Source organism: Enterobacter chinensis (assembly GCF_034008295.1).
In the GTDB taxonomy this organism is placed as follows: domain Bacteria; phylum Pseudomonadota; class Gammaproteobacteria; order Enterobacterales; family Enterobacteriaceae; genus Enterobacter; species Enterobacter chinensis.
Map to the genome: position 1 here is coordinate 230687 of NZ_JARDVI010000005.1, position 55611 is coordinate 286297.

Genomic DNA, 55611 nt, shown 5'->3' on the forward strand with positions numbered 1-55611 from the left:
GCATGTACCAGACCGCTGATATGGCGCGTCAGGGCGAGATCCTCAATGAGGTGGCGAAGCTGGTGGATACTGGCGTGGTGGAAAGTTCGCTAAGTGAAACACAGCACGGGCTGAGCGTGGAAAGCATTACCGAGGCGCACCGTAAAGTGCTGGACGGGCATATGCGCGGGAAAGTAGTGGTTGAGTATTGAGTGGTGATTCCCTCACCCTAACCCTCTCCCACCGGGAGAGGGAGGTTAAAGCTTACCCCTGCTCCCCCATCATCTCCTTCACCAGCTCGACGCAGCGCAGGAAACGGGAGTCGTAGTCCGACTCTTCCACATGCACAAACTCAACGTTGTTCTCATTGAGCATATCCACCAGCATGGTCTGGAACTCACGTCTGTCCACGGAGCTGCCGAGGCTGCGCATGCCATCAGCGACCCACGGAGTATTGTTTTCCAGCAGGATCACCAGGTCAAAGCGATATTCGTCAATCAGCGCCTGCACGAACGGGTGCTCACGCCCCTCGTATTTTTTACAGAACGCCTGCGTGGTGACGAAATCGGTATCGATAAACGCCACTTTGTTGGCGTATTTCACCGCGAAATCAATGTACTGAGCGTGCCCGAGCGCAATTTTGTCGTAGTCGGAATACTGCAGCGCCATCTCATCACCGCCCAGATGGGAGAAGACATAATCGCGCCCGTACTCCCATGCGCTGGTGGTGTTGAAGATATTCGCCAGCTTATTGACCAGCGTTGATTTCCCGCTCGACTCGCCGCCCAGGATCGCAACGGTGCGCACAAAGAATGGCTTCACTTCGGTCGGGATATAATCCCAGTAGCGGAACGGATTTTCGCGGATCTGCGCCCCGCTGATGTTCATGAAGGTGCGCTTCGGATCGATAAGCACGGTTTCGATGCCCAGATGCTCGCGGAACTGCGGCGCATCGGACTCTTCAGAGGTATAGATCCAGTTAGGCGCAATACCCTTCTCTTCCATAAACGCTTTGATGCCATTGCTCCACACGTCCCAGCCGTGCGGGTAGGGCTCCATACCCTCTTCATTGAAGGCATGAATGCGAATATTTTTTTGGTACTTAAAGGTCTGGAGCAGCCAGCGCAGGCGGTCAGGCACGGTCGGCTGCTGCGACATGGCGCTGTCTTCAAACAGCTGGCGATCGCGCGTTTCGTCGTACCCCATGATGATGTGCAGTTCATCCACCTGGCTACAGGCGCGCTGGATCAGATAGATATGCCCGGTATGCAGTGGGTAAAACTTGCCAAACACCACGCCGATATTCTTTTGCATACGCGGGAATTCAAGCCCCAGAAAGCGGTGCAGCGCTTCCAGCTTTTGCGCGCTGGGGCTTTTGATTTTGGCGTTCAGCAGTTGGCTAAGGTAGCCTTTGGTCATACCGCTGGCGTCCGCCACCTGCTGTAGCGTACAGCCTTTCTGACGGATTGCGGTTTTGATGTAGTCAAATGATGACATAAATTACGGTGCCTCCTGCAAAATCGAATACGTAATTATAAGTCGTCAAAGACATTTAACGCATCTGCGAGTTTTTTCACGCCAAATACCTGCATCCCTTCCGGGATTTTTTTCGGCACGTTAGCGGCCGGAACGATAGCCCGACGGAAACCATGTTTTGCCGCCTCGGAGATACGCTCCTGCCCGCTTGGCACCGGACGGATCTCCCCGGCGAGGCCGACTTCACCAAACACCACCAGATCCTGCGGCAGCGGTCTGTCACGCAGGCTGGAGACCATAGCCAGCAGCAGCGCCAGGTCAGCGCTGGTCTCCGTGACTTTGACGCCGCCCACTACGTTAACGAAAACGTCCTGATCCGCCATCTGCAGCCCGCCGTGACGGTGCAGCACCGCCAGCAGAATTGCCAGACGGTTCTGTTCCAGACCGACCGCCACGCGCCGCGGGTTGCCCATCATCGACACGTCCACCAGCGCCTGAATTTCGACAAGCAGCGGGCGCGTCCCTTCCCACAGCACCATTACCGAACTGCCGGAGGTGATTTCATCTCCCCGACTCAGGAAGATGGCCGACGGGTTGCTGACTTCACGCAGCCCCTGCTCGGTCATGGCAAACACGCCCAGTTCGTTCACCGCCCCAAAGCGGTTTTTATGGCTGCGCAGGGTGCGGAAACGGGAATCCGCGTCGCCGTCGAGCATTACGGAGCAGTCGATACAGTGTTCGAGCACTTTCGGCCCCGCCAGCGAGCCGTCTTTGGTGACGTGGCCGACCATCACGATCGCCACGCCGCGCGTTTTGGCAAAGCGCGTCAGGTAGGCCGCCGTTTCACGCACCTGCGCCACGCTGCCCGGCGAGGACTGAATGTCCGCCATATGCATCACCTGGATGGAGTCGATCACCATCAGCTTCGGCTGCTCTTCTTCGGCGATCATGCAGATCTGCTCGATGCTGGTTTCCGACAGCATGTTCAGGTTGCCGGTAGGCAGGCCCAGACGGTGCGCGCGCATCGCCACCTGCTGCAGCGACTCTTCGCCCGTGACGTACAGGGTTTTCATCTGTTCAGCGAGCTTGCAGAGCGTTTGCAGCAGCAGGGTCGACTTACCCGCGCCGGGGTTACCGCCGATAAGAATCGCGCTGCCCGGCACCACGCCGCCGCCGAGCACGCGGTCAAACTCTTTGAATCCGGTGGAAAAGCGCGGCAGTTCCTCCAGGCTGATGTCCGAGAGTTTTTGCACTTTTGCCACGCCCGCATTACCGGCATAGCCGCTCAGGCGTTCGTTGCGGGCTACGCTCGGCGAAGCCGCCACACCACGCACTTCGGTGATGGTGTTCCAGGCATGACAGGCGCTGCATTGCCCCTGCCAGCGCGGATAATCCGCACCACATTCATTACAGACAAATGCGCGTTTTGGAGCTTTCGCCACGGTTTACCTCGTTGTTTCTGTGCGGCCTGCGTGCCGGGTGGCGCTTACGCTTACCCGGCCTACAAAGCAGACCGTTATTTCTGATTAAGGCTGCCGGAGAGAATGCAGAACACCCCCATAAGGTCAGCATGACGGATAGTGACTTCCGTCTTTTCATTCACTTTTGGCTTGGCATGGTAGGCAATGCCAAGACCGGCTACTTTGATCATCGGCAGGTCGTTCGCGCCGTCCCCGATGGCGACGGTCTGAACAACCGGAATTTCATATTTTTCCGCCAGACGGGTCAGGGTGTTGGCTTTGTACTGGGCATCCACAATATCGCCAATCACCTGGCCGGTCAGCTTGCCGTCCATGATTTCGAGCTCGTTGGCCACCACGGTGGTCAGATGCAGTTTTTCCCGCAGATAATCCGCGAAGAAGGTAAAGCCACCGGAGGCAATCGCCACTTTCCAGCCCAGCGACTGCAGCTTCAGCACCAGCTGCGTCAGCCCTGGCATCAGCGGCAGCACATCGCGCACCTGACGCAGTATGTTGGCATCGGCCCCTTTCAGAGTCGCCACGCGCTGTCGCAGGCTGGCGGTGAAGTCCAGCTCGCCGCGCATCGCACGCTCGGTGACTTCCGCCACCAGCTCGCCGCTGCCCGCCAGTTTCGCAATCTCGTCGATACATTCGATCTGGATCGCCGTAGAGTCCATGTCCATGACCAGCAGACCCGGCGTTTTCAGGTGCGGAATTTTACCCAGCGGCGCGACGTCCAGCCCGGCGTCATGCGCCAGACGCGTTGCGCGCTGCGTCAGGGAACCGGCCAGGCGAATGACCTGGTAGTCTTCCACGCACCAGGCGGCAACGATAACCATCGCGGCGCCTAGCTTGCTTTGATACTGGGTCAGGCGTTGCTTATCCAGACCGCGTCCGTAGAGGAGCCAGCCGCTACGACCGGCGTGGTAATCCAGAGGCATCACCTCATCGCCACTTAAAGAGAGCGGCAATCCTGGCCATAAAGAGACATCCGTTGGCAGGTCACACCAGGTAATGTTCGGCATTAAAGCTCCTGTAATTTCGTTCGCGCCGGAAGGTTGCAGAGGGAAAATAACGCATGAGGCTACCCTGTAACCATCACTTCTGGCAACATTAAGCCGTAAATTTTCAGCAGGTGGAATATGGCTCGCGCAAAACTGAAATTCCGGCTCCATCGCGCCGTGATTGTCCTCTCCTGTCTCGCACTCTTGGTGGTGCTGATGCAAGGGGCATCGTGGTTTAGCCAGAATCATCAACGGCAACGCAACCCGCAGTTTGAAGAACTGGCCCGCACGCTGGCACGCCAGGTGACGCTCAACGTCGCGCCGTCCATGCGTACAGAAACGCCGGACGATAAGCGGATAGGCCAGGTTTTACGCCTGCTCACGGAGAACAGCCGCATTCTTGATGCCGGTGTCTATGATGAGCAAGGCAACCTGATTGCCCGCGCGGGCGAGCACGTCGACGTGCGCGACAGGCTGGCGCTGGACGGTAAAAAAGCCGGAGGCTATTTCAACCAGCAGATCGTCGAACCTATTCAGGGGAAGAATGGTCCGCTGGGCTATCTGCGCCTGACCCTTGATACTCACACCCTGCCAACCGAAGCCAAACAGGTCGATAATACCACCAACATTCTGCGCCTGATGCTGCTACTTTCACTCGCCATCGGCGTTGTTCTGGCGCGTACCCTGCTTCGGGGCAAACGCTCGCGCTGGCAGCAGTCACCGTTCCTGCTGACCGCCAGCAGATCCGTCCCCGAAGACGAAGAGAGCGAGAAGAAAGATTAGTGATAAAGTAGGCAAATGATTCGGAAAAGGAACTCTGCCATGACGACGTTACGCCTGCTTATCTCTGACTCTTACGATCCCTGGTTTAATCTCGCGGTTGAAGAGTGCATTTTCCGCCAGATGCCCGCCACCCAGCGCGTCCTGTTTCTCTGGCGTAACGCCGATACGGTGGTCATCGGTCGCGCACAAAACCCGTGGAAAGAGTGCAATACGCGGCGTATGGAAGAGGACAACGTGCGCCTCGCGCGTCGCAGCAGCGGCGGCGGCGCGGTGTTTCACGATCTGGGCAATACCTGCTTTACCTTTATGGCGGGTAAACCGGAATACGACAAAACTATCTCAACGTCCATCGTTCTCAACGCGCTCAATTCACTCGGCGTGACGGCAGAAGCCTCCGGGCGTAACGATCTGGTGGTCAAAACGCCGGACGGGGATCGTAAAGTGTCCGGCTCAGCCTACCGCGAAACAATGGATCGCGGGTTCCACCACGGTACCCTTCTGCTTAACGCGGATCTCAGCCGCCTGGCTAACTACCTGAATCCCGACAAGAAAAAACTGCAGGCCAAAGGGATTACCTCCGTGCGCGGTCGCGTGGCAAATCTGGTCGAACTGCTGCCTGGAATTACCCATGAGCAAATCTGTGAGGCCGTGCGCGAGGCGTTCTTTGCGCATTACGGCGAGCGCGTGGAAGCAGAAGCGATCTCACCGGATAAGACCCCGGACCTGCCAAACTTCGCCGAAACCTTTGCCCGCCAGAGCAGTTGGGAGTGGAACTTCGGTCAGGCTCCTGCATTTTCCCATCTGCTGGATGAGCGTTTTACCTGGGGCGGCGTGGAGCTGCACTTCGACGTGGAGAAAGGTCATATCACCCGCACGCAGGTGTTTACGGACAGTCTTAATCCGGCACCGCTGGAAGCACTCGCGGCACGCTTACAGGGCTGTTTGTACCGGGCGGATATGCTGCAGCAGGAATGCGACGCGTTGATTGGGGATTTCCCGGAGCAGGAAAAAGAGTTAAGGGATTTGTCAGCATGGATTGCACAGGCCGTGCGCTAGTAAAAAAGCCCGCTGGCGATGCGCTTAGCGGGCCTACAAAACCGTAGGCCGGGTCAGGCGTAGCCGCCACCCGGCACAACAGCGCTTACTCTTTATCGCCCAGCAGAACGGATTCCAGCGCGATTTTGATCATGTCGTTGAAGGTGGTCTGACGCTCGGCAGCGGTGGTCTGCTCGTGGGTACGGATGTGGTCAGACACGGTGCAGATGGTCAGCGCTTTCGCACCAAACTCAGCCGCTACGCCGTAGATACCCGCCGCTTCCATTTCCACGCCCAGAATGCCGTATTTCTCCATCACGTCGAACATCTCGCCGCCGTCCGGTGCATAGAACAGGTCAGCAGAGAAGATGTTACCCACGCGAGCCTCAACGCCCAGCGCTTTTGCTGCGTCAACCGCGTCACGCACCATGCCGAAGTCTGCAATGGCAGCGAAGTCATGATCTTTGAAACGCATACGGTTAACTTTGGAATCGGTGCAGGCACCCATACCGATAACGATGTCGCGCAGCTTAACATCCATGCGTACGGCACCACAGGAGCCAACGCGGATGATTTTCTTCACGCCGAAGTCGGTGATCAGCTCTTTGGTGTAGATAGAGCAGGATGGGATACCCATACCGTGGCCCATCACGGAGATTTTGCGGCCCTTGTAGGTACCGGTGAAGCCCAGCATGCCGCGAACGTTGTTCACTTCACGCACGTCTTCGAGGAAGGTTTCTGCAATGTGCTTCGCGCGCAGCGGGTCGCCCGGCATCAATACGACGTCAGCGAAATCACCCATTTCTGCATTAATGTGAGGAGTTGCCATCTTCAGTTCCTTTTACATTGTTGTTTTTGCCGGGTGGCGGCTACGCCTGACCCGGCCTACAAAACCGTAGGCCCGGTAAGCGAAGCGCCACCGGGCAATGACCTCAGAACATGGCCTTGCCATATTCCATGTCAGACGTACCAAAGTATTTCGCGATAGTCTGGCCGATGTCCGCGAAGGTTTCACGGTGACCCAGCGAGCCCGGTTTCACTTTCGGGCCGTACACCAGCACCGGAATGTGCTCACGGGTGTGGTCGGTACCGGTCCAGGTTGGGTCACAGCCGTGGTCCGCGGTCAGGATCAGAATGTCATCTTCACCCACCAGCTCCATCAGCTCTGGCAGACGGCGGTCAAACAGTTCCAGACCGGCCGCATAGCCCGCGACGTCGCGACGGTGGCCCCAGGAGGAGTCGAAGTCCACGAAGTTGGTGAAGACAATGGTCTTGTCGCCCGCTTCTTTCATCTCTTTGATGGTGGCATCGAACAGCGCATCCAGACCGGTGGCTTTCACTTTTTTGGTGATGCCGCAGTTAGCGTAGATATCCGCGATTTTGCCCACGGAAACCACGTGACCGTCTTTCTCTTCAACCAGCTTCTGCAGCACGGTAGGTGCCGGCGGCTCAACGGCCAGGTCGTGACGGTTACCGGTACGCTGGAAGTTACCCGCTTTGTCGCCGATAAATGGACGCGCGATAACGCGGCCAATGTTGTAGCCGCCTTCGGTCAGCTCTTCACGGGCGATTTCGCACAGTTCGTAGAGTTTATCCAGGCCGTAAGTCTCTTCGTGGCAGGCAATCTGGAACACGGAGTCAGCAGAGGTGTAGAAAATCGGCTTGCCGGTTTTCATGTGCTCTTCGCCGAGCTCATCCAGAATCACGGTACCGGAAGAGTGGCAGTTACCGAGGTAACCCGGCAGGTTGGCACGCTTAACCAGCTTATCCAGCAGCTCCTGCGGGAAGCTGTTCTGGTGATCGGAGAAGTAGCCCCAGTCGAACAGTACCGGCACACCAGCGATTTCCCAGTGGCCTGACGGAGTGTCTTTACCGGATGAGAGCTCGTGAGCCCAGCCGTAGGCACCCACCACTTCCGCGTTGCCGTCCATACCGGCTGCAATTTTACCGGTAGAACCTTCATGCGCTTTCACCAGACCGAGGCGGGTCAGGTTGGGTAGAGTCAGAGGGCCTTTACGACCGTTGTCCGCTTCGCCTTTCGCACAGGCTTCTGCGATGTGACCCATGGTATCGGAACCCACGTCACCAAAACGTTCTGCATCTTCGGTTGCGCCGATGCCGAATGAGTCCAGCACCATAATAAATGCACGTTTCATAATTGTTCTCCGTACGTAGTGCTTCAAAAATTATCGATCAGATCAGTATACCGCTATTCGGTGATACGGCGATAGACAGTCGGTGTGGTTTCCGGCGCTTTATCATCAAGCGCAATGGCCGCTTTCACCGCTTTCGCCGCTTCCTGCCAGCTGGCTTCGTCTTTAGCGTGGATCACCGCCAGCGGACGCTGACCGTCAACGCTGTCGCCCAGACGGGCCATATCGGTAAAGCCGACGCTGTAATCAATGGTGTCTGACGCCTGACGACGGCCGCCGCCCATCGAGACCACCGCCATGCCGAGGGCACGGGTGTCCATCGCGGAGACAAAACCTTCGCTATCGGCATACACCGCTTTGCTGAGCGTCGCGGTCGGCAGATATTTCGCATAATTTTCGACGAAATCGGTCGGGCCTTTCTGCGCCGCAACCATACGGCCAAAGATTTCCGCCGCTTTGCCGTTGTCCAGCACGGCCTGCAGTTTCGCACGGGCGTCAGCGTCGTCTTTGGCAAGCTTGCCGGAGATTAACATCTCAACGCACAGCGCCATGGTAACGTCGAACAGACGCGGGTTACGGTATTCACCTGTGAGGAACTGTACCGCCTCACGCACTTCAACCGCGTTACCGGCGCTGGAGGCCAGCACCTGGTTCATGTCGGTGAGCAATGCGGTGGTGCGCACGCCCGCGCCGTTGGAGACGCCAACGATCGCTTCGGCAAGCGCAGCAGAAAGTTCATAGGTCGGCATAAACGCGCCGCTGCCCACCTTCACGTCCATCACCAGCGCGTCCAGCCCTTCTGCCAGTTTCTTCGCCAGGATAGAGGCAGTGATCAGCGGGATGGAGTCAACGGTTGCGGTGATATCGCGGGTCGCGTAGAAACGCTTGTCTGCCGGAGCAAGAGAGCTGGTCTGGCCGATAATCGCCACACCAACATCTTTAATAATGTCGCGGAAGCGGTTGTCATCCGGGAAGATATCGAAGCCCGGAATGGCTTCCAGTTTGTCGAGCGTACCGCCGGTGTGGCCCAGGCCGCGCCCGGAGATCATCGGGATGTAACCGCCACAGGCTGCCACCATTGGGCCAAGCATCAGAGACGTCACGTCGCCCACGCCGCCGGTGGAGTGTTTATCCACAATCGGGCCGTTAAGGTTGAGGCTCTTCCAGTCCAGAACGGTTCCTGAATCTCGCATCGCCATGGTCAGCGACACGCGCTCAGGCATCGACATATCGTGGAAGAAAATGGTCATCGCCAGAGCCGCAATTTGCCCTTCTGAGACGGTGTTATCACGAATGCCGTTGATGAAGAAGCGGATCTCTTCGTCGCTTAATGCATGACCATCACGTTTTTTACGAATAATTTCTTGTGCGAGAAACACGGTAACCTCCATGCGGAATCGGGGGAGTTGTGGCGGGTGGCACTACGCTTACCCGCCCTACGATCCGGTAGGCCGGGTAAGCGTAGCGCCACCCGGCAATTCAAACTTAGTAGCTGCTTGCGCTCTTACCGTCGCCGTGACCCAGCGCTTTCAGCAGGCTGGCCAGCAGGCTGGATGCGCCAAAGCGGTAGTGACGGGAATCCGCCCAGTCGGCACCAAACAGTTCGTCGGCAATAGCCAGGAACTGCTGCGCGTCTTCAGCGGTACGCACGCCACCCGCAGGTTTGAAACCAACCGTTTTGGACACGCCCATATCACGAATGACTTCCATCATGATGCGCGCGCTTTCCGGGGTCGCATTCACCGGCACTTTACCGGTAGAGGTTTTAATGAAATCCGCACCGGCTTTGATGGAGATTTCAGACGCCTTACGAATCAGCGCCTCTTCTTTCAGCTCGCCGGTTTCGATGATCACTTTCAGCAGCACGTTTGCCGCCGCGCAGGCGTCTTTACAGGCTTTCACCAGGTCAAAACCAACCTGCTCGTTGCCAGCGATCAGCGCGCGGTACGGGAATACCACGTCCACTTCGTCTGCACCGTAAGCAATCGCCGCGCGGGTTTCCGCCAGCGCAATCTCGATATCGTCGTTGCCGTGCGGGAAGTTAGTCACGGTTGCAATGCGTACCTCCGGGGTGCCCTGCTCTTTCAGAGTTTTACGGGCAATCGGGATAAAACGCGGGTAGATACAGATGGCGGCGGTGTTACCGACGGGCGTTTTCGCCTGATGGCACAGGGCGATGACTTTTTCATTGGTGTCGTCATCGTTCAGGGTAGTCAGGTCCATCAGTTTCAACGCGCGCAGGCTGCTTGCAGTTAAATCGGTCATAACATTCTCCAACGGCAGTGCCGTATCAATTTTACCTTGCGGGTCTGTGAGTATTCTAACATCCACCCGCATACACACTTCGACATTCATCACAGTTAATGAAAACTGCATACAAATTTGCATTACTGTAATGCGATCTTCTTCAAACTTTAGAGCGCAAATCGCCGACTAAAGCAGCGATTACCCCTGTCGGATCAAAAGCCCCGACAGGCTGCCTTCCTACAATCCGTTCATCATCCGCAGAACAATCAAGGAAGCGAACATGCCCCACTCCAGCCCCGAAGCCCTGCAACAACGTTGCCAGCACATTGTGACAAGCCCGGTGTTAACCCCGGAACAAAAACGTCATTTTCTGGCGCTGGAAGCGGAAAACAATCTGCCTTATCCGGCCCTTCCTGAGGCTGCACGTGCCGCGCTGGACGAGGGATTTATCTGCGACATGTTCGAAGGCCACGCGCCCTACAAACCTCGTTACGTTCTGCCGGATTACGCAAAATTTCTGGCTAACGGTTCAGAATGGCTGGAGCTGGAAGGCGCTAAAGATCTGGATGATGCCCTCTCGCTGTTAACCATTCTGTACCATCATGTTCCGTCCGTCACATCGATGCCGGTCTATCTCGGTCATCTTGATTCTCTACTGCAACCGTATGTTAGAATTCTAACACAAGAAGAGATCGATAGCCGAGTAAAACGTTTCTGGCGCTATCTCGACCGTACGCTGCCGGATGCTTTTATGCATGCCAATATTGGGCCGGAAGATACCCCCATCACGCGCGCAATATTGCGCGCAGATGCAGAGCTGAAGCAGGTCGCACCGAATCTAACTTTTATTTACGATCCCGAAATCACACCGGAAGATTTGCTGCTTGAGGTGGCCAAAAACATATGCGAATGCAGCAAACCGCATATTTCTAATGGCCCGATGAATGATAAAATTTTCACAAAAGGGCGTTATGGCGTGGTGAGTTGTTACAACTCCCTGCCGCTGGCAGGCGGTGGCAGCACCCTGGTGCGCCTTAACCTTAAAGCCATTGCCGAACACAGCACTTCCATCGACGACTTCTTCACCCGCACGCTTCCGTACTACTGCCAACAGCAAATTGCCATCATCGATGCCCGCTGTGATTTTCTGTATCAACAATCCTGCTTCTTTGAGAATAGCTTCCTGGTAAAAGAGGGGCTGATTGATGCCGATCGGTTTGTGCCGATGTTTGGCCTGTACGGCCTGGCGGAAGCGGTAAACGCGCTCTGTGCGAAAGCAGGAATAGCGGGACGCTACGGTAAAGATGAGCAGGCCAACGCGCTGGGCTATCGCATCAGCGAAGAGCTTGCGGCGTTTGTCGAAAACACGCCAGTGAAGCACGGCTGGAAGCATCGCGCGATGCTCCACGCGCAGTCGGGGATCAGCTCTGATTCGGGTACCACGCCGGGCGCGCGTCTGCCCTACGGCGACGAGCCGGATCCGATAAGCCACCTGCTGGCCGTGGCCCCTCACCATAAGCACTACACTTCCGGCATAAGCGACATATTGACGCTTGATGAGACGGTAAAACGCAATCCCCAGGCGGTGGTACAGCTTTGCCTTGGCGCCTTCAGGGCGGGTATGCGGGAATTTACGGCCAACGTAGCAGGTAACGATCTGGTCCGCGTGACCGGGTATATGGTGCGATTATCGGATCTGGAAAAATACCGGGAAGCGGGTTCGAGAACTAACACCACGTGGCTGGGTGAAGAGGCCGCACGCAATACCCGTATTCTGGAACGTCAGCCGCGCGTGATAAGCCATGAACAGCAGATGCGCTTTAGTTAGTCAGGTCATTCCTTTTTCCTGCGTGGACGGGCCGGGCAGCCGCCTGGCGCTGTTCCTGCAGGGCTGCAACCTGCGCTGTAAAACCTGCCACAACCCGTGGACGATCGGCCGTTGCAACGACTGCGGGGAGTGCGTGATCCACTGCCCGCACGACGCGCTGATCATTCAGGCCGGATGCGTCTGGTGGCAGGAAAGTCATTGTCAGCAGTGCGATACCTGTCTGCACCTGTGCCAGCAGCAGGCAACGCCTATGGCGCACCGCTTCAGCGTGGAAGAGATCCTTGCGCAGATCCGCAAAGCAGCGCCATTTATTGAAGGGATCACCGTAAGCGGTGGTGAAGCCACAACGCAACTGCCGTTTTTGATTGCCCTGTTCGCGGCGATCAAAGCGGATCCCGCCCTGCGTCATCTGACCTGCCTGGTCGACAGCAATGGTCTGTTAAGCGAAACCGGCTGGCAAAAGCTGCTGCCGGTACTGGATGGCGCGATGCTGGATCTGAAGGCATGGGGGAACGAGCATCATCGTTTCCTCACCGGACGTGAAAACCCGCAGATTAAGCAGAGCATCCGCTGGCTGGCAGCTCGTCACCGTTTGACGGAACTCCGCTTGCTGGTCATTCCGGAGCAGTGTGATTATCTGGAGCACCTCAAACCGCTGACGACGTTTATCCGCGGGCTTGGAAATGTGCCGGTGCGCATCAACGCGTTTCATGCGCATGGCGTTTACGGTGAGGCGGCATCATGGCGCAGCGCCACGCCAGAGGACGTTGAACCGCTGGCCCGGGCGCTGGAAAAACAGAAGATAACGGTGATCCGTCCGGGGCTTTACCTATAGCGTGATGCCAAATATCGAACGGGTATTCTCCAGCAGCGCATCGGCAATGACCTCTTCAGGCTCTTTTCGCAGTTCACACAGGGAGGTAAACACGCGCGCCGCCTGCTCCGGGCGATTCGGCTGCCCCTGAAAACCATTCAGCGGCATATCCGGCGCGTCGGTTTCCAGCAGCAGCGCCGACAGCGGTAGCTGTGCCATTACGTCCCGGGTTTTACTGGCTCGCGGGTAGGTGATAGTTCCACCAACGCCGATTTTATAGCCCAGTTCAATAAAACGCTGCGCCTGCTGCAGGCTGCCGGAGAAGCCGTGCACCACGCCTTTACGCGGCAGTTCGATGCGCTTCAGGTGCATAGCCAGCTTATCGTGCGTGCGTCTTGAGTGGAGTATCACTGGCAGATCGTGACGCTTCGCCAGCCTGAGCTGCGCGTCAAGGATCGTCTGCTGGCGCTCAAACTGCGGATCCTCACGGTAAAGATCGAGGCCGATCTCACCGATGGCGATAAGTTTGTCTCCTGCGGTCTGCAGTACCTCATCGAGCTTCTCAACATGCTCATCAAGATGCCGCTCAATTACAATCGGATGCAGGCCGATCGCGGCATAGAGCGCGGAGTGCCGCCTGGAAAGCGCCAGCACGCGGGAAAAATAAGCCGCTTCAACTGACGGCACAATGATGGCCTGAACGCCTGCTTCAGCCGCTTTCGCAATGCTTTGCTCTTCATCCCCCGTAAACGGCGGGAAATCAAAGTGGCAGTGGGTATCGATAAAGCGGTGCGTCACGCCAGATCCTCATTATCTAATAAAGCGTCATTCGCCTGCGGGATGTCCACTAGCGGCATCGTCAGGGCGTCGTTGGCGACAATCGCAGGCGGCATAATAATGCGTTTATGCCGATGAAGCGGCGGTTGCTCCGCCAGCATTTTTCCCACCGTCGCCAGGAAGTAACGTCCGCACAGCCGCCCCGTTTTGTAATCCATGCGCAACGCAGGAACGCGACTGCCCAGCGCCATGCTCAGCAGCGGCTTAGGTGGGTAGATTTCAAAAATACGCAGCTTACCCGGCGGTTTTTCAATGAAGCGCTGCATCGCGCCGTAGGTCGTTTCATGCTGCTTTGCGATGTTCACCAGCGGCTGCAGGCTACTGTCGCCCAGCCAGCGCTCCATCCGTTTAAACCACTGCGGGGTGTAATACATTTGCGACGGTACGGTACGGATCACCACAATGGTTTTCGCCCCGCGCCGGGCGGCTTCCTGCACCGGTACCGCGTCACTGATCCCCCCGTCCAGATAGCTAATGCCGTCCAGCAGAGCGCCGGTACGATAAAAGCCGGGGATCGCGCTGGAGGCGCGGATGATGTCCAGCCAGTTCTCCTTCTGAGGAGAAAAATAGCCCGGCGAATAATCATCACCCCGGCTGGCGCACATCCAGAACTCTTTGCCGCTATCAAACAAACGGGCGGCGGTGTCCATGGCAAGCGGCATCTGGCTGGAGGTCGACTCCAGCAGCCAGTCGAGATCGATCAGGTTGCCGCCGCGCACAAAGCGCACCGGGTTAAAAAACTCTTTCGCCGTGGTGTAGCGCATAATGACCTTTCGCGCGTAGCCGGGCTGGTTACAGACGTAGGCAGAGAGGTTCTGCGCCCCGGCAGACGTGCCGAAGTACAGGTCAAACGGGTTGAACTGCGCACGCATAAATTCATCCAGCACGCCTGCGGTGAAAATGCCGCGCTGTCCACCGCCTTCGCAGACCAGCGCGAGTTGACCTGCGCGAAACGGTTTTAACGTCAGCGGCGCAATATTGCCGAGCGTAACGGGAATTCGTTGCCCCACCTCTGCTTTCCTGTTTTGATTATTTTCTGTCACCACAGTAACGCACCCGACCTGCAACGCAAATAAGAAAAAGCCAGTCGCAGTGACTGGCTTTTTTTTGTTGAAGGAATATTGCGTTTGCTACGGACGTCGACGTCCCGTAAACAGGCTGACCAGGAACAGAATAATACCCACAACGAAGACAATTTTAGCTGCCCATGCCGCTGTACCTGCCAGTCCACCAAAGCCTAATGCGGCGGCAATTAACGCGATAACCAGAAATATAATGCCCCAACGAAACATAAGCTTCTCCTTTACCATAGTTAATGTCGGCCGCTAAACGTGAGCGCTCAGGTCACTCACCGGCGTTTTTCCAGAGTCGTTCTTATTTCGCCCGCAGGTGTTAGCCAGACGGGCGAATGGTCCAGATTTACTTCGTTTTCAGATCGTTTTTAACGCTTTTCACACCATCAATCGCTTTCGCGATGGACTCGGCACGTTCACTTTGCGCCTGCGAATCTACCGTACCGGAAAGCTGAACCACACCATCGGTGGTTTCTACTTTCACCTTACGGGATGGCACGATGTCATCTGCTAAAAGTTTAGCTTTGATTTCACTGGTCGTAGCGGCATCACCGGCATAACCTTTCACCGACGCGTTTTTGCTGTCACGCACGTGCAGCTTATCGCTCACGGAGGCAACACCTTCGACGCCTTTCGCCACTTTCACCGCCTGTTCGGCCTGAGCCTGGCTTTCAACAAAGCCGCTCAGCGTGACGACTTTCTTGTCGGTCTTAACGGAAATATCGGTGCTCTTGATGGCTTCATCATCCACCAATGCGGCTTTCACTTTTGCTGTGATTGAGCTGTCATCCATGAAGTTGCCGACTTTATTCATAGAGCTATCGATTTTTTGCCCTGCGTTATCGGCCGTGGACTGTGCTTTATCCATGGTGCTGCTTTCCGCCAGTGCGGAACCGCTAACCAGAACGCTACCCAGAGTTACAGCCAGCAGAGTTTTCGAAATCTTCAGTCTTGTCATATTCATCGATCTATTCCTGTGTTGACCCGTTATTCGGGCTACATACTTCCTTAGTAGTTATATATATCGCGAATAAACACACAGGCGAAATGGATAACCTAAAGTCATGCATTGAGCAGTTAATTTATCCACACCCGGTGCTAAACACTGAGTTAAATATAGATCACTCTCACAGAGCCGCTTTCAGATTCGGGTAAAAAACGAGCAAAAAGCGCGAAAATGCAGTGAATTAAGAACATTCCGCAAGGGATTAATAAGACAGGAATTAAAGAAGAGCACGGCGAGTGCCGTGCTCTGAGAGGGGATTAGTGTTCGCGCGTTTTGCGGAACTGAACGTCTGGATAACGTTCCTGCGTCAGGTTGAGGTTGACCATGGTTGGCGCAATATAAGTGAGGTTATCACCGCCATCCAGCGCCAGCTGAATTTCGTTCTTACGCTTAAATTCTTCGAATTTCTTCACGTCAGAACACTCAACCCAGCGCGCGGTCGCGACGTTTACAGACTCATAAATCGCTTCCACGTTGTATTCGCTCTTCAGACGCGCGACGACCACGTCAAACTGCAGCACCCCAACGGCCCCCACGATCAGGTCGTTGTTCGCGATTGGGCGGAACACCTGCACCGCGCCCTCTTCAGAGAGCTGGACCAGGCCTTTCAGCAGCTGTTTCTGCTTCAGCGGATCGCGCAGACGAATACGACGGAACAGTTCCGGCGCGAAGTTCGGAATACCGGTGAACTTCATCATTTCACCCTGGGTGAAAGTATCGCCGATCTGAATCGTACCGTGGTTGTGCAGACCGATGATGTCGCCCGGATACGCCTCTTCAACGTGCGAACGGTCACCCGCCATAAAGGTCAGCGCGTCGGAGATCACCACATCTTTACCGATACGCACCTGGCGAAGCTTCATGCCCTTTTCATATTTACCGGACACCACGCGCATAAAGGCCACGCGGTCGCGGTGTTTCGGGTCCATGTTGGCCTGAATTTTAAAGACGAAGCCGGTGAATTTCTCTTCCTGCGCTTCCACTTCACGGGTATCGGTTTTACGCGGCATCGGGCGCGGCGCCCATTCCACCAGGCCATCGAGCATATGGTCTACGCCAAAGTTGCCCAGCGCGGTACCGAAGAAGACCGGCGTAATTTCACCCGCCAGGAACAGCTCTTTGTCAAACTCGTGGGATGCGCCTTTCACCAGTTCCAGCTCGTCACGCAGCTGTGCGGCCAGCTCTTCCCCTACTGCAACGTCCAGCTCAGGGTTATCCAGACCTTTCACCACGCGGACTTCCTGAATGGTGTGGCCTTTACCGGTCTGATACAGATAGGTTTCGTCTTTATAAAGGTGATAAACCCCTTTGAATAGCTTACCGCAGCCAATTGGCCAGGTGATTGGCGCACAGGCGATCTTCAGCTCGCTTTCCACTTCGTCCATGACTTCCATCGGATCGCGGATGTCACGGTCGAGTTTGTTCATGAAGGTGAGGATCGGCGTATCGCGCAGACGGGTGACTTCCATCAGCTTACGGGTACGGTCTTCTACACCTTTCGCGGCGTCGATCACCATCAGACAGCAGTCAACCGCCGTCAGGGTACGGTAGGTATCTTCGGAGAAGTCTTCGTGGCCCGGGGTGTCCAGCAGGTTCACCAGGCAGTCGTGATACGGGAACTGCATCACGGAGGTGGTAATCGAAATACCACGCTGCTTTTCCATCTCCATCCAGTCAGATTTTGCATGCTGGCTGGAGCCACGGCCTTTAACGGTACCCGCAGTCTGGATCGCCTGTCCGAACAGTAACACCTTCTCGGTGATGGTCGTTTTACCGGCATCCGGGTGCGAGATAATGGCAAAAGTGCGGCGCTTGGCCACCTCTTGCAGATAAGGAGACAACGTCATAATTAAATCTTCTTTTATAAGCGCGGCAGCACGCCACGCATCATGGAATACAAAATTGCGGCTATTTTACCCATCAACGGGGGGCAGGCAATCATTGTTTACACAGGAGTTGCTCCAGTTCGTTCAACGACGTCACGGTCCAGGTCGGCTCGATGCCTTCAGGCTTTACGCGGCCATGCGCATTGAGCCAGACGGTCGACAGACCGGAATTCATGCCACCCAGAATATCTGACTCTGCGGTATCACCCACCATCAGTACGCGATCGCGGTCAGGATTGCCGGCCAGCGCCAGCGCATAATCGAAAATACGCGGATCCGGCTTCGGCACGCCGACCTCTTCCGAGATCACCAGCGCGTCAAAATGATCGCGCAGGCCGGTGCGCTCAAGGCGGATCTGCTGCAGAGCGGTAAAACCGTTGGTGATGATCCCTAGTTTTACCCTACCTTTCAACGCATTCAGCAGAGAAACCGCACCTGGCAGTGGCGCACAGATATCGGCCATGGCGTTCAGAAAGGCCTCGTTCAGCGCCCCCGGACTCACTTTTAAGCGTTCCGCCCAGACGTCAAAGCGCTGGTGCTGAAGTTGTAACGCGGTGATGGCACCGTTCTGGTAATCCACCCACAGCGGCTTGTTTACCGCCTGATAGTCCTGAAAATCCTCAGCGGTGAAGGTCACACTGTAATCGAGAAACATCCGCTGTAGACCACCGAACGAGTCAAACGTAAACAGCGTTTCGTCGGCATCAAAGAAAATCCAGTCCCATTTCATCGTTACAACCTTATTTTCGTTATCCAATCGGCAGAGCCATAATAATGGCGTCTTCACGTCCCTCTGCGGTGGGGTAGTAGTTACGGCGGATTGTCGCCTCGTTAAAGCCTAAGCTTTCATAGAGCGCGATGGCGGCGGCATTCGACGCGCGCACCTCCAGCCACAGGGTGAAAACGTCACGGGTTTCGAGCTCACGGATGAGGTGCTCAAGCAGTTCTCTTCCCAGCCCACGGCGCTGAAATGCGGGGTCAACCGCGATATTAAACAGCGTCGCTTCATCAAGAACAACCTGCGTAATCGCGAAGGCGGCCATGGTGCCGTCAACGTCCAGGCGGTAGTTCAGATACCGTTCGCCCTGATTGCTGGCAAAGGTCTTTTCGCTCCACGGAAACGCATGGGCGCGTGTTTCAATCGCAAACGCTGTGGCCAGGTCAGGCGTCGTGAGGGAAGAAATCGTGTTCATATTCGCAGATTTGTTGCCAGAGCGCGCTACGCGCTTTTGGGTTGGCTTTCAGTTCGTCCAGCGCTGGCGTGCAGATCTGGCTCCCCTGGAGGGGGATCTCGTTTGTCTCTCCGATACGCCAGCTGTTACAGCGGCTATCAGGAGGAAGCATAGCGACCCGTTCCGGCGTCAGCTGTAAAACCTGGTCGGCCGTCAGCTTCAGACTGCGAAGGACATCACCGATCAGGGGTTCATTCAGGGCAGGCAGTTCTTCCGCCACCATCACCAGGCGAACGTGCGCAGGGATGGAGATGGCGATTTCGCCCTGCAACGCCGTCGGGCGACGCAAAGCCCACTGGGTAATGCCCAGCTGCTGTAATTGCCAGTCTCGTCGGGATGTCATAGGGAAAACTCCTGTCTCTCAGGCGCGCAAATATAGCAAATGTGTCGAAAGTGCGCCATCTACCTACTATAATCCCCGCCTGAGTTTATTGAGGAACAATTCATGTCTGCATTTACCCCGGCAAGTGAAGTCTTGCTGCGTCACAGTGATGATTTCGAAGAAAGCCGTATTCTGTTTGCCGGAGATATGCAGGATGACCTGCCTGCGCGTTTCGACTGTGCTGAAAGCCGTGCCCACACCCAATACTACCATCACTGGCAGGTGCTGAGCCGCCAGATGGGCGAGCGCGCGCGCTTTAGCCTGGTGGCAGAGCAGAGCGATATTGCCGACTGCGATACGCTGATCTACTACTGGCCGAAGAACAAACCGGAAGCCCAGTTCCAGCTGATGAACCTGCTCTCCCTGCTGCCGGTCGGCTGCGATATTTTCGTGGTGGGCGAGAACCGCAGCGGCGTGCGCAGTGCAGAACAGATGCTGGAAGCTTACGCCCCGCTGAACAAAGTCGACAGCGCCCGCCGCTGTGGCCTGTACCATGGACGTCTGGAAAAACAGACAACGTTTGATCCACAGGCTTACTGGGACGAGTACCAGCTTGACGGCCTGACCATCAAAACCCTGCCGGGCGTGTTTAGCCGTGACGCGCTGGATACAGGTAGCAAGCTGCTGCTCTCCACCCTGACGCCGCACACCAAAGGCAAAGTGCTGGACGTAGGCTGTGGCGCGGGCGTGCTGGCAACCGTGCTTGCCAGCCATTCACCTAAAGTTCGTTTAACCCTGTGTGACGTGAGCGCCCCGGCGGTAGAAGCCAGCCGCGCAACGCTTGCAGCAAACGGCATTGAAGGCGAAGTCATTGCCAGCAACGTCTTCTCAGATGTTACCGGTCGCTTCGACATGATTATCTCTAACCCGCCGTTCCACGACGGCATGGAGACCAGCCTGGAAGCCGCGCAAGCGCTGATCCGTGGCGCAACCCGTCACCTTAACAGCGGCGGCGAGCTGCGTATTGTCGCGAACGCCTTCCTGGCGTACCCGAAAGTGCTGGACGAAACCTTCGGCTTCCACGAAGTGATCGCCCAGACCGGCCGCTTTAAGGTCTACCGTACCGTGATGACGCGTCAGGCAAAGAAATAATTCGCCATGCAATGTAGGCCGGATAAGCGCCAGCGCCATCCGGCAAGCAGGTGTCTCAGTTCCGGCCATTTTTGCAGCAATCAATAAAAGGTGTGCACTTTTCAGTTGACGTAAAGCTGAAAACATCTAGAATGCGCCTCCGTGGTTACGATACTTTTACAGTATCGATGGTATGCGAAGGTGGCGGAATTGGTAGACGCGCTAGCTTCAGGTGTTAGTGTCCTTACGGATGTGGGGGTTCGAGTCCCCCCCCTCGCACCATAAATCACAATGATATTGCTCGCACTGGGCGAAGGTGGCGGAATTGGTAGACGCGCTAGCTTCAGGTGTTAGTGTCCTTACGGATGTGGGGGTTCGAGTCCCCCCCCTCGCACCAACGAGGCGATATCAAAAATAGTAAGATGACTGTGCGAAGGTGGCGGAATTGGTAGACGCGCTAGCTTCAGGTGTTAGTGTCCTTAGGATGTGGGGGTTCGAGTCCCCCCCCTCGCACCAATTATCTTACATCCCTTCTGAGTATCTTCTTTTCCCTGTTATTTCAAACTCATTAGTATCACCAGAATTCCACTGACCAGTGCTACACATGACGGCAATAAAACAAAATGGCGCAGTTGCTTATGCCAAATCATGCCTGACGTGACTAACAGGCCTGAGACAATAATGGCTTTCCAGATTTCAAGGGAGAGATCGGCAAACATCAAACCGCCGAGAATGGCTCCCGGTAGCAATACCCCCCAACCACTTCCCAGCGCCCTGTTCAACATGATCCGCCCTCTCACAACGATAATGATAACCAATATCATATGACAGGCATTATCATTTGTCAGCTGAATGAATCAAAATCCATCGACCTTTACCTTTCCCGTAATGACAGGAATTGCCTAAGGTGATAAATTGCTCACCTGTTAACTACACCTAAAATTTTTCTGATAATTACTCTTTGAGTTTTTTGCATATTTTATTGCGAAACAACACCTATTTATCTGTTTTAATTAAATTTTAATAAAAACGCACGACTATGACATCACAATCCTGGCGGTCTTTGGTTCAAAGAAAATATCAATTATCGTTACGTTTATTTTTATTTCTGAACGCAACCTCGGCAGTGTTCTCGGTAACAAATCCGCTCAATTCTGTACGCCTGTTATCTGCTCCGCTGATTGCTATTTTCTCCATCAGTACCGGCCTGTTCGTCTGGCACTGGAGAAAGAGGGCGCGGAAGATAAATATTCCTGTTGTTTCAGGGATCTTCGGTATTTTGTGGGCGTGGCAAATTGACTCGAAATTCGCCTTAATTACTCACGATCATGCGACGTATTTGTTAATCGCCCTATTAACGGTGCTTTTTATCGGAACGCTGGCATTCGCCAGTAATATCAAAGCATTTACGCTGCACTCATTGCCCACCTTTATTGTCTGCCTGTGGTTAAGCGATCACGATCTATGGCTGAGAATGACCTATTCTTTCGCACTTCCTGTTGTAGCCATTGCTATTCATAACATTTTGCAAAGACGTAACGATCGTTTCGCTCAGGAGTTGCTCTCTCGCTTACTGGAAGAACGAGAAACCCTTACCGATCTCAGCATGATGGACCCGCTTACCGGGCTCTATAATCGTCGCGGTCTGCAAAGCCGTCTGGAGAACCTGCCGGCGGTAGAAAATGGCGAGCATTTTGTCCTGCTGATGGATATCGATCATTTCAAAGCCTATAACGACCATTACGGCCATATGATGGGCGACCAGGCATTGAAACGCGTCTCTGCGGCAATCCGCGACGCCGTGCGTTCTCGCGATATCGTGGCGCGCTTTGGCGGGGAAGAGTTTATGGTGCTGCTGACCAACATTTCCCTTGAGCATGCCCGCCAGACGGCAGAACGTATCCGTCAGAAAGTCTACGATTTGAAAATCCCGCATTTGTTTAACGAAAGCGTCGCGACAAATGTCACCATCAGCATAGGTATTGCCATTTTCGAGGATGAAGACGCAGAAGGCGCGCTGGAAAAAGCCGATAAAGCCCTCTACGAAGCAAAGCATATGGGGCGCAATAACATCCTGTTAAGCGAAGAGTTGCAGACGACATAAACGTCACGGCAATGCCACCAGGACAAAAGTCTTGCCATTGGTAAGAGCAATAGTTAGGATTGGCAATCATTATCATTTAGATTTCTATCTATACTATGGCCACGCAGACCGCACACATCGTTGAACCCCTTCTCTGGCGAGCGCCCCTCACCAGCGGGAATGCTTCGCTTGCGGATGCCATACGGGATAAGATTGCAAAGACGCGTGCCCACCTGCTGGACTTTATCCGGCTTGATGAAGCGCACCCGCACCACGCCATGACACTCTCAGAGTGGCGTCAACCGTCAAAACTGCAATCGCTGCTGGCCACCTATTCCGACCATATCTATCGCAATCAGCCCGCCCTTACCCGGGAAAATAAACCCCTGCTCTCTCTCTGGGCGCAGTGGTATATCGGGCTGATGGTGCCGCCTCTGATGCTGGCGCTGTTAACGCAAAAAAGCATGCTGAAACTCTCGCCGGAGCATTTCCACGTCGAATTTCATGAAACCGGGCGTGCAGCCTGTTTCTGGATTGATCTCCACGAAGACCACAACGCAGAGCGACTTACCGCCCAGGAACGTATGGAGCAGCTTATCACTCATGCTCTGATGCCGGTGGTGGAGGCGCTAGAAGCGACGGGAGAGATTAACGGGAAGCTTATCTGGAGCAATACCGGCTATTTAATCCACTGGTATCTCACGGAAATGAAGCCGCTTCTCGGTGATGAGAACGTTGATGCCCTGCGTCAGTCCTGTTTCTTTGCAAAACAGCTTTCCGATGGCCGTGACAACCCACTATTTCGTACCGTCGTACTCCGTGACGGGCTTTTGGTACGCCGCACCTGCTGCCAGCGCTATCGCCTGCCGGACGTTAAGCAGTGCGGGGATTGCACGCTGAAGTAGTGCAGTAAATTGCCCGGTGGCGCTTCGCTTACCGGGCCTACAAAACCTCTGTTCGCAGCCGCCACCCGGCACAACGCGTTTAGGCCACCTGTTGATTTTCCTCTTCCGCGTTACGCTGCGCTTCTTCCGCTTCCTGCTCCAGCAGCTGCTTCTCGTACACTTTGAAGAACGGGTAGTAGATGATCGCCGATACGCAGGCCAGAACCACAACCAGAATGGCCGCGCGGAAATCCCAACCCAGGGCCCACGCTGCGCCTATCGGAGCCGGTGCCGTCCAGGGTACGACGGAGATGACACGGCCAATCAGATCAAACGTCATTGCCGCCCAGGCCAGCACGGCGTTAACCATCGGAGCCAGCAGGAAGGGAATAAAGAACACCGGGTTCATGACAATCGGCGTACCAAAAATGACAGGTTCATTGATGTTAAAGAAGCTGGGCACAACGCTCAAACGCCCAATAGAGCGTAAATGCGCTGAACGGCTACGCAGGTAGCAAATCACCAGCCCCATCGTAGCGCCCGACCCACCAATCACGATAAAGAACGTCCAGAACGCTTCCATAAAGATATGCGGCAGAGGCTGGCTGGCGGCCAGCGCGGTCTGGTTAGCGCCCAGGTTTGTCAGCCAGAACATTTGCAGCATTCCGGAGACGATGGCCGCCCCGTGGATCCCAGCGAACCACAGCAGATGACCAATCAACACCGCCAGCAGAATCGCAGGCAGTGAATCCGCTGCGGAAACGAGGGGTTTAAAGACCGACATAATCGCCTGTGGGATCAGCATGCCAAACTGCGACTGAATAACCAGGCTCAGCGGATAGAGCGTCAATACCACCACCAGCACCGGGATCAGCAGATCAAAGGAGTTTTTGATCATCGGTGGGACCTGGTCCGGCAGGCGAATACCGATGTTATGCGCTTTGAGGAAACGCATCATCTCAACGCAGTAAATGGCCACCAGAATTGCAGTGAAAATGCCCGTCCCACCCAGGCTGTCGACAGGAAGCGCGCCTTTTGTTTTTGGGGCTGCGACAAGCAGAAACGCCATCAGCGAAAGCATGGCGCACATAAACGGATCTAGCTGATGCGATTTGACATAGTGTTTACCCAGGTTATACGCAATAGCCGCACAAATATAAATGGACATAATGCCCATCGTCATATCAAACGGCGTCAGGATCTGGCCTTCAAATTGCTTCGCCATATCCAGCCAGGCGCGCGCGAAACCCCAGGTGGTATCAGGTGAAAACGGAGGGTAAGCAAACACTAACAAAAATGAGCCCACAATCATAAATGGCATCGCAGAGATGAATCCATCGCGGATGGCCATGACGTGACGCTGGGAAGAGATCCGCCCGGCAATCGGACTGACGTAATTTTCAACAAAACGGAATATCAGGTTAAACGCAGCATGGTTGGCAGACATGGCAGATCTCCTGTCAGACGTTTGTTACCGGCACATTTGCGCCGCACGTTGTTCCATAAATCAACTTCACAACCTTGCTGGCTTGTGTACCCGCGGTACTGCTCAGACGAAATGGTTTCATAATTTGCTCTTATTATTGGATACAGGGGACGTTACGTACTCAGTATTAATCTACGCACCACGCTCTGCAACCGGTTACTGTAACCGGTTTCTGTGATTGTGAAGAGGATCCAGAAATCAGCCGTCCAGGATATTTGTTACTTAAGAGATATTTACAGAGCATAAATTCTTATGACAGATTACGCAGGATATTTGTCAGGAGGAAACAATGAGTTTGCAGTCTGTACAGCAGTTTTTTGCCGACAACGCACCGGATATAGACGTTATCGAGCTTAGCCAGAGTACCGCTACCGTTGCGTTGGCTGCTGCCGCCCATCGTGTTGAACCGGGACAGATCGCCAAGACCTTGTCGCTGAAGGTTAAAAATGAAGTAATTCTGGTGGTGGCGAAAGGCGATGCGCGTCTTGATAACAAAAAGCTGAAAGACACCTTTGGTGCGAAGGCGCGCATGCTCAGCAGTGATGAAGTGGTTACCATCACCGGCCATCCCGTTGGCGGTGTGTGCCCGTTCGGACTGGAAAACCCGCTCGCGGTATACTGCGATATCTCTTTAAAGCAGTACGCTGAAGTGCTGCCTGCCGCAGGCGCAATCCACAGTGCCGTGCGTATTTCACCTGACAGAATGGCAGAGCTGACTTCCGCAAAATGGGTTGATGTCTGCATCTGATTGAAGCGCCAGAGTGCATCTGGCGCGCAAAAAGCAGGTTATAAAAATGTCGGCTTGCTGAGTGCTAAACTTTGCGGATCTCTTGCCGGAAGATGCGTAAGAATATCCGCCGCATCAAGCAACCCTACGTCAGAATTCACCCCCAGCTTAACCATCGCATTAAACTTATGTGCCCGGATGGTCTTAATATTGCGTTCAAGCTGTGCCGCGATTTCAGGAATGGAATATCCGCAGGACATATAACGCAAAATTGCCCGTTCCGTTGGGCTTAACATCCGGTTTTGATTGCAGTACCAGTGGTTCAGCATATTGTCATTAATGCGCAGCGTTTCACTCAGCAACTCCATGAGCTCCTTCTGCAGATGCTCAAGCGTCACCGATTTACTGACCACACCGTGCAAGCGTGAAGGCGAAAGATGGCTAATAAGCCGTGCTTCCATCTCGTCAGAGACCAGTATGATGCGCTGAATATGACCATGCGTAAACGCAAGGTCACGCAGGTGCGCAAGGCAGTTACGGCGCTCCTCGCGCGCATCGGAAAGTGAATAGATCAGCGAGAAAAAATTTACGTGATGAAGTGCATTCTTAAAGCTGTCAAATTCACTAAACAGATGCAGTTGATACTGGCTCAGGGTGGACATCGCAAAAAGATGCTGTAACCCAACAGCACTCATCGAGCAATTTTCGACGATGGCGATATGTCTTGTTGAATCGGTTTTTTCCATTCCTCGAACTCTCCATAGGCTGACATTAAACTCAGCTCTCTCATTCCCTGTGTACTGTTGATCCAGGCGTACATATCGGCGTTACTCCGTAACGACAGCCGACGCATCGCACTGTTTTTCTGCGCACTTATCGTTTTATTGCTCTTCTTGAGCAATGTGGCGATTTGGTTAATCCCCCATCCCTTACCTAACAAACGTAATACCTTGCGTTCGGAGTGCGTGAGCGCGATAAAAGGTTCGTCTCCGTCTTCCGCGCTCTGGGGTTCCGGGGTTAATAATGTCTGGCTTATCCGTTCTGCCCGCTCGCTACCAGCCCGAATAGCCTTGACCACGCCTTCAATCGGCTCCATATCAGAAAGCAACGTGCTTTCCGGCCGCATAAGCAGCTCAACTGCAATAGGGTAAAGCGGTCGCGAGACTAAAAAGATCCAGTGAATTTCCCGGTATTGATTCAATAACGCGTAATACTCTTCAAGCGTGCCTCGAGGATTTCGGTATTCACCTGAAATATCGGCAATAATGACATCTGCCCGGCGTAGCTGAAGCAGGGTTAACTCCTGCAATGAACGGCAATAGGTCAGTTCAATATCGGGGAAATGGCGTGCCATCACGCCCCCCAACCCGTTTTGCATGACGGGTATCCGGCTAATGACAACACCATGCTTACCATGCAATGACAACATAGACCCTCCGTGTCCATTTTTCATATGATGAGTAATGTTAAAACGCATCAATGTATATGTGTTTTCGTCCCTGAGTGTAAAACTGATTAATACAAGCAGAAGATGAGATATGTACTTAGTTTAAGAAATGCCTAAAACAGCGGTAATATCTCACAAAGCGCAAATAAATTTAATTCCGACGCCGTTAAAATAATGACAATATAAAATTAGAATAACTACATACAAATATTCTATATTCCCATATCAACAATTCACCGCGTTGATAAATTAATCCAGAACCCTTTCGCGACACGGGGTTGCAACTGTTTGCATAAACCTTGATCTGGCCCACAGCAAGGGACACTGCACTTTGTGCTAAAAGTAATCATTATGGGCTAACCGGCAACTATTCATCTTCTTCTTCAGGACAATACATGCAGGCAGATCGGTCAACGCAGCGTGCTATCACGCGGCTATGTATTCAGTGCGGTCTTTTTCTGCTCCAGCACGGCGCGGAGAGCGCGCTGGTCGAGGAGCTTTCAACCCGGCTGGGGCTGGCGCTGGGTATGGATAGCGTTGAAAGCGCCATCTCATCCAACGCCATTGTGCTGACCACGATCAAAGACGGTCAGTGCCTGACCTCCACCCGCAAAAACCATGACCGCGGCATCAACATGCACGTCGTGACCGAAGTACAGCACATCGTCATCCTTGCTGAACATAAGCTTCTCGATCTCAATGAGATTGAAAAACGGTTCAACCAAATTAAGCCACTGCGTTATCCGCGCTGGCTTGTTGTGCTGATGGTGGGGCTATCGTGCGCCTGTTTTTGTAAGCTCAATAAAGGCGGCTGGGACGGTGCAATCATCACCTTTTTCGCCAGCAGCATCGCCATGTATGTTCGTCAGTTGCTGACACACCGGCAGCTGCACCCGCAAATTAACTTCTGCATCACCGCGTTTGTCGCCACTACGGTTTCTGGCCTGCTGCTGCGCCTGCCACAGTTTGCCAACACCCCGACGATTGCCATGGCCGCCAGCGTGCTTCTGCTGGTCCCGGGTTTCCCGTTGATCAACGCCGTCGCCGACATGTTTAAAGGGCACATCAATACCGGTCTGGCACGCTGGGCTATCGCCAGCCTGCTGACGCTGGCGACCTGCATCGGCGTGGTTATGGCTATGACACTCTGGGGGTTACGCGGATGGGCGTGATAGATTTTCTGCTGGCACTGGCGCAGGACATGCTTCTGGCCGCCATTCCTGCCGTCGGCTTTGCGATGGTATTTAACGTTCCGCAACGCGCTCTGCCATGGTGTGCACTGCTGGGCGCGATAGGCCATGGCTCGCGAATGGTCATGATGACGGCGGGTTTTAACATCGAATGGTCAACATTTATGGCCTCTATGCTTGTCGGCAGTATCGGCATTCAATGGTCGCGCTGTTACCTGGCGCACCCCAAAGTGTTCACCGTCGCCGCTGTGATCCCGATGTTCCCGGGCATATCGGCCTATACGGCTATGATATCTGCGGTGAAAATCAGCCATTTTGGCTACACCGAGCCCCAGATGATCCTCCTCCTGAGCAACTTTCTTAAGGCCTCGTCCATTGTCGGCGCGCTCTCCATCGGGCTGTCGATCCCCGGGCTGTGGCTGTACCGTAAACGCCCACGCGTTTGATATTTGTGTTATTTCGCTGCCATGGAGATAATCTTTCTGGTCCGTTTGGTGAAAATAAGGAAAGGATGTGGCTAACCCTGGCAGCGAACACCCTGAGCACAGTGAAGAATCCAGCCTGAAAGAGAAAATTTTTCAGAGCGCTATCGCACTTTTTGCCGAATATGGATTAAACGGTGCCCGCATGGAACAGATCGCGGAGAAAGCGGGCACCACCAAGCGCATGGTGGTTTACCATTTTAAGAATAAAGAGAATCTCTATCTCCTCGTTCTGGAACATGTCTACACCCAGATTCGCGCCAGTGAAAAAGCGCTCAGCCTGTCGGGAATGCCGCCCGTCGAAGCGCTGGTCAATCTGGTTGAGGCCACCTTTGACTATCATGCCGACCATCCAGACTACATCCGCATTATTTGCATGGAAAACATGCAGCGCGGCCGCTTTATGCAGCAGTCGAGCTATCTCCGCCAGGTCAACCGCAGCGCGCTCGACCTGTTGGAGGAGATCCTGCGCCGGGGCAAAGAAAAACAGCTCTTCAGCCAGACGGTCGACGCCCGCGATCTTCATCGTCTGATCAGCAGCTTCAGCTTTCACTACGTTGCCAACAGCTACACCTTTACGCTGCTGTTTGAAGAAGGTGCAGATGAACAGGCTCAGCGCCAGCATTACCGTAAAATGGCCGTTCAGGTGGCGCTGCGTTATACCTGCCCATAAAATTGCTTGCAATTAAATCGTGCACTATCTATATTCATCTCATGAACGCGAAAACAAACGACGTAACCGCTGCGCTCAAGCTGGATAACCAGCTCTGCTTTGCCCTCTATTCGGCAAATCTGGCGCTTAATAAGCTGTACCGGCAACTGCTGGCACCGCTGAACCTGACCTACCCGCAATATCTGGTGATGCTGGTGCTGTGGGAGCAGGATGACGTCACGGTGTCGGACATCGGTGAACGGCTGTTTCTGGATTCTGCAACCCTGACGCCGCTGCTGAAACGTCTGGAAAGCGCCGGGCTGATAAATCGTCAGCGCTCGCGCAAGGATGAACGTCAGGTTGCCGTCACCCTGAGCGAAGCGGGACGTGAACTTCAGCAGCAGGCAGCAGGTATCCCCCATGCGGTGGGATGCGCAGCACAGTGTGATACCGACACTCTGCTCACGCTTAAACAGCAGTTGGAGATTTTGCGACAACATATTCAGCGCGCGTAAGGCTATACTTTACGCGTCTTTATTTAACCATATATATCGCACGCTATTTAATAGCGCACTTTAATGCAAGATGAGGAACCTGCCATGTCTTTAGAAAAAGTTGTTTATACCGCCAAAGCAAAAGCAACCGGTGGCCGTGATGGCCGCGCGACCTCTTCCGATGGTGTACTGGATGTAAAACTGGGTGTGCCAAAAGAGATGGGCGGCATGGGCGGAGAAGTGACTAACCCTGAGCAGCTGTTTGCTGCGGGCTACTCTGCCTGCTTCCTGGGCGCGATGAAGTTTGTGGCCGCACGCGACAAATTTACCCTGCCAAAAGACGCCTTTATTGAAGGCGAAGTGGGTATTGGTCCACTGCCAACCGGCTTTGGTATTGAAGCCAAACTGAACATCCATGTTGAAGGTATGGATCCCGTGGAAGCCAAAAAGCTGGTGGATGCCGCACATATCGTTTGCCCGTATTCTAACGCAACCCGCGGCAACATCGACGTAACCCTGAATATCATCGCGTAATAAATGCCTGATGGCGCTGCGCTTATCAGGCCTACGACCGTGCCCCGGTAAGCGCAGCGCCACCGGGGAAATCCCCTCCATCCCTTCCCCCTCTCTGTGCTACCATAAGCCCATATCACGCCCGTCGTTATCAGTAGAGTAAGCGTTATGTCCTCCAGAATTCTGACCACCAGCATTGCTGGTATTGATGCCTTTATGCGCGACCCGCGCGGTGTGTTGACCCACGCCGAAGGTGGCACAGTTGCGGTTTTTGCCGACAACGCTCCGGCGTTTTACGCAATCACACCGGAACGTCTGGCGCAGCTTCTGGAGATTGAAGCGCAATTGTCGCGCCCGGCGAGCGATGTCACGCTGGATAACCAGTTCTTTGATGAACCGGTTAACGTCCCCGTGACCGTGCCGATGGGAAAATTTGCCCTGTACGCGGGCTGGCAACCGGACGCAGATTTCCAGCGGCAGGCCGCGCTGTGGGGCATTGCGTTAACTCAGCCGGCCACCGCTGAAGAGCTCGCCGCGTTTACCGCCTGGTGGCAGGCGGAAGGTAAAGTCTTCACCCACATTCAGTGGCAGCAAAAGCTCGCGCGTCATCTTCAAATCACCCGCGCCGGCAACAACGGCCAGCCAAAACGCGATATCAACGCGTTTTCCGAACCGGATAAACAGATCCCCAATGGATTCCGAGGTGCGAAATGAAGAACGTCGGCGACCTGATGAAACGACTGCAAAAAATGATGCCTGCCAACGTGAAGCCTGCTTTCACGACGGGGGAAGAGCTGCTGGCGTGGCAAAAAGAGCAAGGAGAGATCCGCGCTGCCGCGCTCGCCCGCGAAAATCGGGCGATGAAAATGCAGCGCACCTTCAACCGTTCCGGTATTCGTCCTCTGCACCAGAACTGCTCGTTTGATAACTACAAAATTGAGACCAACGGGCAGATGAACGCGCTCGCCGCCGCTCGTCAGTACGTCGATGAATTCGACGGCAACATCGCCAGCTTCATCTTTAGCGGCAAGCCGGGCACCGGTAAAAACCACCTTGCCGCCGCTATCTGCAACGAACTACTTCTGCGCGGGAAATCGGTCCTCATCATCACCGTGGCCGATATCATGTCCGCCATGAAAGACACCTTCAGCAACCGCGAAACCAGCGAAGAGCAACTGCTTAACGACCTGAGTAATGTGGATTTGCTGGTCATTGATGAGATTGGCGTTCAGACGGAATCTCGTTATGAAAAGGTGATCATTAACCAGATTGTCGATCGCCGCTCCTCGTCCAAACGCCCCACCGGCATGCTGACGAACCACAATATCGACGAGATGACCCGCCTGCTGGGGGAACGCGTCATGGACCGCATGAAGCTGGGTAACAGTCTGTACGTCATCTTCGACTGGGAAAGTTACCGCAGTCGCGTCACCGGCAAAGAGTATTAAGACAGTTCCAGGAATCGCCGGTCGGGCACAGGTATATACTGGAACCCCTTCCGCCCCAAAACGGACCTTTTTGAGAAAGCCATTATGAAAAAACAGATTATTATCAGCACCTTTTTAGGCGTTCTGCTGATTACCGGCGCAACACAAGCAGCATCCTGGCAGGAATCCCTTTCAAGCGCGGCAAACGAGCTGAGCAAAGAAAGCAGCTCTCAGGGTGGGCTCTCCGCCTCTTCCCTCACCAGCCTGCTGGGCAACAGCGGCCAGAGCCTGAGCGCGGGCACGATGAACAACGCGGCGGGAATTCTGGAATATTGCGCGAAGCAAAAGCTGGCTTCCGTAACCGACGCGCAAAACGTGAAAAACCAGGTGCTGGGTAAACTGGGTCTGGATACCCAGGAGCAGAAAGCGGATACCAACTATATGGACGGCATTCAGGGTCTGCTTAACGCGCAAAACGGCCAGCAGCTTAACCTGAGCACCCTCGGCAACTCTTCTCTGGCAAAACAGGTGAAAACCAAAGCCTGCGATCTGGTGCTGAAACAAGGCGTTAATTTCCTCTCCTGATCCACCCCATTTTCTGCCACAACACGCCGCGTTTAATGCGATAGTCTTGCACCGCGGCGTTAAACGAGCGTTTTCCCCACCTGCCACCGTCTCAGCGTCCGTTTGTCAGGATGCGACCTTCTTCATAAAAACGATTTTCTAAACCAAATCCTAACAACAGCACACTTTCGTGACACTAAAATTGCAGCTTAACGACATCGCAATTACATTGTATGACCCAAAAAATAAACAGTTAGCCAGCGAAGCACCTGGCGTCATGAGGATATGCTGTTGTCAGAACTAATGTCCCTTATCCTTTTTCTGGCTTCTGTCGGCGTCTATGCCTGCAAAGCTGGCCGTAACACCTGGTGGTTTATCGCCACGCTGGTGGTGCTCGGCATTTTTATTATTTTAAACATTACCTTATACGCCAGCGATTACTTTACCGGTGACGGCATTAACGATGCGGTGCTCTACACCCTGACGAACAGCCTGACGGGCGCGGGTGTGGGCAAGTACATTCTTCCGGGGCTGGGCATCGTCGTTGCGCTGGTGACGATTTTTGGCGCGCTGGCGTGGGTCTTGCGTCGACGTCGCCATCATCCGCACCATCATGGCTACAGCCTGCTGGCGTTATTTCTGGCGCTGGCCTCCGTCGACGCCAGCCCGGCGTTCCACCAGATCACCGAACTGGTGAAATCCCAGTCGCGCGACGGCGATCCGGATTTCGCGGCCTACTACAAAGAACCGTCGAAAACGATCGCCAACCCGAAGCTCAATCTGGTCTATATCTACGGTGAAAGTCTGGAGCGCACGTACTTTGATAACGACGCTTTTCCAGACCTGACGCCAGACCTGGGCGCACTCAAAAATGAAGGTCTCGATTTCAGCCACACCATGCAGCTGCCGGGTACGGATTACACCATCGCCGGGATGGTTGCTTCCCAGTGCGGCATCCCGCTGTTCGCGCCTTTTGAAGGTAACGCCTCAGCTTCAATGTCGACGTTCTTCCCACAGAACGTCTGCCTTGGCGATATCCTGAAAAACTCCGGCTATGAAAACTATTTTATGCAGGGGGCAAACCTGCGCTTCGCCGGAAAAGACGTGTTCCTGAAATCCCACGGTTTTGACCACCTGTATGGCTCAGAAGAGTTAAAAACGACGGTTGCCGATCCGAGCTACCGCAACGACTGGGGCTTCTATGACGATACGGTGCTGGAGGAGACCTGGAAAAAATTTGAGGAACTCTCCCGCGCCGGCAAACGCTTCTCGCTCTTTGCGCTGACGGTGGACACGCATCATCCGGACGGGTTCGTCTCGCGCACCTGTAAGCGCAAACGCTATGACGTCGATGGCAAAAACAACAAATCTTTCAGCGCCGTGACCTGTAGCCAGGAGCACATCGCCGCGCTGGTCGAGAAAATCAAAACCTCGCCCTGGTTTAAAAACACCGTCATCGTCGTCTCGTCTGACCATCTGGCGATGAAAAACAGCGCATGGGATCAGCTCAACAAGCAGGATCGCAGCAACCTGTTTTTCGTCCTGCGCGGCGACCAGCCGCAGCAGGAGATAATCGCCACCAAACGCAACTCCATGGATAACGGCGCAACCGTGCTGGACATTCTGGGCGGCGACAACTTTATTGGTCTTGGCCGCAGCACGCTATCGGGGCAATCCCTGTCGGAAGTGTTCCTTAACATGAAGGAAAAAATCCTCGCCTGGAAACCCGACATCATTCGCCTGTGGAATTTCCCGAAAGAGATGAAAGACTTCACCATCGATCGGGATAAAAACACCATTGCCTTCTCGGGCAGCAACTTCCGTCTGCCGCTGCTGTTGCGCGTGTCGGAAGGTCGCGTCGAGCCGCTGCCGGAAAGCGAGTATTCCGCGCCGCTGCGCTATCAGCTGGCCGATTTTGCCCCCCGCGACAACTTCGTCTGGGTGGACAGGTGCTACAAAATGGGCCAGCTCTGGTCGCAGCCGCTGGCGCTCTCTACCGACTGGTGCGTCTCTCAGGGCCAGCTTGGCGGCGAGCAAACCGTGCAGCACGTGGATAAAGCCCAGTGGAAAGGCAAAACCGCGTTTAAAGACACGGTGATTGATACCGCACGCTATCAGCACAACATCGACATGCTGAAAATCGTCGATAACGATATTCGCTATAAGGCGGACAGCTTTATCTTTAACGTCGCCGGCGCGCCGGAAGAGGTGAAACAGTTTAGCGGCATCTCGCGTCCGGAGTCCTGGGGGCGCTGGTCGAACGCGCAGCTGGGCAACGAGGTAAAAATTGAATACGCCCATCCCCTGCCTGAACAATTTGACCTCGTGATCACGGCCAGAGCGTACGGGCCCAATGCCAATAAGCCCGTGCCGGTCCGCGTGGGCGATCGGGAGCAGACCCTGACGCTTGGAAACGATGTGTCCACGCACACGCTGCATTTTGAGAACCCATCGCGCAGCAATACGCTGGTGATTGTGCCGCCAGCTCCGCAGTCGACGAATGAAGGGAATATCCTTGGACACTCACCGCGCGAGATCGGGATTGGCATGGTCGAAATTAAAATTGTGAGTAACGCTGGCTGATGGTCGCTCTTAACCTCACCGTTCGCCCTACACGCGCCGATGACGTTACCGCCCTGCCCGCCATTGAACGCGCGGCGGCCGGACGTTTTCGTGACGACCCGGCACTCGCCTGGCTTGCCGAGGGCGAGGTGATTTCCGCTGAACAGCACCTCGGGTATGTCGAACGCGGGCTAAGCTGGCTGGCACTGGCGAACGACAGCCCCGTGGGGTTTATCCTCACAGAAGCGCATACTTCGTCGCTGTTTATTGTTGAGCTCTCGGTTGATCTGGACTGGCAGGGAAAAGGGATTGGCCGGCAGCTCATCGCCTGTGCGGCTGACCATGCCCGTAAAACAGGGCTGGCGTCGCTAACGTTGACGACGTTCCGGGACGTTCCATGGAATGCGCCGTTCTATGCGCGGTTGGGGTTTGAATACGTCACTGTACTCACGCCTGAACTGCGTCAGAAAAGAGAAGAAGAGACAGCGCACGGCTTAGCGTATGAAACGCGCTGCGCCATGCGCCTGCCCCTTAGTTGATTCCCCGAACCGTAGGCCGGGTAAGGCGAAGCCGCCACCCGGCACAACACGCAGGATTAGAACGTTTCCCAGTTATCGCCTGAATCAGCAGTCGCCGTTTTACGCGCCATCACCGGCGTGGAAACCGCTTTAGCCGCAGCGAACTCGCGCGCTTTCATCTGCTCCTGCTGAATGCGGAACACCGCCACGGCCTGAGTCAGGCGGCTCGCCTGCTCTTCCAGCGCGGCCGCTGCCGCAGCAGACTCTTCAACCAGCGAGGCGTTCTGCTGAGTCACGCGATCCATCTCAGCCACCGCCAGACCCACCTGGTCGATACCGCGGCTCTGCTCGTCAGACGCAGAGGCGATTTCACCCATGATGTCCGTTACGCGGGTGACCGCATTAACGATCTCACCCATGGTTTCACCGGCACTTTCAACCAGCGTTGAACCCACTTCCACGCGGCCCACAGAGTCTTCAATCAGGCTCTTGATCTCACGTGCAGCCTGGGCGCTGCGCTGCGCCAGGTTACGGACTTCACCTGCCACCACCGCAAAACCACGGCCCTGCTCGCCCGCACGTGCCGCTTCTACCGCCGCGTTCAGTGCCAGGATGTTGGTCTGGAAAGCAATACCGTCGATCACGCTAATAATGTCGGCAATTTTCTGCGAACTGCCCGCGATATCACGCATGGTCTGCACCACGTTATCCACCACTTTGCCGCCTTTCTGCGCAGTTTCAGAGGCGCTCAGCGCAAGATGGCTCGCCTGACGGGCGTTTTCGGCGTTCTGCTTAACGGTCGCCGTCAGCTGCTCCATGCTGGCAGCGGTCTCTTCCAGAGAAGCGGCCTGCTGCTCGGTACGGGAAGAGAGGTCGTTATTGCCCATCGCTATTTCGCTCGCGCCGCTGTAGATAGCATTCGCGCCGTTACGCACGTCGCCAACGGTACGCACCAGCTCGCCCTGCATATGACGCAGCGAGTCGGCCAGTTCACCCATCTCGTTGGTGCCCTGAACCTCAATACGCTTCACCAGGTCGCCGCTGGCGATATGGCGAATGTTGTCGATCAGACGATTCAGCGGAGAAATCAGCGTCTGCTTGATGTTCAGCCAGACGGCCACGATCACCACCAGCACCGCAATCAGAACGCTGATCAGCACCCAGATAGCCTGGCTGAAGGAGCTGTTGCTATCTTCGACCGCCATCTGGTACAGCTTGTCGTTCTGCTGCAGGTAGCTCACATACTGCTTCTCAAAACCATCCTGATAACTCTGGGTCGGTTGGTCGAAGAAGGCGTTGATTTTGCCTGCACCCAGCAGCTGAATCAGCTCCGCCAGCGCACCGTGGTAAATATCATAGTTACGTTTGATCTCCATCGCTTCAGCGTCGTTTTGACGCGGATCGCGCGGCAGGGCCTCGTAGGCAGCCCAGTTTTTTTCCGCCTGTTTCAGAGATGTAGACGCAATTTGCATCAAATCGTTAACGGTCGCGCCGCTGCCGATATTGCTCTGATCCATCATGTAACGGATACCCGCACGGTTCAGGGTATTACGGGTTTGCAGCAAGGCTACCCAGCTGGCGTTCAGCGTGGACTGTTGCTGGCGAATGGTTTGCAGGACGGTGAAATTCTCTTTGTCATTCTTAAGGGCATTAAAGAAAAGACCACCGGATGTGAGTTGTAAAAGGCCAAATATCGCTAAAACCAGCATTAAGCTGGTGACAATCTTGATACGGTTTAACATGTTTTCTCTTTCCATCAGACAGATAACAGAATTTTCGGCCTGGAAATGGAAAACTTTACGAAAATCATCCTGGAATTTGTGGTTTTTACTCTCCTTCCCGCGCTGCGTTATGCCGGTTTCCGAGTTCAATAAACTCTTCCAGCAGCCCGGTCAGCTGTTTCATCTTCTCCGGCGTATATTCCGCCTCAATCTGCTGATACGCCTCTTCCACCTGCGCCTGGGCGTGCTCATACAGCGCGTTGCCCTCTTTGGTCAGCGACACGTACAGCTTGCGCTGGTCATTCATGGGCTTCAGGCGCAGCACCAGACCGTCGCGCTCCATCCGCGTCAGAATGCCCGTCAGGCTCGGGCGCAGGATACAGGTGCGAAACGCCAGATCGTGAAAATCCATCGACGGATGTTCAGCCAGCACGCGCACAATCCGCCACTGCTGCTCGGTCAGGTTATGTCGCTTCACAATCGGTCGGAAGTACGACATCGCCGCTTCCCGCGCCTGCAACAGCGCAATGGTTAATGAGTCATGCATAGCCTCTCCCAGCCAGTCATTAACAGGTAAACAATCACTAAAAGATGTTTTTATAAACAATAGCTTTTCTGCCAAAAAGTCTAACAGAAACCAGTCAATTTTATTAACACAATGATTTATATATCAATAAAAACCAATATGTAAATTTATTGTTATTCATATCACAAATTTTTCACTTCTGATTGCGAAATAAACAGCAAAAGCATAAAACCAGATCATTAACATATTAACGAAATCACAACCCGGACCGCCGGGGTGAGGAGTATGTGAATGAAAGGTACTGTTTTTGCCGTGGCGCTGAATCATCAAAGCCAGCGTGAAGCCTGGCGTGAGGCATTCGAAAAAGCCCCCTATAACACCCCGCCGAAAACGGCGGTGTGGTTCATAAAACCGCATAACACCGTGATTCGTGCCGGCGAGCCGATTCCGTTCCCGCAGGGAGAAACGGTGTTAAGCGGCGCGACGGTCGCGCTGATCGTGGGCAAAACCGCCAGCAGGGTGCGCGTGGAGGACGCCGCAGAGTACATCGCGGGATATGCGCTGGCCAACGAGGTGAGCCTGCCGGAAGAGAGCTTCTACCGCCCGGCCATCAAGGCCAAGTGCCGGGACGGGTTTTGCCCGCTTGGCGAGCTGGCCGCCGTGGACAACGTGGATAACCTGACCATCATCACCGAGATCAACGGTCGCGAAGCGGACCACTGGAATACCGCCGAACTGCAGCGCAGCGCCGCCGAACTGCTGAGCGCCCTGAGCGAGTTCGCCACCCTCAATCCTGGCGATGCCATTCTGATCGGTACTCCGCATTCGCGCGTTCCCCTTCAGCCAGGGGATCGCGTGCGCGTTCTGGCGGAAGGTTTTCCGCCGCTGGAAAACCCGGTGGTGGATGAGCGCGACGTAGCCATCGCTCACGGCGCGCATCCGCACCCCACGCTGTTTGCCCTCGGCCTGAACTACGCCGATCACGCCAGCGAGCTGGACTTCAAGCCGCCGACCGAGCCGCTGGTGTTCATCAAAGCGCCAAACACCTTTAACGGCGACAACCAGACCTCGGTACGCCCGAACAACGTTGAGTACATGCACTACGAGGCGGAGCTGGTGGTAGTCATCGGTAAAACCGCGCGCAAGGTGAGTGAAGCCGACGCGATGGACTACGTTGCGGGCTATACGGTCTGCAACGACTACGCCATCCGCGACTATCTCGAAAACTACTACCGCCCGAACCTGCGGGTGAAAAGCCGCGACGGGCTGACGCCCATTTCCCCGAACATCGTGCCGAAAGCGGCCATTCCCGACCCGCACAACTTAGCCCTGCGCACCTTCGTGAACGGCGAGCTGCGCCAGGAAGGGACCACGGCGGACCTGATTTTCAGCATCCCGTTCCTGATTGCGTACCTGAGCGATTTTATGACCCTGCAGCCGGGCGACATGATTGCCACCGGCACGCCGAAAGGGCTGTCCGACGTGGTGCCGGGCGATGAAGTGGTCGTGGAAGTGGAAGGCGTGGGCCGCCTGGTGAACCGAATTGTCAGCGAGGGGACTGCAAAATGAAAAAAATTAACCACTGGATCAACGGTAAGAACGTCGCGGGAAGCGACTACTTCCACACCACCAACCCGGCCTCCGGCGAGGTGCTGGCGGAGGTGGCCTCCGGCGGTGAAGCCGAAATCCATCAAGCCGTGGCGGCAGCAAAAGAGGCGTTCCCGAAATGGGCTAACCTGCCGATGAAGGAACGCGCGCGCCTGATGCGTCGCCTGGGGGATCTGATCGACCAGAACGTCCCGGAGATCGCCGCCATGGAAACCGCCGACACCGGCCTGCCGATCCACCAGACCAAAAACGTCCTGATCCCGCGCGCCTCGCACAACTTCGAGTTCTTCGCCGAGGTGTGCCAGCAGATGAACGGCAAAACCTACCCGGTCGACGACAAGATGCTGAACTACACCCTGGTGCAGCCGGTGGGCGTCTGCGCGCTGGTGTCGCCGTGGAACGTGCCGTTTATGACCGCCACCTGGAAGGTCGCGCCGTGCCTGGCCTTAGGCAATACCGCGGTGCTGAAGATGTCTGAACTCTCCCCGCTCACCGCCGACCGCCTGGGCGAGCTGGCGCTGGAGGCGGGCATTCCGGCGGGCGTGCTGAACGTGGTGCAGGGCTACGGCGCGACGGCGGGCGACGCGCTGGTGCGCCATCACGACGTGCGCGCCGTCTCCTTCACCGGCGGCACCGCCACCGGGCGCAACATCATGAAAAACGCCGGGCTGAAGAAGTACTCCATGGAGCTGGGCGGCAAATCCCCGGTGCTGATTTTTGAAGATGCCGACATCGAGCGCGCCCTGGACGCTGCCCTGTTTACCATCTTCTCCATCAACGGCGAGCGCTGCACCGCCGGCTCGCGCATCTTCATCCAGCAGAGCATCTACCCGGAATTCGTTAAACGCTTTGCCGAGCGCGCCAACCGCCTGCGCGTAGGCGACCCGACCGATCCGAACACTCAGATTGGCGCGCTCATCAGCCAACAGCACTGGGAGAAAGTCTCCGGCTATATCCGCCTCGGCATTGAAGAGGGTGCAACCCTGCTGGCGGGCGGCCCGGACAAACCAACCGACCTGCCCGCGCACCTGAAGGGCGGCAACTTCCTGCGCCCGACCGTGCTGGCGAACGTCGACAACCGCATGCGCGTGGCGCAGGAGGAGATCTTTGGGCCGGTGGCCTGCCTGCTGCCGTTTAAGGACGAAGCGGAAGGCCTGCGCCTGGCCAACGACGTGGAGTACGGCCTGGCGTCGTACATCTGGACCCAGGACGTCAGCAAGGTGCTGCGTCTGGCGCGCAATATCGAAGCCGGCATGGTGTTCGTGAACACCCAGAACGTGCGCGACCTGCGTCAGCCGTTTGGCGGCGTGAAGGCCTCCGGCACCGGGCGCGAGGGCGGCGAGTACAGCTTCGAAGTGTTCGCGGAGATGAAGAACGTCTGCATCTCCATGGGCGACCATCCGATTCCAAAGTGGGGGATCTGATCATGGGTAAATTAGCGTTAGCGGCAAAAATCACCCACGTGCCGTCGATGTATCTCTCTGAGCTGCCGGGCAAAAACCACGGCTGCCGCCAGTCGGCTATCGACGGACATAAAGAGATCAGCAAGCGCTGCCGCGAGCTGGGCGTGGACACCATCATCGTGTTCGACACCCACTGGCTGGTGAACAGCGCGTACCACATCAACTGTGCGGACCATTTTGCGGGCGTCTACACCAGCAACGAGCTGCCGCACTTTATCCGCGACATGACCTACGACTACGACGGCAACCCGGCGCTCGGCCAGCTGATTGCCGACGAAGCGGTCAAGCTCGGCGTGCGCGCCAAAGCGCACAACATTCCGAGCCTTAAGCTGGAGTACGGCACGCTGGTGCCGATGCGCTACATGAACGCGGATAAACACTTCAAGGTGGTCTCCATCTCGGCGTTCTGCACGGTTCACGACTTCGCCGACAGCCGCCGGCTGGGTGAGGCCATCGTAAGCGCCATCGAAAAATACGACGGCACCGTGGCGGTGCTTGCCAGCGGCTCGCTGTCGCACCGCTTTATCGATGACCAGCGCGCCGAAGAAGGGATGAACAGCTACACCCGCGAGTTCGACCGCCAGATGGACGAGCGCGTGGTGAAGCTGTGGCGCGAGGGCCAGTTCAAAGAATTCTGCAGCATGCTGCCGGAGTACGCCGACTACTGCTACGGCGAGGGCAACATGCACGACACGGTGATGCTGCTGGGCATGCTCGGCTGGGACAAATACCACGGTAAGGTGGAGTTTCTCACCGAGCTGTTCGCCAGCTCCGGCACCGGCCAGGTCAACGCCGTTTTCCCCCTGCCCGCGTAAGGAGCCACCATGCCGCACTTTATTGCTGAATGCACCGACAACATCCGCGAGCAGGCCGACCTGCCGGGGCTGTTCGCCAAAGTGAACGAGGCGCTGGCCGCCACGGGCATCTTCCCGCTCGGCGGCATCCGCAGCCGCGCCCACTGGCTGGATACCTGGCAGATGGCCGACGGCAGGCACGATTACGCCTTTGTCCATATGACGCTGAAGATTGGTTCCGGGCGCAGCCTGGAGAGCCGGGAAGAGGTCGGTGAAATGCTGTTTGCGCTGATCAAAACACACTTCGCGGAACTGATGGCGAGCCGCTATCTGGCGCTGTCGTTTGAGCTCGATGAGTTGCACCCGACGCTCAATTACAAACAAAACAATGTGCACGCGTTGTTTACGTAGCCGTCTGCTCGCCCGGTGGCGCTTCGCTTACCGGGCCTACAACGACCCCGAACGTAGGCCGGGTAAGCGAAGCGCCACCCGGCAACAGCAGCACCAAACCGTAGGCCGGGTAAGCGCAGCGCCACCCGGCAAAAACAGGATATCGCCATGCTCGATAAACACACCCATACCCTGATCGCCCATCGTCTGCATCAGGCGGAGCAGTCCCGGGAGCAGATCCGCCAGATCTCCCTCGACTACCCGACGATCACCATTGACGACGCCTACGCCGTTCAACGCGAATGGGTCAGCCTGAAAATCGCCGAAGGTCGCGTGCTGAAAGGCCACAAGATCGGCCTCACCTCCAAAGCGATGCAGGCCAGCTCGCAGATCAGCGAACCGGACTACGGCGCGCTGCTGGACGACATGTTCTTCCACGACGGCAGCGACATCCCCGTCGATCGGTTTATCGTCCCGCGCATCGAGGTGGAGCTGGCGTTCGTGCTGGCAAAACCGCTGCGCGGCCCGAACTGCACGATCTTCGACGTCTACAACGCCACGGATTACGTGATCCCCGCGCTGGAGCTGATCGACGCCCGCTGCCACAACGTCGACCCGGAGACCCAGCGCCCGCGCAAGGTCTTCGACACCATCTCCGATAACGCCGCCAACGCGGGCGTGATCCTCGGCGGCCGCCCGATTAAGCCCGACGAGCTGGATCTGCGCTGGATCTCTGCCCTGCTCTACCGCAACGGCGTTATTGAAGAGACCGGCGTCGCTGCGGGCGTGCTTAACCACCCGGCCAACGGCGTGGCGTGGCTGGCGAACAAACTGGCCCCGTACGACGTGCAGCTTGAGCCCGGCCAGATCATCCTCGGCGGCTCGTTTACCCGCCCGGTGCCCGCCAGCAGAGGCGACACCTTCCACGTGGACTACGGCAACATGGGCTCCATCAGCTGCCGCTTTGTTTAGGAGAGGACCATGCAAAACGCATTCAAAGCGGCGCTGCAGGCAGGCCGCCCGCAAATTGGCTTATGGCTGGGGCTGACCAGCAGCTACAGCGCGGAGCTGCTGGCCGGGGCAGGCTTCGACTGGCTGCTGATCGACGGCGAGCACGCGCCGAACAGCGTGCAGACCGTTTTAACCCAGCTGCAGGCCATCGCCCCTTATCCGAGCCAGCCGGTGGTCCGCCCGTCGTGGAACGATCCGGTGCAGATCAAACAGCTGCTGGACGTCGGGGCACAAACTCTGCTGGTACCGATGGTGCAAAACGCCGATGAAGCCCGTCTGGCGGTACGTTCTACCCGCTACCCGCCCGCAGGCATTCGCGGGGTGGGCAGCGCCCTCGCGCGCGCCTCGCGCTGGAACCGTATTCCGGATTACCTGCAGCAGGCTAACGACGCCATGTGCGTGCTGGTGCAAATCGAAACCCGCGAGGCGCTGAAAAACCTGCCGCAGATCCTGGACGTGGACGGCGTCGACGGCGTGTTTATCGGCCCGGCGGATCTGAGCGCCGACATGGGCTTTGCCGGCAATCCGCAACACCCGGAAGTCCAGGCAGCCATCGAACAGGCGATCGCGCAGATACGCGCCACCGGTAAAGCCCCCGGCATCCTGATGGCCAACGAGGCGCTGGCAAAACGCTATCTCGACCTCGGTGCGCTGTTTGTTGCCGTCGGCGTTGACACCACCCTGCTCGCCCGCGGCGCGGAAGCGCTGGCGGCACGCTTTATCGAAAAACCGGTTACGTCAGTTAATAACAATAAATCCGTCTACTAAACGTAAGATCTGGAGCGCACCATGACGACCTCTCCCCTGCAAACCCATGATAATAAAGCTGTTGAACATCGCGTCATTAACAAACTGTTCCGGCGCCTGATCGTGTTTCTCTTTATTCTGTTTGTCTTTTCGTTTCTCGATCGCATCAATATCGGCTTTGCCGGGCTGACGATGGGCAAAGATCTGGGCCTCACGTCCACCATGTTTGGCCTGGCCGCGACGCTGTTTTACGTCACCTACGTGCTGTGCGGGATCCCGAGCAACATCATGCTGGCGAAGATCGGCGCGCGGCGCTGGATCGCCGGGATCATGGTGGTGTGGGGCATCGCCTCCACCTGCACCATGTTCGCCACCAGTCCGCACACGCTGTATGTTTTACGCATGCTGGTAGGCATTGCCGAAGCCGGCTTCCTGCCGGGGATTTTGGTCTACCTCACCTGGTGGTTCCCGGCGTATCACCGCGCCCGCGCCAACGCGCTGTTTATGATTGCGATGCCGGTGACCATGATGCTCGGCTCGATCCTCTCCGGCTACATTCTGGCGATGGACGGGCTGTGGAACCTGAAGGGCTGGCAGTGGCTTTTCCTGCTGGAAGGGCTGCCGTCCGTAGTGCTCGGCGTGGTGACCTGGTTTTACCTCAACGACACGCCAGATCAGGCCACCTGGCTGGATGATGACGAAAAGCAGGCGCTGAAAACGATGATCGCCCGCGAGCAGGAGGTCGCGATTGCCCGGCCCGTCACGCCGAAATCCACGCTGCGCGAAGTGCTGACCCCGGCGGTGCTGCTCTACACGCTGGCCTACTTCTGCCTGACCAACACGCTGAGCGCGATCAACATCTGGACGCCGCAGATCCTGCAAAGCTTCAACACGGGGAGCAGCAATATCGTCATCGGCCTGCTGGCGGCGATCCCACAGTTTTGTACCATCCTCGGGATGATCTGGTGGAGCCGCCGCTCCGACAGGCTGAAAGAGCGAAAAAAGCACACCATCCTGCCGTACCTGTTCGCCGCGGCGGGATGGATGCTGGCCTCAGCCACCGATCACAGCCTGATCCAGCTGCTTGGCATCATCATGGCCTCAACCGGATCGTTTACCGCCATGGCGATATTCTGGACCACGCCGGATCGGGTCATTAGCCTGCAGTCGCGCGCCGTGGCGCTGGCGGTGATCAACGCCATTGGCAACGTCGGATCTGCCGTCAGCCCGCTGCTGATCGGTATTCTGCGCGACGCCACCGGCAGCTTCAGCTCGGGGCTGTGGTTTGTCGCCGGGCTGCTGGTGGTCGGCGCGCTGGTGCTGACGCGCATCCCAATGACGCAGCGCGAAAGCCTGGAACGCGAGCCGGGTATCGCGGCGCAGAAGATCCACTAGGGAGCGGGTATGTGCCAGAGCCCAATTACCAATATCGATATCAGCAAGGAGTACGACGAAAGTCTGGGCACCGACGATGTGCACTACCAGTCGTTCGCGCGCATGGCGGCCTTTTTTGGCCGCGACATGCAGGCGCACCGTCACGACCAGTACTTTCAGATGCACTTTCTCGATACCGGGCAGATTGAACTCCAGCTCGACGATCACCGCTACTCGGTGCAGGCCCCGCTGTTCGTTCTCACGCCGCCGTCGGTGCCGCACGCGTTTATCACCGAATCCGACAGCGACGGTCACGTCCTGACGGTGCGCGAGGATCTGATCTGGCCGCTGCTGGAAGTACTCTACCCCGGCACGCGGGAGGCGTTTGGCCTGCCGGGGATCTGTCTGTCTCTGGCGGATAAGCCGGACGAGCTGGCAGCGCTAAAACACTACTGGCAGCTGATTGCCCGGGAGTCCACGGAGCAGCTGCCCGGTCGCGAGCATACTCTGGTCCTGCTGGCCCAGGCGGTTTTCACCCTGCTGCTTCGCAACGCGAAGCTCGACGACCACGCTTCAGGCGGTATGCGCGGCGAGCTGAAGCTGTTCCAGCGCTTTACTCAGCTGATTGATGCGCACTACCACCAGCACTGGACGGTACCGGAATACGCCAGCGAGCTGCACCTGACCGAATCCCGACTGACCGATATCTGCCGCCGCTTCGCCAACCGCCCGCCGAAACGGCTGATCTTCGACCGCCAGCTGCGCGAAGCCAGGCGGCTGCTGCTCTTCTCCGACAGCACGGTCAGCGAGATTGCCTGGCAGCTGGGGTTTAAGGATCCGGCCTATTTTGCGCGGTTTTTTAACCGCTTAGTGGGGTGCTCGCCCAGCGCGTACCGGGCGCAAAAAGTACCGGTTTCCTGAGGTTCATCAGGTGAGTTCACGCTTTGCGAGCATGCTTCCAGAACCCGTCTCGTCGGGTTTTTATTCGTAATATTTTCCCCTAAGCTGACGGCCCATTGCACATCGTAAACTATGGGCTACAATAATGAAAAAGGTTAAACACTATTTAACCGCCGATGGGCACGACCCATTCGACGACTATTTGCGCAGCGTAAAAGACCCGATAGCGAAAGCCATGATCGCCACGCGTATTGCCCGAATGGCAACAGGGAATTATGGGGATTGTAAACCCTGCCGGGAAAGCGTGTCAGAGCTGAAAATAGATCAGGGGCCAGGCTACCGCGTCTATTTCAGCGAAGTCACCGATCCTTGTGATGGAGCAATCAGTCTGCTACTGCTCGGTGGAACGAAAAAGAAGCAAGACGCTGATATTGATAAGGCCGTTGAGTACCTTAACGACTTTAAGAACAGAAATGAGAGGTAAGAATGATGGCAAAGTCAGTGCTTCATGATGATGCGATGGTAAAACTCCTTAAGGATGATCCGGCATTTGCTCCGATTTATCTTCACCAGGCCTTTCTTGAGATTGATGAAGCTGGCGGCTACGAGGCGTTCATTCTCGCACTGCGGCATGTTATTGAAGCCACCGGTGGCATGACGGCCATTGCGAAGCGCGCCGGTATTAGCCGTGAGTCACTTTATAAATCACTTTCGCCAAATGGTAATCCGTCGTTTAAGCGCGTTGCGGCTGTTGCCTCAGCCACAGGATTCCCTATCTCCCGCATTGCAACCATCACCCAACAGCAACACGCCCCAGCCTAGGAAAGTCATCTGGAGGGGGAATCAATCCCCCGCACAGATCACAAAACCCACACCCACCCGAAAAGTACCCGCCGTTGTCCCAAACGTCCCTTCACGTTCCGCCCCTCTCAGGCTTCAATTAAACAACAAAAACAAAACATAAATTTAACAACCAAATTCCGATACGAGGTCCCTATGAAGCCTGAAGATTTCCGCACTGATGCCAAACGCCCGTTAACCGGTGAAGAGTATTTAAAAAGCCTGCAGGACGGTCGTGAGATTTATATCTACGGCGAACGCGTCAAAGACGTCACCACCCATCCGGCGTTTCGCAATGCGGCGGCCTCCATCGCGCAGATGTACGACGCGCTGCACAAACCGGACATGCAGGACACGCTGTGCTGGGGCACCGACACCGGCAGCGGCGGCTACACCCATAAGTTTTTCCGCGTGGCGAAAAGTGCCGACGACCTGCGCCAGCAGCGCGACGCTATCGCCGAGTGGTCGCGCCTGAGCTACGGCTGGATGGGCCGCACGCCGGACTACAAAGCCGCTTTCGGCTGCGCGCTCGGGGCTAATCCGGCCTTCTACGGCCAGTTCGAGCAGAACGCCCGCAACTGGTACACCCGCATTCAGGAAACCGGCCTGTACTTCAACCACGCCATCGTTAACCCACCCATCGACCGTCACAAACCGGCGGACGAGGTGAAGGACGTCTACATCAAGCTGGAGAAAGAGACCGACGCCGGGATCATCGTCAGCGGTGCGAAAGTGGTGGCCACCAACTCGGCGCTGACCCACTACAACATGATCGGCTTTGGCTCCGCGCAGGTGATGGGCGAAAACCCGGACTTCGCGCTGATGTTCGTTGCGCCGATGGATGCCGAGGGCGTGAAGCTAATCTCCCGCGCCTCTTACGAGATGGTGGCCGGCGCAACCGGCTCCCCGTATGACTACCCGCTCTCCAGCCGCTTTGATGAGAACGATGCGATCCTGGTGATGGATCATGTGCTGATCCCGTGGGAAAACGTGCTGATCTACCGCGATTTCGACCGCTGCCGTCGCTGGACGATGGAGGGTGGCTTTGCGCGGATGTACCCGCTGCAGGCTTGCGTGCGTCTGGCGGTTAAACTCGACTTCATCACCGCCCTGCTGAAGAAATCCCTGGAGTGCACCGGTACCCTGGAGTTCCGCGGCGTGCAGGCGGATCTCGGCGAAGTGGTGGCCTGGCGCAATATGTTCTGGGCGCTGAGCGACTCCATGTGCTCCGAAGCCACCCCGTGGGTCAACGGGGCGTATCTGCCGGATCACGCCGCGCTGCAAACCTACCGCGTGATGGCGCCAATGGCCTACGCCAAGATCAAGAACATCATTGAGCGTAACGTGACGTCCGGTCTGATCTACCTCCCATCCAGCGCCCGGGATCTGAACAACCCGCAGATCGACCAGTATCTGGCGAAATACGTGCGCGGCTCCAACGGTATGGATCACGTCGAACGCATCAAGATTTTGAAGCTGATGTGGGATGCCATCGGCAGCGAGTTTGGCGGCCGTCACGAGCTGTACGAGATCAACTACTCCGGCAGCCAGGATGAAATCCGCCTGCAGTGTCTGCGCCAGGCGCAGAGCTCGGGCAATATGGACAAGATGATGGCGATGGTCGACCGCTGTATGTCCGAATACGACCAACACGGCTGGACGGTGCCGCACCTGCACAACAACAGCGATATCAACATGCTGGATCAGCTGCTGAAATAATGCAGCGGGAGGTTTTCATGCAATCAGAACAACGCCTGCGTTTTCGCGACGCGATGGCCAGCCTGTCGGCCGCGGTCAATATTGTCACCACCGAGGGCGAAGCGGGCCGCTGCGGCATTACCGCCACTGCCGTCTGTTCGGTCACGGACACCCCGCCGTCGGTCATGGTGTGCATCAACGCCAACAGCGCCATGAACCCGGTATTCCAGGGCAACGGCAGGCTGTGCGTTAACGTGCTGAACCACGAGCAGGAGATCATGGCTCGCCATTTCGCCGGGATGACCGGTATGACGATGGAGGAGCGCTTTGCCCTCTCCTGCTGGCAGAAAGGCCCGCTCGCGCAACCGGTGCTCAAGGGCGCGCTGGCCAGCCTTGAAGGGGAGATTAGCCAGGTACAAACCATCGGCACGCATCTTGTTTATCTTGTTGAAATTAAAAACATCATTCTCAGTGAAGCAGGACACGGCCTGATCTACTTCAAACGCCGTTTCCACCCGGTCATGCTGGAGACGGAAGTGGCCGTGTAATTCCCCCTCGCGCTGGCCTTTTTCCCGGCCAGCGCCGCTTTCTACAAAAACTCCTAAGGTTTCCGCTAAATCACGCCGTTATATAACCATAAGAGAAATTTTCTGTGCCTGAATACTGACACCACGTGTCAGTGCACCCGCATCATTCAGCGCATACCTAAATATACAGGATGACCTTATGGCTAAAACGACGCGGAGCCGCTCGGCTGAACGTCTGGTCGATATTCTCCTTGAGCTCCATTTAAACGGTGTGGTAAACCGCAGTGCGTTAATGGAAAAATTTAAAATTACCGAGCGTACCGTCTACCGGGATTTAAATGCCCTTTCTCCCATTGTTGAACATACCGGTAACGGGCTATATCGGCTGATCCATTCCGCACAATCGCCTGGCGGACAAGGCTTACACCATACCCTTGCTAACTTTCTGAATGCTGATAGTTTTTTCCCTGACAGGAATACGGAATTCTGGCAAAAGCTGGAAACGCGCGTTGACGAGAACCATATTCTTATTCTTGCGAATGAAGCCGAACACACGGTACAACGCGATATTCGTCGTCATTTAACGAAAATCGAGAGTTCGATTAAAAACCATAATGTTTGCCAGATTGTTTATAAGGGTAAAACCCGTCTGATTAATCCCTATAAACTCATTAACAAAAAAAATATATGGTATTTACAAGCCACCGAAAATAGCCATCTGAAATCCTTCTCGTTGAGCCAGATTACCTGGTTTGATATTCAGAAAACGACATTCACCCCGGAAGAAAATGTCCTTGAGCTGCTGGAAAAAAGCCTCGACCCTTGGGTATCAGAAGATACTTTCGCAGTGAAAATATTCATCAAAGATAATATTTCACATTACTTCCTGCGTCGCGATCTTCTGCCGGAACAGGAGCTGCTGGAGGAGCAGCAGGGCGGCGTCACGCTGCGCTGCCAGGCGGCACACGAGAACCAGATCCTGCCGCTGCTGTTCTACTGGCTGCCCCATATTCAGATTCTGGAACCGAGCTGGCTGAAGGAGAAGCTCATCAGGACGCTGGAGAGCTATCTGGCCGTGGAGCAAGACCCGAATAATCAAGTGATCTCAATCACATAATTTCGCCCCCTGGCGGCGAGCCGGAACCGCTCGTCGCCCCCTTTGACCGCTCACCTGGCACTTTCAACCACTCATTCATTTACCGTCCTTTACACGCGCGACGATCTGGCAAGATCGCCTCAGCATTAATCAATACCTCCTCACAACGAACCCTGACCCTTTTTTCTTTACATAAAAAACCAGGTCTTACTATGGATACTAAAAAACTACTGAAGCACGTGCCCTGGGCCTTACTCGGGATCCTCGGCGCTTTTTGTCTGGCGGTTGTCGCATTACGCCGGGGCGAACACGTAAGCGCCCTGTGGATCGTGGTCGCGTCCGTTTCCGTCTATCTTGTTGCTTATCGCTACTACAGCTTGTACATCGCGCAGAAGGTCATGAAGCTCGACCCGACGCGTGCCACCCCGGCTGTCATTAACAATGACGGCCTGAACTACGTGCCAACCAACCGCTACGTGCTGTTTGGCCACCACTTCGCCGCTATCGCCGGGGCAGGCCCGCTGGTCGGCCCGGTGCTGGCCGCGCAGATGGGCTACCTGCCGGGTACCCTGTGGCTTCTTGCTGGCGTGGTGCTGGCGGGTGCGGTGCAGGACTTTATGGTGCTGTTTATCTCTTCTCGCCGTAACGGCGCGTCTCTGGGTGAGATGGTTAAAGAAGAGATGGGCCGCGTGCCGGGAACCATCGCCCTGTTCGGCTGCTTCCTGATCATGATCATCATCCTCGCGGTGCTGGCGCTGATCGTAGTGAAAGCGCTGGCGGAAAGTCCGTGGGGTGTCTTCACCGTCTGCTCTACCGTGCCGATTGCGCTGTTCATGGGTATCTACATGCGCTTCCTGCGTCCGGGCCGCGTGGGCGAAGTGTCGGTGATTGGTATCGTGCTGCTGGTTGCCTCCATCTACTTCGGCGGAGTGATTGCGCACGACCCGTACTGGGGCCCGGCGCTGACCTTCAAGGACACCACCATCACCTTCGCGCTGATCGGCTACGCGTTTATCTCCGCGCTGCTGCCGGTCTGGCTGATTCTGGCCCCGCGTGACTACCTGGCAACCTTCCTCAAAATCGGCGTTATCGTCGGTCTGGCGATCGGCATCCTGGTGATTAACCCGGATCTGAAAATGCCGGCAGTGACCCAGTACATCGACGGTACCGGTCCACTGTGGAAAGGTGCCCTGTTCCCGTTCCTGTTCATCACCATCGCCTGCGGTGCGGTCTCCGGCTTCCACGCCCTGATTGCCTCCGGTACCACGCCTAAGCTGCTGGCGAACGAGAAAGACGCGCGTCTGATCGGCTACGGTGCCATGCTGATGGAATCCTTCGTGGCGATCATGGCGCTGGTTGCTGCGTCTATCATCGAACCGGGTCTCTACTTCGCGATGAACACCCCGCCTGCTGGCCTCGGCATTACCATGCCAAACCTGCACGAGATGGGCGGCGACAACGCGGCGCTGATCATGGCGCAGCTGAAAGACGCGAGCGCACACGCTGCGGCGACCGTCAGCTCCTGGGGCTTTGTGATTTCGCCAGAGCAGATCATGCAGACCGCGAAAGACATCGGCGAACCGTCCGTGCTGAACCGCGCCGGTGGCGCACCGACGCTGGCCGTGGGTATCGCACACGTGTTCCACAAAGTGCTGCCATGGGCGGACATGGGCTTCTGGTACCACTTCGGTATTCTGTTCGAAGCGCTGTTCATCCTCACCGCGCTGGACGCCGGTACCCGTGCGGGCCGCTTCATGCTCCAGGACCTGCTCGGTAACTTCGTGCCGTTCCTGAAGAAAACCGACTCTCTGGTGGCGGGCGTACTGGGCACCGCGGGCTGCGTAGGCCTGTGGGGCTACCTGCTGTATCAGGGCGTTGTCGACCCACTCGGCGGCGTGAAGAGCCTGTGGCCACTGTTCGGTATCTCTAACCAGATGCTCGCAGCGGTTGCGCTGGTGCTCGGCACCGTCGTGCTGGTGAAGATGAAGCGCACCAAATACATCTGGGTCACCGTGGTACCTGCGCTGTGGCTGCTGCTCTGCACCACCTGGGCGCTTGGCCTGAAGCTGTTCAGCGCCAACCCGCAGCTGGAAGGCTTCTTCTTCATGGCTAACCAGTACAAAGAGAAGATTGCCGCAGGCGGCGCGGATCTGACCGCGCAGCAGATTGCCAACATGAACCATATCGTGGTGAACAACTACACCAACGCGGGTCTGAGCATTCTGTTCCTGGTGGTGGTGTACAGCATCATCTTCTACGGCATCAAAACCTGGATGAACGTGCGTAACGCCGAGGGCCGTACGGATAAAGAAACCCCGTACGTACCCGTGCCGGAAGGCGGCGTGAAGACCTCTTCGCACCATTAATCCGCAATCCTCCCCCTCTCCCTTTGGGAGAGGGCTGGGGTGAGGGGAACACAAGCCCAGCGGACTCACATCGCCGGGCTTTTTCTTATCAGGATCCGTTATGTTTGGTAACTTAGGCGAAGCAAAAAAATACCTCGGTCAGGCGGCAAAAATGCTGATTGGCATTCCGGACTATGACAACTACGTTGAGCATATGAAGACCAACCATCCGGATAAGCCGTACATGACCTACACCGAATTCTTCCGCGAGCGCCAGGAAGCGCGCTACGGCGGAAGTGGAGAAGGCGGCGTCCGCTGCTGCTAAAGGAGAGACCATGACCCCGATTGCCGTTACCCTGCTGACCGGTTTCCTCGGCGCCGGTAAAACCACCCTGCTGCGCCACATTCTGAACGAGCAGCACGGCTTCAAAATCGCCGTCATAGAAAACGAGTTCGGCGAAGTCTCCGTTGACGACCAGCTGATTGGCGATCGCGCCACGCAGATCAAAACCCTGACCAACGGCTGCATCTGCTGTACCCGCTCTAACGAGCTCGAAGACGCCCTGCTGGACCTGCTCGACAGCCGCGATCGCGGTGACATTGATTTCGACCGTCTGGTAATCGAGTGCACCGGCATGGCTGACCCCGGCCCGATTATTCAGACCTTTTTCTCGCACGATATTCTTTGCCAGCGCTACCTGCTGGACGGCGTCATTGCCCTCGTCGATGCGGTCCACGCCGACGAGCAGATGAACCAGTTCACTATCGCCCAGTCTCAGGTGGGCTACGCCGACCGCATCCTGCTGACCAAAACCGACGTGGCAGGTGACAGCGAAAAGCTGCGCGAGCGTCTGACCCGCATTAACTCCCGCGCGCCGATTTACACGGTGACCCACGGCGATATAGACCTGTCTCAGCTGTTCAACACCAACGGCTTTATGCTGGAAGAGAACGTCACCGCGAAGCCGCGCTTCCACTTTATGGGGGATAAGCAAAACGACGTGGCGTCGATTGTGGTGGAGCTGGACTACCCGGTGGACATCAGCGACGTGTCCCGCGTCATGGAGAACCTGCTGCTGTCGTTTGCCGACAAGCTGCTGCGCTACAAGGGGATGCTGTGGATTGGCGGCGAGCCGAACCGCCTGCTGTTCCAGGGCGTGCAGCGCCTGTACAGCGCCGACTGGGACAGACCGTGGGGCGATGAACCGCCGCACAGCGTGATGGTGTTCATTGGCATACAGCTGCCGGAAGAGGAGATTCGGGCGGCGTTTGCAGGTCTGAAGAAATAACCGCTATGCATTTCCTCTGCCCAGTAATTTATTAACCTGAAGCGATGAGTTTTGTATCAGGAAAATGAATAAATTACAGCGATGTCCTGGTCCGGCTGTAAATCGCCGAGGCGTTTCCGTAAGGCCGGGGCGAGGCGCAGGGATGCGCCGAGAGGGCGTGGCCTGCAGGGATGCAGGCTCATGCCCGACCCGATAGCCTGAAGGAATAAGCTGAGGGAACCGCGAAGCGGCGATTTACCGCCGGGAGCCCGGGTCACCAGGGTGGTGGCGATTGAGCCACCCTGGCACGTTCACCGGTCATGTCGTTACAGAGTAGCAAGGAACATAAAGTGAACGGAATGACCACCACAGCCGTATGTTCCCCCTCACCCCAGCCCTCTCCCTCAAGGGAGAGGGAGCCGTCTGTGCAGGCATTATTTCGTGGGGATACTTATTTCACCGCCTCCGGCAGCGTCACAATCCACAGCTCGCTGTCCGACTCCGGCTTCTTCAGCGGCTTCACGCTGAGCGTGGTTTCAACCGGCTTATCATCCAGCGTCAGCGTGCCTTCCGCGTTCACCCGATAATCCTTGAGCTTCTTGCCCTCGACCGGATGTTGCATCGCCACCTTCACGCCAAAGTCGTTATCGTTCGCCACCGCAAGCCGTTTGCTGTCGATCAGCGCCAGCCCTTCGGCCTTTTCCTGCTGCCAGCCAAGGGCACGCAAATCGACGACCTGGGTTTTAGCCGCAAGGGTAATGCCGCGCTGCGCCAGGATTTTCTCATCATCAAACTCCGGGTACTCGCCCGGCTTGTCGAAGGCGGTCAGGTCGCTCGCCTTGCTGAGATCCACCTTATAGATAAGGTTGCGCATCCCGTCGTTTTTATCGCTGCCCTGCTCAATCAGCAGGATGTGCTGGTCATCGAGCGCCACAATGTCGCCGATTTTGGCGTCGCTGTTTTTGCTGTAGGCCGCGCTGTCGATTGGGTAACCGTACATCGCAGTTTTCCCGGTCGCCGGGTCAAAGCTCACCAGGCGCGTAAACAGCGCCTGTTTTTTGCTCTTACCGTCGATATCCAGCGTACTTTGTACGGCGGCGATAATACGCCCGTCCGGCATCCGGGTCAGGCCTTCAAAACCCCGGTTCGCCTGGCGCCATTTGATGATGTTTGGCAGACCGCCCGCGATAGATTTCTCCCCTTCGGCCGCCTGCGGCCCGTGGATCGCCAGGATCTTCCCTTTGCTGTCGACGTTAATCAGGAACGGGCCATACTCATCGCACAGCCAGTATCCGCCTTTGCCGTCCGGCGTAATGCCTTCCGTGTCCAGCCCGCGGTTGTCACCCTTCAACGTCTTCAACGTATCGCTGAATGCCACTTCATTGGTGGAGCCAATCACGCCGCTTTGCAGCGGCAGACCGTTAATCTCGCCTTTATCGTCATGCAGCGGGCGGGCATCCGTTGCTTCTGCTTTGCCGTTCTCGACGCGAATGGTCATCAGCAGCGGCGCGAAATCCGGCGTGACAAAAATTTTGGCTTCTTTTTTCCCGCTTTTTGGCGCGTCCGCGTTCGGACCGCGATCGGTCACGGTGGCAAAGGTCAGGGCATCGCCCTGCTTGCCCGTAAACAGCAGGCCAGAGCCAATGCCGACAGGGAGTCCATGGGGGAACGCATCGGCAAATGCGCCGCTGTAGCTCACATGCGAGCCTTCGGGAAAGCTGACGACATAGCGTTCAGCCGTGGGCTGTGCCGCCAGGCCAGAGAAAGAGAGCGCACAACCGACGAGCACAGGAATAATTTTTCTTTTCATATTGTTAGCATCCAGTAAGTGAAGCCAACAACGTAAAGAATAAACGTGTCAGAAAAATGACATGGAATGGACAACCACTTGGGCGATCGAACGTATGTTTATCGACCAAAATGTAATAATTTATTTTTTTGTATGACACATGAAACATTTTTGGAAATTATTAGAAACCCAATTAATTCATGTCAAATCACTATCCCC

At 56.0% G+C, this 55611-nt stretch carries 57 protein-coding genes and 3 tRNA genes (1 of these 60 running past the window's edge); 38 read left to right on the forward strand and 22 right to left on the reverse strand.

Going from position 1 to position 55611, the window contains the following annotated elements; genetic code table 11:
• On the forward strand, positions 1-191 hold the 3' portion of the coding sequence (locus tag PYW49_RS16155) for a zinc-binding alcohol dehydrogenase family protein (RefSeq protein ID WP_320386956.1). Its footprint begins 811 nt before the window's first position; only the last 191 of its 1002 coding nucleotides appear in the window; its start codon lies beyond the left edge, outside the window; its stop codon occupies positions 189-191.
• 52 nt (positions 192-243) lie between these two features.
• On the opposite strand, the gene nadR is transcribed toward PYW49_RS16155, so the two are convergent.
• The 3 genes from nadR to serB all read right to left on the reverse strand — a co-directional run bounded on the left by nadR (position 244) and on the right by serB (position 3940).
• Positions 244-1476: a multifunctional transcriptional regulator/nicotinamide-nucleotide adenylyltransferase/ribosylnicotinamide kinase NadR gene (nadR, locus tag PYW49_RS16160; protein WP_032643997.1), complete on the reverse strand. Its 1233-nt coding sequence runs from the start codon at positions 1474-1476 to the stop codon at positions 244-246.
• A 35-nt stretch (positions 1477-1511) separates the two neighbouring features.
• Entirely contained in the window at positions 1512-2897 is a 1386-nt protein-coding gene (gene radA, locus PYW49_RS16165; RefSeq protein WP_014068810.1) for a DNA repair protein RadA, read from the reverse strand.
• A gap of 74 nt (positions 2898-2971) precedes the next feature.
• Positions 2972-3940 (reverse strand): phosphoserine phosphatase, encoded by a 969-nt coding sequence (gene serB, locus PYW49_RS16170; RefSeq protein ID WP_032643996.1) that lies wholly within the window; start codon positions 3938-3940, stop codon positions 2972-2974.
• Between the two features lie 117 nt (positions 3941-4057).
• On the opposite strand from serB, the gene PYW49_RS16175 reads away from it, so the two are divergent.
• Together PYW49_RS16175 and lplA are read left to right on the forward strand one after the other, a co-directional pair.
• On the forward strand, positions 4058-4702 hold the full coding sequence (locus PYW49_RS16175) for a YtjB family periplasmic protein (RefSeq protein ID WP_320386957.1): 645 nt from the start codon (positions 4058-4060) through the stop codon (positions 4700-4702).
• A 39-nt stretch (positions 4703-4741) separates the two neighbouring features.
• The gene (gene lplA / locus PYW49_RS16180; protein WP_134349593.1) at positions 4742-5758 is read left to right on the forward strand and encodes a lipoate--protein ligase LplA; all 1017 of its coding nucleotides are present in this window, start codon (positions 4742-4744) and stop codon (positions 5756-5758) included.
• A gap of 85 nt (positions 5759-5843) precedes the next feature.
• On the opposite strand, the gene deoD is transcribed toward lplA, so the two are convergent.
• From deoD to deoC, 4 genes are all read right to left on the reverse strand, one after another.
• Complete coding sequence (gene deoD / locus PYW49_RS16185) at positions 5844-6566, reverse strand: purine-nucleoside phosphorylase (RefSeq protein WP_010427122.1); 723 nt, start codon at positions 6564-6566, stop codon at positions 5844-5846.
• A 103-nt stretch (positions 6567-6669) separates the two neighbouring features.
• A complete protein-coding gene (gene deoB, locus PYW49_RS16190) occupies positions 6670-7893 on the reverse strand; it encodes a phosphopentomutase (RefSeq protein WP_134349592.1) in 1224 nt (407 codons plus the stop codon).
• A 53-nt stretch (positions 7894-7946) separates the two neighbouring features.
• Positions 7947-9269 (reverse strand): thymidine phosphorylase, encoded by a 1323-nt coding sequence (deoA, locus tag PYW49_RS16195; protein WP_134349591.1) that lies wholly within the window; start codon positions 9267-9269, stop codon positions 7947-7949.
• Between the two features lie 106 nt (positions 9270-9375).
• The gene (gene deoC / locus PYW49_RS16200) at positions 9376-10155 is read right to left on the reverse strand and encodes a deoxyribose-phosphate aldolase (protein WP_208110473.1); all 780 of its coding nucleotides are present in this window, start codon (positions 10153-10155) and stop codon (positions 9376-9378) included.
• Positions 10156-10417: 262 nt separating this feature from the next.
• Between deoC and PYW49_RS16205 the strand changes: the two genes are divergently transcribed.
• Both PYW49_RS16205 and PYW49_RS16210 read left to right on the forward strand, forming a co-directional pair.
• Positions 10418-11965, forward strand: a complete 1548-nt coding sequence (locus PYW49_RS16205) for a YjjI family glycine radical enzyme (RefSeq protein ID WP_320386958.1) — start codon at positions 10418-10420, stop codon at positions 11963-11965.
• Positions 11940-12800 carry a YjjW family glycine radical enzyme activase gene (locus PYW49_RS16210; RefSeq protein WP_320386959.1) on the forward strand — a complete coding sequence of 287 codons (861 nt, stop codon included), beginning with the start codon at positions 11940-11942 and terminating at the stop codon, positions 12798-12800. The genes PYW49_RS16205 and PYW49_RS16210 overlap by 26 nt, the downstream gene beginning before the upstream one ends.
• On the opposite strand, the gene PYW49_RS16215 is transcribed toward PYW49_RS16210, so the two are convergent.
• From PYW49_RS16215 to PYW49_RS16250, 8 genes are all read right to left on the reverse strand, one after another.
• On the reverse strand, positions 12795-13577 hold the full coding sequence (locus PYW49_RS16215) for a TatD family hydrolase (protein WP_320386960.1): 783 nt from the start codon (positions 13575-13577) through the stop codon (positions 12795-12797). The two genes, PYW49_RS16210 and PYW49_RS16215, sit on opposite strands and share 6 nt — an antisense overlap.
• On the reverse strand, positions 13574-14626 hold the full coding sequence (locus PYW49_RS16220; protein ID WP_134349587.1) for a patatin-like phospholipase family protein: 1053 nt from the start codon (positions 14624-14626) through the stop codon (positions 13574-13576). Before PYW49_RS16220 ends, PYW49_RS16215 begins: the two co-directional genes overlap by 4 nt.
• A gap of 120 nt (positions 14627-14746) precedes the next feature.
• A complete protein-coding gene (locus tag PYW49_RS16225) occupies positions 14747-14908 on the reverse strand; it encodes a DUF1328 domain-containing protein (protein ID WP_003856556.1) in 162 nt (53 codons plus the stop codon).
• 127 nt (positions 14909-15035) lie between these two features.
• A complete protein-coding gene (gene osmY / locus PYW49_RS16230; RefSeq protein WP_134349586.1) occupies positions 15036-15653 on the reverse strand; it encodes a molecular chaperone OsmY in 618 nt (205 codons plus the stop codon).
• A gap of 299 nt (positions 15654-15952) precedes the next feature.
• A complete protein-coding gene (gene prfC / locus PYW49_RS16235; protein ID WP_134349585.1) occupies positions 15953-17542 on the reverse strand; it encodes a peptide chain release factor 3 in 1590 nt (529 codons plus the stop codon).
• 91 nt (positions 17543-17633) lie between these two features.
• Entirely contained in the window at positions 17634-18311 is a 678-nt protein-coding gene (gene yjjG, locus PYW49_RS16240) for a pyrimidine 5'-nucleotidase (RefSeq protein WP_320386961.1), read from the reverse strand.
• A gap of 19 nt (positions 18312-18330) precedes the next feature.
• A complete protein-coding gene (rimI, locus tag PYW49_RS16245; protein ID WP_134349583.1) occupies positions 18331-18774 on the reverse strand; it encodes a ribosomal protein S18-alanine N-acetyltransferase in 444 nt (147 codons plus the stop codon).
• Positions 18743-19156, reverse strand: coding sequence for a DNA polymerase III subunit psi (locus PYW49_RS16250; RefSeq protein WP_028016588.1), 414 nt, complete (start codon positions 19154-19156; stop codon positions 18743-18745). Before PYW49_RS16250 ends, rimI begins: the two co-directional genes overlap by 32 nt.
• A 102-nt stretch (positions 19157-19258) precedes the next feature.
• On the opposite strand from PYW49_RS16250, the gene rsmC reads away from it, so the two are divergent.
• From rsmC to PYW49_RS16270, 4 genes are all read left to right on the forward strand, one after another.
• Positions 19259-20287, forward strand: coding sequence for a 16S rRNA (guanine(1207)-N(2))-methyltransferase RsmC (gene rsmC / locus PYW49_RS16255; protein ID WP_320386962.1), 1029 nt, complete (start codon positions 19259-19261; stop codon positions 20285-20287).
• A 174-nt stretch (positions 20288-20461) separates the two neighbouring features.
• Positions 20462-20548: transfer RNA gene (locus tag PYW49_RS16260), tRNA-Leu, on the forward strand.
• Positions 20549-20576: 28 nt separating this feature from the next.
• Positions 20577-20663: transfer RNA gene (locus tag PYW49_RS16265), tRNA-Leu, on the forward strand.
• 33 nt (positions 20664-20696) lie between these two features.
• Positions 20697-20782, forward strand: a tRNA-Leu gene (locus PYW49_RS16270).
• A 38-nt stretch (positions 20783-20820) separates the two neighbouring features.
• On the opposite strand, the gene PYW49_RS16275 is transcribed toward PYW49_RS16270, so the two are convergent.
• On the reverse strand, positions 20821-21090 hold the full coding sequence (locus PYW49_RS16275) for a DUF1435 domain-containing protein (protein ID WP_166790952.1): 270 nt from the start codon (positions 21088-21090) through the stop codon (positions 20821-20823).
• A 215-nt stretch (positions 21091-21305) separates the two neighbouring features.
• On the opposite strand from PYW49_RS16275, the gene PYW49_RS16280 reads away from it, so the two are divergent.
• Both PYW49_RS16280 and fhuF read left to right on the forward strand, forming a co-directional pair.
• On the forward strand, positions 21306-22370 hold the full coding sequence (locus PYW49_RS16280) for a GGDEF domain-containing protein (protein WP_320386963.1): 1065 nt from the start codon (positions 21306-21308) through the stop codon (positions 22368-22370).
• A 95-nt stretch (positions 22371-22465) separates the two neighbouring features.
• The gene (gene fhuF / locus PYW49_RS16285; protein WP_134349579.1) at positions 22466-23254 is read left to right on the forward strand and encodes a siderophore-iron reductase FhuF; all 789 of its coding nucleotides are present in this window, start codon (positions 22466-22468) and stop codon (positions 23252-23254) included.
• Positions 23255-23333: 79 nt separating this feature from the next.
• On the opposite strand, the gene PYW49_RS16290 is transcribed toward fhuF, so the two are convergent.
• Positions 23334-24680 carry a PTS transporter subunit EIIC gene (locus PYW49_RS16290; RefSeq protein ID WP_320386964.1) on the reverse strand — a complete coding sequence of 449 codons (1347 nt, stop codon included), beginning with the start codon at positions 24678-24680 and terminating at the stop codon, positions 23334-23336.
• Between the two features lie 328 nt (positions 24681-25008).
• Between PYW49_RS16290 and PYW49_RS16295 the strand changes: the two genes are divergently transcribed.
• Positions 25009-25467 carry a YbaK/EbsC family protein gene (locus tag PYW49_RS16295; RefSeq protein WP_008502085.1) on the forward strand — a complete coding sequence of 153 codons (459 nt, stop codon included), beginning with the start codon at positions 25009-25011 and terminating at the stop codon, positions 25465-25467.
• Positions 25468-25505: 38 nt separating this feature from the next.
• On the opposite strand, the gene bglJ is transcribed toward PYW49_RS16295, so the two are convergent.
• Positions 25506-26141 carry a DNA-binding transcriptional activator BglJ gene (gene bglJ, locus PYW49_RS16300; protein WP_134349742.1) on the reverse strand — a complete coding sequence of 212 codons (636 nt, stop codon included), beginning with the start codon at positions 26139-26141 and terminating at the stop codon, positions 25506-25508.
• Complete coding sequence (locus PYW49_RS16305; RefSeq protein ID WP_134349577.1) at positions 26138-26875, reverse strand: helix-turn-helix transcriptional regulator; 738 nt, start codon at positions 26873-26875, stop codon at positions 26138-26140. Before PYW49_RS16305 ends, bglJ begins: the two co-directional genes overlap by 4 nt.
• Positions 26876-27288: 413 nt before the next feature.
• Between PYW49_RS16305 and PYW49_RS16310 the strand changes: the two genes are divergently transcribed.
• From PYW49_RS16310 to PYW49_RS16355, 10 genes are all read left to right on the forward strand, one after another.
• Complete coding sequence (locus PYW49_RS16310) at positions 27289-28065, forward strand: threonine/serine exporter family protein (RefSeq protein WP_134349576.1); 777 nt, start codon at positions 27289-27291, stop codon at positions 28063-28065.
• A complete protein-coding gene (locus PYW49_RS16315) occupies positions 28056-28529 on the forward strand; it encodes a threonine/serine exporter (RefSeq protein ID WP_320386965.1) in 474 nt (157 codons plus the stop codon). Before PYW49_RS16310 ends, PYW49_RS16315 begins: the two co-directional genes overlap by 10 nt.
• 67 nt (positions 28530-28596) lie before the next feature.
• The gene (locus tag PYW49_RS16320) at positions 28597-29238 is read left to right on the forward strand and encodes a TetR family transcriptional regulator (protein WP_134349575.1); all 642 of its coding nucleotides are present in this window, start codon (positions 28597-28599) and stop codon (positions 29236-29238) included.
• 41 nt (positions 29239-29279) lie between these two features.
• Positions 29280-29732 (forward strand): MarR family winged helix-turn-helix transcriptional regulator, encoded by a 453-nt coding sequence (locus PYW49_RS16325; protein WP_134349574.1) that lies wholly within the window; start codon positions 29280-29282, stop codon positions 29730-29732.
• An 84-nt stretch (positions 29733-29816) separates the two neighbouring features.
• Positions 29817-30245 (forward strand): organic hydroperoxide resistance protein, encoded by a 429-nt coding sequence (locus PYW49_RS16330; RefSeq protein ID WP_196367087.1) that lies wholly within the window; start codon positions 29817-29819, stop codon positions 30243-30245.
• Positions 30246-30392: 147 nt separating this feature from the next.
• The gene (dnaT, locus tag PYW49_RS16335) at positions 30393-30938 is read left to right on the forward strand and encodes a primosomal protein DnaT (RefSeq protein ID WP_134349573.1); all 546 of its coding nucleotides are present in this window, start codon (positions 30393-30395) and stop codon (positions 30936-30938) included.
• Positions 30935-31672 (forward strand): DNA replication protein DnaC, encoded by a 738-nt coding sequence (gene dnaC / locus PYW49_RS16340; protein WP_013095461.1) that lies wholly within the window; start codon positions 30935-30937, stop codon positions 31670-31672. Before dnaT ends, dnaC begins: the two co-directional genes overlap by 4 nt.
• A gap of 84 nt (positions 31673-31756) precedes the next feature.
• Positions 31757-32236 carry a DUF2501 domain-containing protein gene (locus PYW49_RS16345; RefSeq protein ID WP_134349572.1) on the forward strand — a complete coding sequence of 160 codons (480 nt, stop codon included), beginning with the start codon at positions 31757-31759 and terminating at the stop codon, positions 32234-32236.
• 270 nt (positions 32237-32506) lie between these two features.
• Positions 32507-34798, forward strand: a complete 2292-nt coding sequence (opgB, locus tag PYW49_RS16350) for a phosphatidylglycerol--membrane-oligosaccharide glycerophosphotransferase (protein ID WP_134349571.1) — start codon at positions 32507-32509, stop codon at positions 34796-34798.
• Positions 34798-35316 carry a GNAT family N-acetyltransferase gene (locus PYW49_RS16355; RefSeq protein ID WP_134349570.1) on the forward strand — a complete coding sequence of 173 codons (519 nt, stop codon included), beginning with the start codon at positions 34798-34800 and terminating at the stop codon, positions 35314-35316. Before opgB ends, PYW49_RS16355 begins: the two co-directional genes overlap by 1 nt.
• Before the next feature lie 56 nt (positions 35317-35372).
• On the opposite strand, the gene tsr is transcribed toward PYW49_RS16355, so the two are convergent.
• Complete coding sequence (gene tsr, locus PYW49_RS16360) at positions 35373-37037, reverse strand: methyl-accepting chemotaxis protein (RefSeq protein WP_134349569.1); 1665 nt, start codon at positions 37035-37037, stop codon at positions 35373-35375.
• Positions 37038-37122: 85 nt separating this feature from the next.
• Entirely contained in the window at positions 37123-37563 is a 441-nt protein-coding gene (hpaR, locus tag PYW49_RS16365; RefSeq protein WP_134349568.1) for a homoprotocatechuate degradation operon regulator HpaR, read from the reverse strand.
• Between the two features lie 270 nt (positions 37564-37833).
• Between hpaR and hpaG the strand changes: the two genes are divergently transcribed.
• From hpaG to yjiA, 16 genes are all read left to right on the forward strand, one after another.
• A complete protein-coding gene (gene hpaG / locus PYW49_RS16370; RefSeq protein ID WP_320386966.1) occupies positions 37834-39111 on the forward strand; it encodes a 4-hydroxyphenylacetate degradation bifunctional isomerase/decarboxylase in 1278 nt (425 codons plus the stop codon).
• A complete protein-coding gene (gene hpaE, locus PYW49_RS16375) occupies positions 39108-40574 on the forward strand; it encodes a 5-carboxymethyl-2-hydroxymuconate semialdehyde dehydrogenase (protein WP_320386967.1) in 1467 nt (488 codons plus the stop codon). The genes hpaG and hpaE overlap by 4 nt, the downstream gene beginning before the upstream one ends.
• A 2-nt stretch (positions 40575-40576) precedes the next feature.
• The gene (gene hpaD, locus PYW49_RS16380; protein ID WP_320386968.1) at positions 40577-41428 is read left to right on the forward strand and encodes a 3,4-dihydroxyphenylacetate 2,3-dioxygenase; all 852 of its coding nucleotides are present in this window, start codon (positions 40577-40579) and stop codon (positions 41426-41428) included.
• Between the two features lie 9 nt (positions 41429-41437).
• Complete coding sequence (locus PYW49_RS16385; RefSeq protein ID WP_320386969.1) at positions 41438-41818, forward strand: 5-carboxymethyl-2-hydroxymuconate Delta-isomerase; 381 nt, start codon at positions 41438-41440, stop codon at positions 41816-41818.
• Positions 41819-41965: 147 nt separating this feature from the next.
• On the forward strand, positions 41966-42769 hold the full coding sequence (hpaH, locus tag PYW49_RS16390) for a 2-oxo-hept-4-ene-1,7-dioate hydratase (protein ID WP_039262280.1): 804 nt from the start codon (positions 41966-41968) through the stop codon (positions 42767-42769).
• Positions 42770-42778: 9 nt separating this feature from the next.
• The gene (hpaI, locus tag PYW49_RS16395; RefSeq protein ID WP_320386970.1) at positions 42779-43576 is read left to right on the forward strand and encodes a 4-hydroxy-2-oxoheptanedioate aldolase; all 798 of its coding nucleotides are present in this window, start codon (positions 42779-42781) and stop codon (positions 43574-43576) included.
• A 21-nt stretch (positions 43577-43597) separates the two neighbouring features.
• The gene (gene hpaX / locus PYW49_RS16400; RefSeq protein ID WP_320386971.1) at positions 43598-44950 is read left to right on the forward strand and encodes a 4-hydroxyphenylacetate permease; all 1353 of its coding nucleotides are present in this window, start codon (positions 43598-43600) and stop codon (positions 44948-44950) included.
• 9 nt (positions 44951-44959) lie between these two features.
• Positions 44960-45850 carry a 4-hydroxyphenylacetate catabolism regulatory protein HpaA gene (gene hpaA, locus PYW49_RS16405; RefSeq protein ID WP_134349559.1) on the forward strand — a complete coding sequence of 297 codons (891 nt, stop codon included), beginning with the start codon at positions 44960-44962 and terminating at the stop codon, positions 45848-45850.
• A 124-nt stretch (positions 45851-45974) separates the two neighbouring features.
• Entirely contained in the window at positions 45975-46313 is a 339-nt protein-coding gene (locus PYW49_RS16410) for a type II toxin-antitoxin system RelE/ParE family toxin (protein ID WP_134349558.1), read from the forward strand.
• 5 nt (positions 46314-46318) lie between these two features.
• Entirely contained in the window at positions 46319-46651 is a 333-nt protein-coding gene (locus tag PYW49_RS16415; RefSeq protein ID WP_320387072.1) for an addiction module antidote protein, read from the forward strand.
• A 174-nt stretch (positions 46652-46825) separates the two neighbouring features.
• Positions 46826-48388 carry a 4-hydroxyphenylacetate 3-monooxygenase, oxygenase component gene (hpaB, locus tag PYW49_RS16420; RefSeq protein ID WP_134349557.1) on the forward strand — a complete coding sequence of 521 codons (1563 nt, stop codon included), beginning with the start codon at positions 46826-46828 and terminating at the stop codon, positions 48386-48388.
• 17 nt (positions 48389-48405) lie between these two features.
• Positions 48406-48915: a 4-hydroxyphenylacetate 3-monooxygenase reductase subunit gene (locus PYW49_RS16425; RefSeq protein WP_320386972.1), complete on the forward strand. Its 510-nt coding sequence runs from the start codon at positions 48406-48408 to the stop codon at positions 48913-48915.
• 178 nt (positions 48916-49093) lie between these two features.
• A complete protein-coding gene (locus PYW49_RS16430; RefSeq protein WP_134349555.1) occupies positions 49094-50011 on the forward strand; it encodes a helix-turn-helix transcriptional regulator in 918 nt (305 codons plus the stop codon).
• 191 nt (positions 50012-50202) lie between these two features.
• Complete coding sequence (locus tag PYW49_RS16435; protein ID WP_134349554.1) at positions 50203-52356, forward strand: carbon starvation CstA family protein; 2154 nt, start codon at positions 50203-50205, stop codon at positions 52354-52356.
• Between the two features lie 100 nt (positions 52357-52456).
• Complete coding sequence (locus tag PYW49_RS16440; RefSeq protein WP_003856610.1) at positions 52457-52660, forward strand: YbdD/YjiX family protein; 204 nt, start codon at positions 52457-52459, stop codon at positions 52658-52660.
• A gap of 10 nt (positions 52661-52670) precedes the next feature.
• On the forward strand, positions 52671-53624 hold the full coding sequence (gene yjiA, locus PYW49_RS16445) for a GTPase (protein WP_134349553.1): 954 nt from the start codon (positions 52671-52673) through the stop codon (positions 53622-53624).
• A 430-nt stretch (positions 53625-54054) separates the two neighbouring features.
• On the opposite strand, the gene PYW49_RS16450 is transcribed toward yjiA, so the two are convergent.
• On the reverse strand, positions 54055-55413 hold the full coding sequence (locus PYW49_RS16450; RefSeq protein ID WP_320386973.1) for an esterase-like activity of phytase family protein: 1359 nt from the start codon (positions 55411-55413) through the stop codon (positions 54055-54057).
• Between the last annotated feature and the right edge of the window lie 198 nt (positions 55414-55611).

What these genes read in the sequence shown, in the direction of transcription:
- hpaA (WP_134349559.1), top strand. Translation starts at nt 44,960, where the DNA reads ATGTGCCAGAGCCCAATTACCAATATCGATATCAGCAAGGAGTACGAC.
- yjiA (WP_134349553.1), top strand. Translation starts at nt 52,671, where the DNA reads ATGACCCCGATTGCCGTTACCCTGCTGACCGGTTTCCTCGGCGCCGGT.
- PYW49_RS16225 (WP_003856556.1), bottom strand. Translation starts at nt 14,908, where the DNA reads ATGTTTCGTTGGGGCATTATATTTCTGGTTATCGCGTTAATTGCCGCC.
- tsr (WP_134349569.1), bottom strand. Translation starts at nt 37,037, where the DNA reads ATGTTAAACCGTATCAAGATTGTCACCAGCTTAATGCTGGTTTTAGCG.
- PYW49_RS16175 (WP_320386957.1), top strand. Translation starts at nt 4,058, where the DNA reads ATGGCTCGCGCAAAACTGAAATTCCGGCTCCATCGCGCCGTGATTGTC.
- PYW49_RS16415 (WP_320387072.1), top strand. Translation starts at nt 46,319, where the DNA reads ATGGCAAAGTCAGTGCTTCATGATGATGCGATGGTAAAACTCCTTAAG.
- PYW49_RS16450 (WP_320386973.1), bottom strand. Translation starts at nt 55,413, where the DNA reads ATGAAAAGAAAAATTATTCCTGTGCTCGTCGGTTGTGCGCTCTCTTTC.
- PYW49_RS16440 (WP_003856610.1), top strand. Translation starts at nt 52,457, where the DNA reads ATGTTTGGTAACTTAGGCGAAGCAAAAAAATACCTCGGTCAGGCGGCA.
- prfC (WP_134349585.1), bottom strand. Translation starts at nt 17,542, where the DNA reads ATGACGTTGTCTCCTTATCTGCAAGAGGTGGCCAAGCGCCGCACTTTT.
- hpaG (WP_320386966.1), top strand. Translation starts at nt 37,834, where the DNA reads ATGAAAGGTACTGTTTTTGCCGTGGCGCTGAATCATCAAAGCCAGCGT.
- osmY (WP_134349586.1), bottom strand. Translation starts at nt 15,653, where the DNA reads ATGAATATGACAAGACTGAAGATTTCGAAAACTCTGCTGGCTGTAACT.
- hpaE (WP_320386967.1), top strand. Translation starts at nt 39,108, where the DNA reads ATGAAAAAAATTAACCACTGGATCAACGGTAAGAACGTCGCGGGAAGC.
- rsmC (WP_320386962.1), top strand. Translation starts at nt 19,259, where the DNA reads ATGTCTGCATTTACCCCGGCAAGTGAAGTCTTGCTGCGTCACAGTGAT.
- PYW49_RS16315 (WP_320386965.1), top strand. Translation starts at nt 28,056, where the DNA reads ATGGGCGTGATAGATTTTCTGCTGGCACTGGCGCAGGACATGCTTCTG.
- fhuF (WP_134349579.1), top strand. Translation starts at nt 22,466, where the DNA reads ATGGCCACGCAGACCGCACACATCGTTGAACCCCTTCTCTGGCGAGCG.
- PYW49_RS16290 (WP_320386964.1), bottom strand. Translation starts at nt 24,680, where the DNA reads ATGTCTGCCAACCATGCTGCGTTTAACCTGATATTCCGTTTTGTTGAA.
- PYW49_RS16410 (WP_134349558.1), top strand. Translation starts at nt 45,975, where the DNA reads ATGAAAAAGGTTAAACACTATTTAACCGCCGATGGGCACGACCCATTC.
- hpaX (WP_320386971.1), top strand. Translation starts at nt 43,598, where the DNA reads ATGACGACCTCTCCCCTGCAAACCCATGATAATAAAGCTGTTGAACAT.
- deoC (WP_208110473.1), bottom strand. Translation starts at nt 10,155, where the DNA reads ATGACCGATTTAACTGCAAGCAGCCTGCGCGCGTTGAAACTGATGGAC.
- hpaI (WP_320386970.1), top strand. Translation starts at nt 42,779, where the DNA reads ATGCAAAACGCATTCAAAGCGGCGCTGCAGGCAGGCCGCCCGCAAATT.
- PYW49_RS16355 (WP_134349570.1), top strand. Translation starts at nt 34,798, where the DNA reads ATGGTCGCTCTTAACCTCACCGTTCGCCCTACACGCGCCGATGACGTT.
- dnaC (WP_013095461.1), top strand. Translation starts at nt 30,935, where the DNA reads ATGAAGAACGTCGGCGACCTGATGAAACGACTGCAAAAAATGATGCCT.
- hpaR (WP_134349568.1), bottom strand. Translation starts at nt 37,563, where the DNA reads ATGCATGACTCATTAACCATTGCGCTGTTGCAGGCGCGGGAAGCGGCG.
- PYW49_RS16205 (WP_320386958.1), top strand. Translation starts at nt 10,418, where the DNA reads ATGCCCCACTCCAGCCCCGAAGCCCTGCAACAACGTTGCCAGCACATT.
- PYW49_RS16385 (WP_320386969.1), top strand. Translation starts at nt 41,438, where the DNA reads ATGCCGCACTTTATTGCTGAATGCACCGACAACATCCGCGAGCAGGCC.
- PYW49_RS16305 (WP_134349577.1), bottom strand. Translation starts at nt 26,875, where the DNA reads ATGTTGTCATTGCATGGTAAGCATGGTGTTGTCATTAGCCGGATACCC.
- PYW49_RS16310 (WP_134349576.1), top strand. Translation starts at nt 27,289, where the DNA reads ATGCAGGCAGATCGGTCAACGCAGCGTGCTATCACGCGGCTATGTATT.
- hpaB (WP_134349557.1), top strand. Translation starts at nt 46,826, where the DNA reads ATGAAGCCTGAAGATTTCCGCACTGATGCCAAACGCCCGTTAACCGGT.
- PYW49_RS16325 (WP_134349574.1), top strand. Translation starts at nt 29,280, where the DNA reads ATGAACGCGAAAACAAACGACGTAACCGCTGCGCTCAAGCTGGATAAC.
- PYW49_RS16425 (WP_320386972.1), top strand. Translation starts at nt 48,406, where the DNA reads ATGCAATCAGAACAACGCCTGCGTTTTCGCGACGCGATGGCCAGCCTG.
- PYW49_RS16295 (WP_008502085.1), top strand. Translation starts at nt 25,009, where the DNA reads ATGAGTTTGCAGTCTGTACAGCAGTTTTTTGCCGACAACGCACCGGAT.
- hpaD (WP_320386968.1), top strand. Translation starts at nt 40,577, where the DNA reads ATGGGTAAATTAGCGTTAGCGGCAAAAATCACCCACGTGCCGTCGATG.
- serB (WP_032643996.1), bottom strand. Translation starts at nt 3,940, where the DNA reads ATGCCGAACATTACCTGGTGTGACCTGCCAACGGATGTCTCTTTATGG.
- PYW49_RS16345 (WP_134349572.1), top strand. Translation starts at nt 31,757, where the DNA reads ATGAAAAAACAGATTATTATCAGCACCTTTTTAGGCGTTCTGCTGATT.
- PYW49_RS16275 (WP_166790952.1), bottom strand. Translation starts at nt 21,090, where the DNA reads ATGATATTGGTTATCATTATCGTTGTGAGAGGGCGGATCATGTTGAAC.
- PYW49_RS16280 (WP_320386963.1), top strand. Translation starts at nt 21,306, where the DNA reads ATGACATCACAATCCTGGCGGTCTTTGGTTCAAAGAAAATATCAATTA.
- deoD (WP_010427122.1), bottom strand. Translation starts at nt 6,566, where the DNA reads ATGGCAACTCCTCACATTAATGCAGAAATGGGTGATTTCGCTGACGTC.
- PYW49_RS16210 (WP_320386959.1), top strand. Translation starts at nt 11,940, where the DNA reads ATGAACAGCAGATGCGCTTTAGTTAGTCAGGTCATTCCTTTTTCCTGC.
- PYW49_RS16435 (WP_134349554.1), top strand. Translation starts at nt 50,203, where the DNA reads ATGGATACTAAAAAACTACTGAAGCACGTGCCCTGGGCCTTACTCGGG.
- PYW49_RS16330 (WP_196367087.1), top strand. Translation starts at nt 29,817, where the DNA reads ATGTCTTTAGAAAAAGTTGTTTATACCGCCAAAGCAAAAGCAACCGGT.
- PYW49_RS16430 (WP_134349555.1), top strand. Translation starts at nt 49,094, where the DNA reads ATGGCTAAAACGACGCGGAGCCGCTCGGCTGAACGTCTGGTCGATATT.
- yjjG (WP_320386961.1), bottom strand. Translation starts at nt 18,311, where the DNA reads ATGAAATGGGACTGGATTTTCTTTGATGCCGACGAAACGCTGTTTACG.
- deoB (WP_134349592.1), bottom strand. Translation starts at nt 7,893, where the DNA reads ATGAAACGTGCATTTATTATGGTGCTGGACTCATTCGGCATCGGCGCA.
- nadR (WP_032643997.1), bottom strand. Translation starts at nt 1,476, where the DNA reads ATGTCATCATTTGACTACATCAAAACCGCAATCCGTCAGAAAGGCTGT.
- rimI (WP_134349583.1), bottom strand. Translation starts at nt 18,774, where the DNA reads ATGAACACGATTTCTTCCCTCACGACGCCTGACCTGGCCACAGCGTTT.
- bglJ (WP_134349742.1), bottom strand. Translation starts at nt 26,141, where the DNA reads ATGAGTGCTGTTGGGTTACAGCATCTTTTTGCGATGTCCACCCTGAGC.
- PYW49_RS16250 (WP_028016588.1), bottom strand. Translation starts at nt 19,156, where the DNA reads ATGACATCCCGACGAGACTGGCAATTACAGCAGCTGGGCATTACCCAG.
- lplA (WP_134349593.1), top strand. Translation starts at nt 4,742, where the DNA reads ATGACGACGTTACGCCTGCTTATCTCTGACTCTTACGATCCCTGGTTT.
- dnaT (WP_134349573.1), top strand. Translation starts at nt 30,393, where the DNA reads ATGTCCTCCAGAATTCTGACCACCAGCATTGCTGGTATTGATGCCTTT.
- hpaH (WP_039262280.1), top strand. Translation starts at nt 41,966, where the DNA reads ATGCTCGATAAACACACCCATACCCTGATCGCCCATCGTCTGCATCAG.